This is a genomic window from Leptolyngbya sp. GB1-A1 (genome assembly GCF_039962475.1).
GTDB lineage: Bacteria > Cyanobacteriota > Cyanobacteriia > Elainellales > Elainellaceae > Leptolyngbya_A.
On record NZ_JAMPLI010000039.1, the window covers coordinates 1 to 47569 of the forward strand.

A 47569-nucleotide genomic window follows, 5' to 3' on the forward strand; every position below is an offset into this window, starting at 1 on the left:
AAAGCCAGGGTCAATTGGAGATTTTCCAGTGCAGGTGCGCGCATTCGGTTAGGGCATCTCTATCCTAAATTAAAGCATGCTAACTAGGCAAAGTTTATTTGGTGAACTACTAGTCTTACGGATGGATTTCAGGAATTGCAGCCCGGCATTTTGTCCTGGCTCGGCAATCTGTCCTGGATCGAGGTCGCGATCGCTTTGCCGCAATCCGGTTGATCAATTTCATCGTGTTGCTCAATTTTATAGCGGCTTAATTTATAGAGTCTTAATACAGGCTTGATACAAACTCCTTTTACAAGCCTTAAGGTCTAGGGAAAGCTGAGCGTAGAAGCGGCAAGCAAGGAATTAAAGCAACGGCAATGAAACATATCCACCTCGATCGCACACCGAAAGAACCCGTCTCCCACAATCCGGCGATTCAAAAGCAGGTCATGCTGCGACTGGGCGATTTGCCCCACTTGACTAATTTTTCCCAGGCTCGGTTTGCCCCCGGACAATTCGCGCCCGCCCATGCTCATGCCGATATGTGTGAGGTATTTTTTGTCGAATCGGGCAGCGGGGAGATCGAGGTGAACCAGCAAATTTATTCGCTGACTGCCGGAGCCTGTATTGCCGTGGAGCAGGGCGAGGTTCACGAAGTTCGCAATACGGGCAGCGAGGAACTGGTTCTCACTTATTTCGGGTTACGGGTTGAATCAGCGTAATTTTTGTTGAATGTAGAGAAATCTTGGGTACGATAAGCAGCAGCGATTAGCAGCACGATGCGAAGCAGTTCCCCTTTCAGGGTAATCGCCTTCCACGTTAGGCTTTGGCAAGATGGGCAGACCCGCTTGAGCGAGGGTTCATGCCTGCCAGAGCGTCTACGATCGATCCTTATTGCTATTTTAAAACTCATTCCATCATGATTTTCCGGTTCAAATCTCGGATCATTTGGGCAACTGTTTTTAGTTTGAGCCTGATTCTTGTTGCGTTTTCTCACCGCTCGCCCACCAATCTGGCCGGGTCAAAGCTGGCAGTTGCGCCCTATCCCCACACTGTGTTTGTGCATCTGTTTGAGTGGCGATGGGATGATATTGCTCAGGAGTGCGAGAGTTACCTTGCCCCCCACGGTTACGGAGCCGTTCAGATTTCTCCTGCCGCAGAGCACGTTGTTTTACCTCAGCAAGGGTTCCCCTGGTGGCAACGGTATCAGCCTGTTAGCTATCAGCTCGTTAGCCGCAGCGGGAGTCGATCGCAGCTTGCCCGAATGATCGATCGCTGTCACAAAGTCGGAGTCAAAATCTATGCCGATGCCGTAATTAATCACATGGCAGCCGATGCGAGTGGAATTGGCAGTGCAGGCACAAAGTTCGATCGCTACCAATATCCCGGACTTTATGAGCCAAAAGACTTTCACACCTGCCGCAAAGGGATTCAAAACTACAACGATCGCCAGCAAGTGACCCAATGCGAACTGGTTGGACTGCCCGACCTGGATACCAGCAATCCCTCAGTGCAGCAGCGGATCGCGGAGCATCTGATCGATTTGGTGAGCCTGGGCGTTGATGGCTTTCGGATTGATGCTGCCAAGCACATAGACGCAGCCGATATTGACAGGATTCTCAAGCGAGTCTACCAGGCGGTTGACCCCGACCCCTTTATTTATCAGGAAGTGCTTGATCCGGGCAATGAAGCGACCAAAAAGCAGGACTATTACGCCAACGGACGAGTCATTGAGGCAGAGTACGGGAGAGCGGTTAGTGAGCGGTTTATGGGTATGAGTGGCGCAATCGCCCAGCTCGAAACCCTCGGCGAAACTTGGGGATTGATGCCCAGCGAGAAAGCGATCGTGTTTATTGACAACCACGATAAGCAGCGCGGTCATGCAGGCGGCGGCAACTACCTGACTTACAAGAACGGCAAACTCTACGAGCTAGCAAATGTGTTTATGCTGGCGCATCCCTATGGTATTCCTCAGGTGATGTCGAGCTATGCTTTCTCCCATCCTGATCAGGGTCCGCCTGCGGATGCTCAGGGCAATACTCAGCCTGTTTACCAGAATGGTCAAGCCCACTGTCTGGAGTCTTGGATGTGTGAGCATCGTCGCCCGATCGTTGCTGCAATGGTCAACTTCCGCAATCAGGTCGGTGTCGATAGCCCGATCGCCCATTGGTGGAGCAATGGCAACAATCAGATTGCCTTCGGGCGGGGTTCATCCGGCTTTGTGGTGATTAACCGCGAATCGGAGCCACTCACCCAAACCCTGCAAACCAGTCTACCGCCTGGGGCTTACTGTAATGTGCTGGCGGCTGAAGCTAATTTCGCTCCGCAGTCCAACTCACAGCAATGTCAGGATGGGGCGATCGTTATAGTCGATGCTCAGCAACAGATTACCGTCACCCTGGAAGGCATGGCTGCCCTGGCAATTCATATCGGCGTGAAAGCGGGATAGCTTAATCAGCTTCAAGGCTTCTCAAATCACCTCTGAGCTAGCGGTCTTTATCTATCAATCTTTAATCTATTAGTCTTTGATCTATCGGTCTTGATCAATGAGTATTCTGATGCTCTACAGAAGGGCAGATAATAAGACAAGATTTGGATTAATAGAGAGTCTTAATGCAAACGCTTCAGGAACTCATCACTTTCCTCCGTTGTTACTCTCCTCCCTTGATAGATAGATTTCATTACTCTTCAGGGTATTTCATGATGAAGGCTAGAAATGCTCTGCCGTACTGCGGCTCAGCCTTACTCGATCGATTGAGTTTTGCAGATCGGGTTGCCCTCACTACCCAAAGCTGGCAATCAGCAGGAGTCCTATTGAATGGTTAAGCGAAGCAGATCAGCCACAGTGCACCGCAGCAGGCTCGCCCACTGGCTGCTTGAAGAAGCACATACCAGTAAAGAAGGTCCATACACCAAGGAACAGGCTCATCCCAAGCATCCGTGGTGGCAGGTGATGTGTCTGACCGGAGTAGACTATTTTTCGACGTTGGGCTATCAGCCCGGAATTGCTGCCCTTGCTGCAGGATCGCTCTCCCCGATCGCCACCCTGATCCTGGTTTTGCTGACCCTTTTTGGCGCGCTGCCAATTTATCGCCGCGTGGCGCAGATGAGTCCGCACGGGGAAGGCTCGATTGCCATGCTGGAGCATTTGCTGTCTTGGTGGCAGGGCAAGCTGTTTGTGCTTTGTTTACTGGGCTTTGTCGCCACGGACTTTATTATTACAATCACGCTGTCGGCGGCAGACGCAACCGCTCACATTGTCGAAAACCCGATCGTCTCTCATGTTTTTCACGGGCACGAAGTGCCAATTACGCTGATTTTGGTGGCTTTGCTGGCTGCAGTCTTTTTGCGCGGATTTCGGGAAGCGATCGGGCTAGCGGTGGTTCTGGTAGGAGTTTATTTGCTGCTCAATCTCATTGTGGTGGGCATGGGCGTGTCCCAGGTGATTCAGCAGCCGATCGTAATTGATAACTGGCGCACTGCCCTGTTGACCGAACGCGGTAATCCGCTGATGATGTTGGCGATCAGTGCCCTACTGTTTCCCAAGCTTGCCCTCGGACTGTCTGGCTTTGAAACGGGTGCGGCTGTCATGCCTCTGGTGAAAGGTAAACCTGGCGACACCGAGGAGCATCCGAAAGGGCGAATTCAGAACACCCATAAACTGCTGACCACTGCCGCGCTGATCATGAGCTTTTTTCTGATTACGAGCAGCTTTGTCACCATTTTGCTAATCCCCGCTGCTGAGTTTCAGCCCGGCGGCAGAGCCAGTGGACGTGCCCTCGCTTATCTAGCGCATCAATATCTGGGCAACGGATTTGGCACGCTGTACGACCTCAGCACTATTTCGATTCTCTGGTTTGCCGGAGCCTCGGCAATGGCAGGCTTGCTCAATATTGTGCCGCGCTATCTGCCCCGCTATGGCATGGCTCCCGACTGGGCAAGGGCAACCCGACCGCTCGTGCTGGTGTTTACGCTGATCGCCTTTGTCGTAACGCTGCTCTTTAAGGCAAATGTAGAGGCACAGGGCGGAGCTTATGCCACTGGGGTGCTGGTGCTGATGACTTCAGCTGCTTTTGCAGTAACGCTGGCTGCCCATCGCCACGGCGCAAAACGAGGCAGGATTGTGTTTGGGACGATTACGCTCGTGTTTATCTATACGACGATCACCAACATCATTGAGCGTCCTGAAGGCATTCGGATTGCCGCATCTTTTATTGGCGCAATTATCTTGGTGTCGCTGGTGTCTCGCGTCTGGCGATCGACTGAACTGCGCGTCGAACAAATTGATATGGATGAAACTGCCCGCCGTTTTATTGCCGAGGAGGAAGCCAATCAAGGAATGATTCGCCTGATTGCCAATCGGCTTACTGTAGGCGACGAAGCCGAATATCGTGCTAAAGAAGAGGAAGTGCGGGAGGACAACCACATTCCGCCGACGGATTCGGTGCTGTTTCTAGAAATCCAGGTCGCGGATGCTTCTGAATTTGCCGAGAAGATTCGGCTTAGGGGCGTTGAGGTTGGCAACTATCGAATTTTGCGCGCTCAGGGGGCTGCGGTTCCAAATGCGATTGCCGCCATCCTACTCTACATCCGTGATCAGACGGGTGAACTGCCCCATGTCTATTTTGGCTGGATCGAAGGCAACCCGATTCAATACCTGCTGCGATTCATCCTTTTTGGCGAAGGGGATATTGCGGTGGTAACGCGAGAGGTGCTGCGGAAAGCCGAGCGGAAGCCTCAGCATCGTCCGGTGATTCATGTGGGCGGGTGAGTAAAAGATACCCTTCGATCGTCACTCAATCTGCTGACTCGATCGCCGCACCACAGCCGTGATGATTCCGATTCCAAAGGCTGCCAGCAGTGCAAACCCTAGCAAAAGGCGGCTGCCTTCGAAAATTCCGGCTCCGGCAGCGACCCAGAGCGGTTTGGCGATCGCAATACTCACCAGCAGAGCGACCAGATAGCTTTGCCAGCGAATCTGGGTGAGTCCGATCGCATAGGCAACAAAATCAAACAGTCCGGTCATGAGAAATCCCATCATCAGAAAGAAATTGCGCTCTAGATGCTGCTGACCGAGGCGATCGATCTTTTCCATAAATTGCTGTCCGACAAACCGCTCGACCCAGCCACGTCCGTATCGCCGCGCAATGTAGAAATTAAACGTGCAAGATGCCAGATCTGCCAGTGCGACCACGGCTAACCCCCACGAGAAGCCAAATAACCCGCCTGCCAGCACTGCATAAGCGGTTCCCGGCAACACGGGCAGAATAACGCTGGTAAAGCGCAAGCCAAAGACGATCGCTGGTGCCCAGATGCCAAAGCGATCGACCTGTTCGCGAACCTGCTGAAGACCGATCGTTTGCAGGAGCCAGAGAATGCCAACGAGGAGCAGTCCGATCAGGATGCCGCGAAGGAGAGGAAGGGGTTTCAGGGACATGGGGAAATGGGGAAGGTGGGGGCGAGGGAGTCAGGGGATTAGGGGTTGTTAGAGAGATGGTCGAAATATTGCTGGAGGAGCGGTGGCAGGGTGGCGAAGGCGATCGCAAAAGTTCTTTCGCTGGTGCGCTGTCTGACGACCTTGGCATACAGTTCTTCGGACGTTGTTTGGGCGGGTTGGGTTGGGCTGGGGAGGAATAGATTGATTTTGAGATTGGTCATCTCGCTGGGGAGACTGTTTCGATCTGCTGCAACGATCGCCGCTTTCTTGGACGAGAGCTTGACTAAATGACCTTCAAAATAAACATTGCTCACCCGCTTGTCTTCCACGATCGCATAGCGTAGCCGAAGGGGGCGGGGCAGATTGAAAAGGGCTTCTTCTTCTTTAGGCAAATAGAGATTGTAATAGCCGCTGACGCCGTAAACTTCATAAACCACAATCGGCTGCTGAATGCCTTTGGGCTGCACCTGCTTTTGGCGGGTGATTTTGACGCTTGATCCGGCTTCTTGCAGGGTGTCTTCGGAAATGAGAATTTGTCCGCCCTGGGTGTAGGACTCGATCCGATAAGTCAGGTTAACCGGGCTGCCGACAATGCCGTATTTGGTGCGCTGTTCTGAGCCAATGTTGCCCACTACCACATCTCCGGTGTGAATGCCGATGCCCATTGCCAGGGGAGACAAGCCCCGTGACTGAAGCTGAGCATTTACCGCGCCCATTGCAAGCTGCATCGCACAGGCACAGGCAACGGCTCGCAGGGCATCGTCAGAGCGGGCAGTCGGCGCACCAAACAGCACCAAAATGCCATCGCCCATGAATTCGTCGATCGTTCCCTGGTACTGATTGATCACCTCCGACATTTGCCCCAGGTAGAGATTGAGGATATGAATCACGTCTTCGGGCTGCAATCGCTCTGCTAAAGCGGTAAAGCCACGCAGGTCAGAAGTCAGAATCGTGATTTTGCGGCGATCGCCCCCCAGCTTCAAACCTTCCGGGTTTTCCAGCAGGTTCATCACAATCTCGTTGCTGAGATAACGACCAAACACCTGACGAATCAGCTGGTTGCGGTTTTCTAAATCTTGATTGACGTTTGCCAGATCTGCCGTTCGTGCCTGCACCCGTCCTTCCAGTTCGCGGGCAGTTTCGCGCAGCTTGCCCACCACCAGCCCCAGCCCGGAAAGCCCAATAAACGAAAGGCTACCGAGCATGAAAAAGGTATCTCTCAGCTCGTGGCTCACTTTCTGATTCAGGCTGTCGATCGTTTGACTCACTTCCCAAACACCGCCGACATCGCCCACTTCCCAATCTTTTTTGGGGCTATTGGGGTGGGTATTGTGGCAGGCAACACAGGTCGCTCTCATAATGCTAGCTTCGCCGTAGCGAAAGGTGGTCAGTCCGTTGACTTTTTCGATGCGCGAGAATTTTTGCTGAGGATTTTTCCGTAAATACGCCAAAGCATCGCGCTCAAAGCCATCTCGCATTCCGCCCTCTTTGCGCCAGGGAAACGGAAAGTCGCTATAAAACCGCATTGACATATCGCGATTTTCTTCGGTGATTCGATCGCTCAGTTCGATCGCAAAGGTAGAAGGCAGGGGAATCGCTCCGCTTTGAGTGAGATAGGCATGGGTGACGGAAATGCCATCGACCGTTTTGGCGCGTTCAACAGCCGCCTGGCTATAGAGATCAATTGCTTGATTAAAGGATTGCGTATAAAGTTCAGCATTTTGAGTTGCCTGGGATTCAATCAAACTGGCAGACAGACGTGACATATTAGAGAACACGACCCCTGCCGCAATACAAAACAGGAGGACAAGGATCAGCACAATCCGCCTCATTAAAAGCCGAAAAACCCAGTTCCAAATCTTGCCCATGAATCCTTCGTTAAAAAATAGTTAGAAAAAGGGGCATTGCTGAATCGGGATATGAAGGGTGCAAATTTAGCTTCTGTATCGCCCCCTAAATCCCCCAATGCTGGGGGACTTTGAATTCTGGTTCCTCCCACCTTTGGAGGGCTAGGGGGGCGTATCATACTTCGATTCAGCAACGCCGAAAAAGGATCGTTTGAAAAAATAGATAGATAGATGCCTGCATGATTAAAACCATTAAACCGAAGAAATGACTTGCCTGAAGCCAATGTATCTCAACTTGGTAATTCAACTCGATCAGGAGTGCTGGGATAATGAGTATAAAGCGATCGAAAATTTGTAGAAAATTACACCTCTTCTAATATTGCCGCATGGAGATCGATCAGGCGTTATTGTTTACAGACGCTTTAGTATTTGCCAAAACCGGACTTCACTTAAGCGACTTGCAGCAAGCCATGTTGCGGGCATCTTGGTCATGGACTCGGCAAAGCTATGACCAGATCGCCGATGCCTATGGCTATTCGCCCACTTATCTCAAGCACGATATTGGACCCAAGCTCTGGAAACTGTTATCCGAAGTTTTAGGCGAAAAAGTTACAAAAACCAGTTTTCGATCGGCGATCGAGCGTCAAATGGCGCAGCAAAGTAGCCAGCCCGAAGCAGTCAGCGAAACAGCGATTGTCCCCGTTGCTGCCCCGGTTGCTTCAACACCGCCTGAGCAGGATTGGGGCGAAGCTACCGATGTCAGCTTTTTTTATGGGCGACAGGCTGAACTGGCAAAGTTAGAGCAGTGGATTTTGGGCGATCCCAAAGGAATCAGCGGAACTGCACGCTGCCGTTTAGTCACGCTGCTGGGCATGGGCGGCATGGGTAAAACCACGCTATCAGTGAAGCTGGCGCAGCACATTCAGTCCCACTTTAAGCGGGTGATTTGGCGATCGCTTCGCAATGCCCCTGCTTTTTCAGATCTGCTGGCTGAAATCCTGCAATTTTTGGGAAATGATGCGGCTCAGTTTCCAGAAACCGAGAGTGGACGACGATCGCAGCTTTTGAAGGAACTGCGGAACCATCGCTGCTTGATCATTCTAGATAACGTCGAATCGATTTTGCAAAGCGGCTCCTACCGCGAAGGCTATGAGGAGTATGGCGAACTGTTCCGGCAGGTCGGTGAAACGGTTCATCAGAGCTGTCTGCTGCTGACCAGCCGCGAAAAGCCGCCAGAGGTTGCTCTGCTGGAAGGAGTTAATTTACCTGTGCGGGGATTGCAGCTCGCCGGATTGCCTCCAGAGGAAGGACAGGCACTTTTGCAGCTCAAGGGAACCTTTCAAGGCACAGCGGCAGAATGGCATCAGCTCATTGCGGGCTATGCAGGTAATCCCCTTGCTCTGAAAATTATTGCAGCAACAATCCAGAATTTATTTGACGGCAGTATTTCTGAATTTCTCAAGCAAGAGACATTTGTTTCAGGAAATATTCGCACATTGATCGAACAACAGTTTGAGCGTTTATCAGAAGCCGAAAAAAATATTATTTATTGGCTTGCACTCTATCGTGAACCTGCTTCAATCAATGATTTAAAGACGGATATCTTTCCCAGCATTTCAGCGCAAAACTTGATTGCGATTTTGGAAGCTTTGGAACAACGATCGCTGATCGAAAAAACGCAGTCTGTAGGAATGGGAAAGCGAAGTTCCCTGTTCTCGCTTCAGCCCGCAGTTATGGAATATGTCAGCGATCGTCTGGTGAATGGCGTGTGTCAGGAAATTCGCTCGCAAACCGGAGTTGCTCAAGCCCGATTTCTCAAAGGCTTTGCCCTGCTCAACACCCGGCACAAAGATTACATTCAAGAAGCACAGATTCGATTGATTCTTCAGCCGATCGTGCAGCAGTTACAGACTGATTGGGACGGTTCTATCTCCTTAGCCGATCAGTTGCTACAGTGTCTAAAGCAGCTTCGGGAAAAGCCTTCCTCGGTTACGGGCTATATGGGCGGCAACCTGTGGAATTTGCTGGCTCAACAGCAGACGTATTTCAGGAATACCGACCTTTCCCAATTAACCCTATGGCACGCCAATTTTCAGCAGTCCACGCTGCACCGAGTTAACTTTGCCCAGTCTGATTTATCGAACGCTGTTTTTGCCGAACCGCTCAGCATTGTTTTTGCTGTAGCATTCCACCCAGACGGCGATCGCTTAGCGACCGGAGATGCAGAAGGACGGCTGCGGCTATGGCAAACCAGTAATGCAAAACCCCTGCTTGACTTTGCAGGACATCAGGGCTGGATCTGGGCGATCGCCTTTAGTGCCGATGGTCAAACGGTAGGCAGTTGCAGCAATGATAAGACCATTCGCCTCTGGCAAACTGATACGGGAGAATGCACGCAAATCTTTACTGGACATCGATTGGCAGCCTGGACGATCGCCTTTAATCTAAACGATCGTTGGTTAGCGAGCGGCAGCGACGAATTCACCGTCAGAATTTGGGATCTTGCCACGGGCATTGAGTTCAGCCAATTATCCGGGCATCAGGGCAGCGTTCTTGCGGTTGCCTGGAGTCCGATTGCAGAGTCCTGGCTTGCCAGCGGCAGTTCCGACGGCACAATTCGCCTTTGGGATGTGGCAACCGGAAGTCAGCAGGTGTTTCAGGGGCACAGTGATTGGGTTTGGTCAGTGGCATGGCGAACTGATGGACAAATCATTGCCAGCGGCAGCGCAGACGGCACAATTCGCCTTTGGGATGTGGCAACCGGAAAATGGATTCAGACTTTGCAGGACGGTGGAGCCCCTGCGCGAGTACGATCGATCGCCTGGAGCGAAGATGGCTTGACCCTGATCAGCGGTGGCGACGACAAAACCGTGAGAATCTGGGATTTACAAACGGGCGAATGCCGTACTGTGCTGCGCGGACATACCCATCCGATCTTTTCTGTCGCGCTCAATGCTCAGGATGCAACCCTCGCCAGCGGCAGCGCAGATCAAACGGTTCGGCTCTGGGACATCGCCACAGGTCGCTGTTTGAGAACCTTAAAGGGCTATACGAACTCTGTGTTTTCGGTGGCGTTTCGGGCAGATGGGCAACTGCTCGCTAGCAGCAGCACCGACCAAACCGTGCGGCTCTGGGATCTGCAAACCTGCAATTATCAAACGCTTCAGGGACATGAAGGCTGGGTGACATCGGTTGCGTTTCATCCTCAAGGACATCTCCTCGCCAGCAGCAGTGCTGACCAAACCGTACGCCTGTGGTCTGTATCAAGTGGAAAATGCCTCAAAATTCTGCAAGGACATCGCAACTGGGTGCAGTCGATCGCCTTTAGCCCTAATGGCGAATTCTTAGCCAGCAGTGGGGATGATCGCACGCTGCGAATCTGGTCAGTCAGCACCGGGAAATGCCTTAACCTTTTACACGGACATGAGGGCTGGGTCTGGTCGGTTAGCTTTAGTCCTGATGGTGAGATCCTTGCCAGCAGCAGCGAAGATCAAACGGTTCGCCTCTGGTCGGTAAGTACCGGAGAGTGCCTGACAATTTTGGCAGGACACCAGAGCCGAGTGCAGTCGATCGCCTTTAGTCCCGATGGACAACGGCTAGCAAGTGCTAGCAGCGATGAAACCGTGCGCCTCTGGTCGATACAGACCGGGCAATGCCTTCACGCCCTAACCGGACATACCAACAATGTTTGGTCAGTGGCGTTTAGCTCGGATGGACAATGGCTTGCCAGCAGTAGCCTCGATCAAACGATTCGCCTATGGGACGTTGCGATCGGAACCTGCATCAAAATCCTGCCTGTCGCGACCCAGGCAATGCGAACGGGAATTGCTTTTCGTCCTTGTTCTTCGACCCAACCTTCTTCAGCCCAACCTTCTTCAACCCAACCTTCTCTGACACTGCCCGAATCGCTGACCCTTGCCTGTGGCAGTCAGAACGGGACGATCAATATTTGGGACATGGACACTTGCGAATGCCTCAACACGCTTATGCCTGATCAGCCCTATAGCGGCACGAATATTGCTGAGGTCATCGGTATTACAGAGGCACAACGAACCGCACTACAAGTATTAGGGGCGATCGAGGTAGACTCTCTCATGCCTTAGCGTTAAAAGATGTTTGAGGGGTGTGAAGGGTTCTCCATTGTCCCTTTCTACATTGCCTCTTTACTATATTGCCCCCTGCAAAGTTTCCCCAGATTGGGAGATTCAGGAGGCTACAAAGCCTTGAACCCAAGCAAAATCAACCGGTGTACACCCCAGCCTGGAACTGGAAACGGTTCGGGTGAAGGCTTTTCAACATCCTCTTAACTCATCCCAAAGCGACACCTTAAAAAGCTCCATAACTTTCCCTAACTTTCTGTTATCGCGTCATTCGGGCAGCGCGAATACAGTAAAGGAGTGATGAGAAACGAACGAGAGCGAACAGCTCAAACTCCTCTCAATCCAGGCTTCAAACCCCGTTAAAGCGTTTTTGCTCAGCGCAGTTTTGAATCTGCAACAGGCAACTTCCCGCTAGAACCCACTGCAACTTGCAGGGTATCTCTAGCCAGGGTCATTTGTTCTGCTGACTCATCACAGAATCGGTTCGCATTCCATGTACAACGTCATTCACCAAATCATTCATTAAGGAGAAACATCATGGTTTACATCAATATCGACGGTAACGATCAAAACAACGTAATTCCCGTTTCGCTAAACGATACCAGGAACTATCAGCTCAGCGGTTACGCAGGCAATGACAAACTGCTGGGCGGCGCAGGTCACGACAAACTGCTGGGCGGCAAAGGCAATGACACGATGTTTGGCAGTGGCGGCAATGACATTATGATTGGCTTCGGCGGGACAGGCGATCGTGTGCCAGACGCCGAGTTTGACCAGATGACAGGCGGGCACGGCGGCGACCTGTTTGACCTGAGAGATGCGGTTGGTGCTCCAGGATATGTCGGCGGTGGTGATACGTTGAATCCATCCCAATCGAGCGGATTTGCAGTAATTACTGATTTCAAACCAAGCGAAGGCGATCGGATTCAGCTTGCAGAATTTCCCGCTCACTATGCCCTGCGCTCGGTCGAATGGGGACAGGAATTTGGCAACGCCGATAATGCAACCACTGAGGACGTGGCACTAGTGTATATCGGTCGCGAGCAAGACCAAAACGATGTGGTAGCGGTGTTGCAGGATGTTTCTACCCAGTTTGCCAAAAACCCCGCTGGCTTCCTCAATAATCCTGATGTGTTTGTCTTTGATCCCAAATACGTCCATCCCCAGCCCGGTGTGACCCCTCTACCTCCCCATTCCGGACATCCGGGTCTACAGCCGAATCCGGGACTTCCAAATGTGGGACAGCCCGGTCCACAGCCGAATCCGGGATTTCCCAATCCGGGACTTCCGCCGATCGAGCCGCCCAATCTTATTACCGGAACCCGACGCGCCGATCGTCTGCAAGGCACAGAGCGAAACGACATCATTCTGGGTTTAGCTCAAAATGACAGACTGACGGGAAATGGTGGAAATGATTCTCTGATTGGCGGAGCCAGCAAGGATCTGCTCAGCGGTGGTCTGGGTGCTGACCGATTTGTTTACACCAACGCGAAAGACGGCGGTGATCGCATTCAAGACTTCTCCCGCCAAGACGGCGATCGATTGGCATTCACTTCTGGTAACTTTGGTCGGTTAAACGTGGGTGATTTGAGTGCAGATGCGTTCGTGGTCGGCAAAGCAGCAAAAGATAGCGGCGATCGGTTCATCTACAATCAGCGATCGGGCAAGCTGTTCTACGACGCAGACGGTACAGGCAGCCGAGGACAGGTCGAGATTGCCACGCTGGGTAACAAACCGACTCTGGCAGCCAGTGACATTCTGATTGTGGCTTCGCCCTTCTAGATTGGTTCTTCTCTATCCCATCCGCCAATAACCAGGACAGAGGTTTCAAAAGAGCCTCTGTTTTCGTCCTATATCTGTTATCTGTTCTGTAGCCATCACTATCAGCAACAGCAAAGCCGATCGTCACAGTAAAATTAGCCCCAGGCGCGTTCCTGCGATCACTGCTTCGGTGCGGCTGGAGACCTGAAGTTTAGAAAAGATCGAGCTGATGTGAAATTTGATTGTATGTTCGGATAAATGCAGACGACGCGCGATCGTTTTATTGCTCATGCCTTCTGCGATCATTTGCAGCACTTCCATTTCGCGAGGCGTTAGGGGGGCAGTGGCAGGTTGGGCAGGCAGGGGGGCGGGAAGGTCGGTCAGGGCAGGCTGAAGCTCGTCGCTGAAGTCAGGATGCAGCACGATCAAGCCTACCGCAACCGCTTCGATCGCCGCTGTGATTTCTCCTGAGCCGATCGCCTGCGGTAGAATTCCGCGTACGTCCAGCCGCAGCAGATCTCGCATGGTTTCGGGTTCTGCTTCGTCGAGCAGCACGATGATCTGGGGCGAAAGGGTTGGCTCAAATCCAGGTTCAAGCTTTAACTCGAACAAAGGCAGCAGTATTGCCATATCCTCATCCGACCCTTCGATCTCCAGCACAATCACCTCCGCCTGCCAGCGATCGATCTCCTGAAGCAGGGTATCTGGCTCCGCTGCCCCCACCACCGTAAAGCCTGATTGGGCAGAGAGCAAAGCGGTGAGTCCTGCTCGCACGATCGCTGAACGCGCCACCACCCCAACTCGAATCATGCTGCCTCCCGCCCCTCGGTCTTGCGATCGAGAATCAAGTTGCGCTGAAGCTGCCGATCACCCCGCAGAACCGTGACTTGCCACCGATCGCCCGGTTTCGCCAGTTTGAGCCAGTCCGCCAGATCGCGATGCTGAAGAAAGGGACGATCGTTAATTCCCAGAACGACATCGCCGATCAAAAGCTGCCCAGCCGCCGGACTGTTTGGCGTTAAATCCGTAATCACCCAGCCCCGAATCGGTTTCCTGCCCTGTGCTAGCACCACAGGCTGAAGCATTGCCCCCAGTCGCGGCTGCTCCGATTGGCTCGCCAGAAAGCGATCGATCGCCTCGGTCGAGATGGCAAAGGCGCGTCCGTCTACGATCATGCTGTTGATGCCAAGCACCTGTCCTGCCAGAGTTGCCAGAGGGCCGCCCGAATAGCCCGGAGCCAAGCGCACATCGGCTTGAATCCAGGGAGACGCGGACTGAGGCGGTGCAACAGTGTGAATTATGCCCAGGCTAACTGCATTGTGAAGTCCTGCCGGATTGCCCACGGCGATGACCATTTCACCAACCCGCAGATTAAGCGAGGGAGCGATCGTTGCTTCGGGTAAATTTCGGGCATTCACCACCAGAGCTGCTAAATCGAGCGACTCATCTTTGCGAATCACTCTGGCTTCGAGCTGACGATTTCCGATCAGGGCGATGATTGCCCGACCACGCACCACATGAGCATTGGTGAGAATCAGTCCATCCGCATTCCAGATCACGCCCGACCCCATGCTGCCGCGACCCGACTGAAGTTGAACTGTGCTTTGCTGAAGCCGCTGAATTACATCTGTAAGCTGAGTATCAAATTCTGCAGCCCGTTCCAAATTAAAAAAACTGTTCATCAGCCTGCCCTCCGGGGACGCTCACCCACCAGAATCGTCAAAGAAATCAACTGTCCGCCCCGCACCATTTGCACGGTTAAAGGCTGTCCTACGCGCTCTGGGTCGAGCATTCGCTGAATGTCATCGATCGCCTCGATGCGCCGATGCGAAGCACTTTCCCCTTGGGGGTCATCATTCATTGCAACGATAATGTCGCCAATCAAAACGCCTGCCCGATCTGCCGGGCTGCCCGACTCCACACTGAGAATCAGGACGCCGCCGTTGCCCGCAAGCTGAAGCGACTGACAAAACGCCTCTGGAAGCTGAACAGGCTGCATCCCCACGCCCAAATAGCCGCGCACAATCCGCCCCTGGTTCACAAGCTGATTCACCACGCGATCGATCGTCGTCACCGGAATCGTCAATACCGAATGGCGCGGAGCCATCGTATTCATGCCCAGTATTTGCCCCTGAGTATTAATGAGCCCACTGCCCGAACCGCCCGGATACAGCATCACATCAGGACGAATCAACTGATCCACTTTGCCACCGTGCCACGTGCGCCATGCGCCGCCGATCGCGCTCACAATTCCCATGCTGGCAGTAATGCCTGTTTCCAGCGATCGTCCCACCGCGACGGTAAGATGTCCCACCCGAAGCTGCGCCGGATCGCCCAGGTTTGCCGCAGGTAAAGTCACGCTGTCGGGCAATCGCAGCACTGCCAGATCGATCGCCGAGTCGCGTCCAATCAACGTTGCAGTTACCGTTCCGTCTGCGAGCGTCAGCGTTACCGCATCATCCTGCTTGAGCGCATGATCCGTGGTAACAACAATGCCCGATCGCCAGTGAATACCGCTCGCACTGCCCCGCCGTCCTGCCTTTAAGCCAACGATCGAAGCGCCTGCTCGGGCGATCGAGTCTGCCAGAGTTTGAGAAAGTGCAGTCAGAGGACTAAAATCTTCGGTTGTCATCGCTGCCCTCCAGGAGCCTATTGCTTTACGGTCTTGCTTTACTCTCTACAATGCAGCAAAGACAAGCGACCCCGGATCAGCGAAATGGGGAGGAAGCGACCTGGAAAAATGGCTAGGGACTAATCAGAATGTTGACTCAGAACGTTGACTCGCAACCTGGATTTCCTGAATCAGCGATCGAGCTGCTGTTTCTTTAATCAATCGCTTGATCAAGCAATATTCAGTCAGAATGAGAACAATGTTGTATGACCCCTGCATCCTTGCCGGAAGAGCCAGAAGACAAATCGATCGCCTCAGCAGGGGAATGGCTTCGCATCGCCTCATTGACCTCGCCGCCCTGTAAGGACGAATTCCCCATCGCTCCCGTTCTTCCTGAAGCAATCCCTTCAGTCAATCTAGAATCTAACCCAGCCCTCGAACAAATCCTGCCGATCGAGATGCAGCCCCCCAGCCCGTATCGCGGTCAACCCCTGCAAGCTCCTTCGATCGCGCCACAACCAGAAGAGCAGGCGCATCAGTCATTTCGACCCAGCAGGTCAGCCCCTACAGCAAATTCCGCTTCTGCAACAAAACGCTTTTGGCTGCTGATGTTAGGAGCTGCAGTCGTTGCATTAGTCGTGGCGAGCGGGTTAAGGTCACAAAATTCCCCGTCGCGTCGTCCAATTCCCCCAACTCGAATTCCTCAAACCCTCTAGTGAGTAGGAAGAAAACAATCAATTCAGGGTGTTGCTGAATCAAGATATGAACGGTGCAAGTTTAGCTTCTGCATCGCCCCCTAAACTCCCCAATGCTGGGGGACTTTGAATTCTGGTTCCCCCCCACTTTGAGGGGCTAGGGGGGGCGTATCACACGCTTATTCAGCAACGCTCAATTCAGCTAATGATTCCTTGGGGGTAAGGAGAACAACGTAGTGAAAGGACGTTTGAAAAGTCATCATGATGACCGGAGCCGTTCCCTAGCCTCCCAATTCTGGGGGAATCTAGTTGGCTTTAAGAAATTCAAAGTCCCTCAAAGTTGGGGAATTTAGGGGGCAATGTAGGACATTGCCCACTTTTCAAACCGCCCCTTACGGCAGTTCCCTGAATGCCCAGGCAAGAAATCGCTCGGTGTAATACAAAGCAAGCTGATTACTCACGCCCTGAAAGACGGCATCAAAAGCGTGTTCTGCCCAGGGGATTTCTAGCCAAACCGCACGATTTCCCGATGCTTGCAGTTTTTCGTAGAGCTGCCGTCCAAACCGGGGCTGAACGAGGTGATCGCGCCCGCTATAAACCAGCAGTGACGGCGGCAAATTGGGCTGAATTTGATTTACTGGGGAAGCGGCTTGATACAGCTCCTGCAGTTGGTCTGGACTGCCTCCCAGAAACGATCGCAGCACCGCACGAGTGTCGATCGGGTCAGGAACCGGGGGTTTGTTGTAGCCTTCAAGCAGGTTTGTAGGACCGTAGTAGTCCACCACGGCTCGAATCGGTAACGGACTTTGCCCATAGGCTGCCATCAATGCCAGATGTGCCCCTGCCGATCGCCCTAGCAAGGCTACCCGCTGCCGATCGACTTCTAACGCTTCTGCCTGAGCCTGAATAAAAGACAGGGCAGTTTGAACATCTTCAAGCTGTGCCGGAAAGCGAAACCGGGGCGCATGACGGTAATCGATCGCCACCACGGTATAGCCCTGAGCTGCCATATAGCGGCTAAAGGTTTCGTCATTTGCAGGTGTGCCGTTTTGCCATGCCCCGCCGTAGATAACGACGATCGCGGGATGCAGCCCTGCAGCAGCAGGACGATAAAGATTTAAGGTCAGCGTCACTCCCTCAACCTGAGCAAACGGAATGCCGCGGTCGATTCGTACCGATGGCACGGCAATTCCCCGAAAGGCATCTGTCCAAACAAAAGGATGGGAGCGCAACCGTTGAGCGATCGGGGGCGTTGCAGTGAGAGCCGCTTTCCCTAATTGAGCCTCCATCTCCGCCGCAATCCGCGCATTGGCAGCCGGAAACTGAATCAGGGGCAGTAGACTGAGTGCCAGACCCAGCAGGCTACAGCCCAGCGCAACCCCAAAAATCCAGCTTGACTGAAGCCGCAGCACCACCAGCAGCAGAGCGATCGCATTGATCACAATCAGCCAAGGACTCACCTCTGGTGCACCAATTCCTAGCGGCAGCAGCGAAAAGGTGGGAGCCGGAACAACAATCCACAAACTGAGACAACAGCCCACAATGCTCAAAATCCAGGGAAACCCTAGAGCGACCAGAAATGACCCCAACAGGGCTACCTTGCGCTTGCGTCCAGGGGCAGGCTGCGGTCGATTAGTTGCGTTACGGTGAGCCATCGGCGAAGGTTTAAGAGCGAAGCGGCATAGGTCAAATACGAACAGTTTTCAGTCAGTGATAGTTTTCGATAGGTTTAGGGTGCAGCAGTCGAAAATGGGCAAAGGCGTGTTTGGTTTCCTGATTAGCCGTCTCGCGAAACAGTCTGGTTAAATCCGTCATGCCGAACTTTGGAGTTGGATCAGTCCATGAATTCTCTGGAAAAGATAAATCGGGCTTATTCTATAGGATAATGCCCACTCGCTCCAATCATATTCTCAGTCCGCCCAGTTGACAGAAAAGGGACACAGCAAGCCATGTCCCCGTGATCATTCACCTTTGATTGGTTAAGCCGGTCATTTCCCTCGGGCAAATCCAGCTCGACGCACGATCGCATCTGCCGTTACCGCCAGCACCAGCACTGCGCCCTGCACAATGTTTTTCACGCCCTGTTCCTGGTTCAGCAAGTCCAGACCGTTATCCAGACTGCCAATCACCAGCGCGCCCAAAATCACTGCCCAAACCGAACCTCGTCCACCAAAAAGGCTGACACCACCGATCACGGCTGCGGCGATCGCATTCAGCAGGAGAGTCGAGCTGATTTGCGTGGCAACAGCGGTACTGCGCGAAGTCATCATTACTCCGGCAAAGGCTGCTAGCGTCGAAGCCAGCACAAACACCGTCATTTTCATCCGCACTACGTTAATGCCTGCGCGACGAGCCGCTTCTGCGTTACCGCCGACTGCGTACAAATGGCGACCAAAGGGAGTCTTCTTCAGAATTAGCCAGGCAATGACTACCAGAGCGAGGGCAATCATCACCGCCTGAGGCACACCCTGATAAGCCTGGAACAGGAACACCACAATCAGAACAACTGCGGTTGCCGCCACAAGCTGAAGCACTGTTTGAGTTAAATGCTGCACCGGAAGTCCGGCAGATTTGCGTTGCTTCTGGTTGTACCACAGGCCTGCTGCATAAAGTGCCAAACCGAGCAGTGGCAATCCCCAGCTAAGAGCAGGCGGCAGATAGGTAGGAGCCAGAGAACGAATCACTGGATCACGCACCACCAGCGTTGTTTGTGGTCCCATCACTACCAGTAGCAGTCCGGCGTAGCCGATCGATCCAGCCAGGGTGACGATAAACGACGGAACACGCAATACCGCGACAAAAAATCCGTTAATGAGTCCAATGATCGCGCCTGCTAACAACGCCACCAGAATCGCCGCCCAGGGATTCCAGTTTTGATACACTGAAACCGTTGCCATAATTGCAGCACAGGCTTGGGCAACTGAGGCTAAACTCAAGTCAATTTCGCCCAGCAGCAGCACCAGCACGGCAGCAACGCTGAGAATGCTAATGGCAACAATTTGCTGCGTTAAATTTGACAGGTTTCTTGCCTGAAAGAAAACCCCGCTTGTAGCAACCTGGAAGTAAATAGTGATGAGTGCCAGGGTGATAATGACAGGAATGAAACCCAGATCGCCCTGCATCAACGATCGCAAATTGAACCGGGCACGCTGCGAAGAGGCTGGCGCTGCACCCGGTTGACGAACCAGAGACTGATTCTGACCACCCTTTTGAGGATTGGGATCTAAGCTTGTCATAATTAATTTATGAATGTTTGTGGAGAGTCATAATGCCTGTGAATTCCGTGAGCGAAGCTGAGTCTAGACTCCAGTAACATCGGTTTCGGTGACGGCTGCCGCATCTGCTCCGGTAATTGCCGCAACGACCGCTTCCCGATTCACATTTTGGGTTTCAAACGTTCGCACCCGCTGTCCTAACCGCATCACGACAATGCGATCGGTGACTTCAAACACATCGTGCAGGTTGTGGGAAATCACGACAACCGCCTGACCTTGCTGCTTCAGCCGATGGATCATGTTCAACACCTGTCGAGTTTGCGCTACACCGAGCGCAGCCGTTGGTTCGTCCAGCAACACAACTTTGGGCTGACGCAAAATGGTTTTTGCAACTGCCACACATTGCCGCTGTCCACCCGATAGCCCTGCTACAGTCGATCGCACCGAAGGAATTTTCACATCTAGCGTTCGCAAGACATCGATCGTCCTGCGCTCCATTTCTGCCTCGTCCAGCACTTTCAGCACACCCGGAATCAGCGTTCGATGTGCCTCGCGACCCAGCCACAGGTTTGCCACCACATCCAGGTTGTCGCAGAGTGCTAGGTCTTGATAAACCGTTTCAATGCCCAGTCGCGTTGCATCCTGCGGACCCTGAATCGTTACAGGCTGGTTATCAATCAGAACTTCGCCCTCGTCAGGAATGTATGCCCCTGACATGGTTTTAATCAGCGTTGATTTTCCGGCTCCGTTGTCGCCCACCAGTCCGACGACTTCTCCATCAAAAACTTCAAAATCGACGTGCTTGAGAGCCTGCACCCCGCCGAAGGATTTGCTGATATTTCTAAGCTGGAGCCGAGGAATGCCGTTGGTCGGCTGAACGTTAGGTCGCACCGAAAAAGAAGTGTCTGTCATGAGTTTTTCTTAAAGAGATGAGTGAGAGAGAGAATTGAGCGGTCGGGTGAGGGTGATAAGGCTCTAGAAGATCCCCTAGCCCCCTTCAAAGAGAGAATTCGATCGTTCACCATTCCTCTTCAAAAGGGGGATTCCGGGAAATCTCAGGCACTCTGTCACACACCCAAAACCATCTGGAACTCCTTCTTAGTACAGGCTTAGTTACAGAAGCCCGTGTTGTCCTCAGACAGACCGCTACAAATTTGCTCCTTAGTCAAGTAGCCATCTTTAACCACCGTAGACTCGACGTTGTTCTTGTCTACAGCGATCGGCGTTTCCAGCACCGAAGGAATTTGTCCGCCGCCCTTTATTTCAGTTTGGCCGTTGACCTGCGAACTCACATCTTCGCCATTACTCAAAGCTGCAACCAGTCTTGCGGTCGCTTTTGCCTCTTGAGCAATTGGCTTATAAATTGTCATCGTCTGGTCGCCCGTGAGAATGTTTTGAATTCCCGTTGCGGTGGCATCCTGCCCGGTAACTAGCACTTTGCCGTTTAACTTTTGGGTACGCAGCGCAGCAATTACGGTGTTCGCCATGCCGTCATTAGCAACGTAAGCGATATCCACGTCATTGCCTTCCTTGGTCAGCACACCTTCCATGAGCGATTGCGCTCTGGCGTTGTCCCAGTTAGGCGTGTATTGGTCAAACACCAGGTTCAGGTCGCCGCTATCGATCAGAGGTTGCAATGCCTTGAGTGCGCCTTTGCGGAACAGCAGCGCGTTGTTGTCGGTTTGGGAACCGTTGATCATCACCAGCGTGGCTCCCTTTTGCAGATTCAAATTGCCTGCTTTGTACTGATCGACAATGTACTGTCCTTGAAGTTCGCCAACACGCTCGTTATCAAACGAAACGTAGAAGGCAGTATCCGGGTCTTGAATCAGACGATCGTAGGCAATTACCGGAACACCGCTTGCTTTTGCCTGCTGCACGATCACCGATGCCTGGTCGCTGTCGTTGGGGTCAACTACAAGAATACAGGCTCCTTTCGTCAGAGCTGCTTCTGCCTGGTTTTGCTGCGTGGTTGCGTTGTTGTTCGCGTTGGCATACTGAATCGTTACGTCCGGAATGGCTGCCTTAATTTCTCGCTCTAGCAGGGGACGATCGTATGCTTCGTAACGGGCGGAAGAATCAGATTCTGGCAGCAAAACTCCGACGTTCTTACAGCCCTTTGCAGCAGCAAACTCCGTATTCGCTGTATTGGCTCCACCCGCCGCTTCGGTATTTGATGCTGAGTTGCCTGCGTTGGGATTGTTACCGCTACAGGCTGCTAGCACGAGTATCCCCGCGATCGGCAACCAGCGGCGCATTGCTTTCGTCAACTGAAACATGGTCTAAAATCCCTCAGTGTCGATAGTAATAAATGAAAGATTGACAGGATTAACAGTGCAGATGTCTCAAAAGCGACAAGCTAGCCTAATGATTAAGGCTTAGTCACGGCAAACATCGACTCGATCGCAAATTCACTGCGTTGTATAAGCGCTTTCCGCACTGTTTTTCCACAAATTGCCAGCTCAGGCTTTTGGATTTAAACAAGATGAAGTGATGCTAAAAGCTGAAGGTGCTCAGTCGAAGCAACGCTTCTTAAACGTAGAATTACACTGCGCGTTTTAATCAGTATCTAAGATGGCTTTGTGGATAGCCATCCCTTGTAGGTCAGCCAAAAGCCTTTTGTAATAGCTTAGTTCTAATCTTGTTAAATTCTGCGCTTTCGATCGCTTCATAACCTGTTTAGGCATCAGCGAGACTCAGGCTTTCTCCCAAAGTTCAGCAGCGATTGAATTTAGGAGAACTGATCCTTCAACGGCTCTTAGTTTGTGAAAGAATTATTTCGTTTTTCTCCTTTTACTTCTCCTCCTTTATTAGATAAATCATTAGACTCACCAGTCGTTTTAATCAGATTAACGCTGGGTTATCCTATTTATTTTTACAAGTTCAAAAATGAACTGTTCATAAATGCAATAAAATGTAATGCAAGTTTCAAGAAAAAGTAAAACGGATAGCAGAATGAAAGTTGTTTTTCTGTTTTGTAGTTTAAGCAACAAAATAACATCCACCGGATGGCGGATTTCGAGTAATTTTTTAATAATGTCTTAAAGCTTTGAAGCGCCTGTTTGAGAAGTGATAGTAATTACCCAAACTGCCCTGCCTTGCACTCCAATCCTAAAGAGAACCTCGCTCGCTTCAAGGTTCTCAATCTTGCTATTGTCGCTTTGACCCTGGCGGAAATTGCATTGAAGATCAGGATAAAATCATCCACCTGTAGGGGCCATCGATCGGGTGAATTACAACGCTACAGAATCTGCTGTAACTTTGTCCGGTGCAGTAACACTGGCAAGGTTAAGCGTGTCCTGTTCACTCAATTCGGGCTCAGCCGTTTGCAGATGCAGTTCTAGCAGTGTCAGGTTACGAATGTTGGATTTATAAAAAGCATCAAACAAATCGCCAATCAAAGGAACTGAACCTAAAATTGCTTCTAACCCTACGTTAAAAATCATCCAGCCTAAGACCGATCGTGGTAAACCGAAGCGAGCCGCCATCAAAATAATGTAGGCAGAAATTCCGGTATCGACCGCATCTCCTAATCCCGGAATTAAGCCAATGATCGGGTCCCAGCCGACTCGAAATGGAGTACCCGGAATCCGAAACGCAGTGTCCATTAAGCGGCTAAATTTACGAATGCGATTGAGCGTAGCAAGACGTTCAGCCGTGTTCATTTCTATCTTGTTCATTCTTTTAATTGATCAATTAAATTGTTCAATGAATTATTTAATCATGAAGCTCTGCACCAGAAATGTCGTCTGTCTGAAGATAAAAGCTGTTGATTCAAAGATCGGATTGTTGTAGGAGTAATGCTTGAACCGCCCCTTAGCCCCCAATTCTGGAGAAACTGAGCGAATCACAGTCACATTCCAAGTTCCTCATAATTGGGGACATAGTTGGGGGCATGATTGGGGAAGTTAGGGAGCGATGTAGAATTTCTAAAACTGCTGAAATCTCTTCTCAGTCGGCTTGATTAACCTGCCTATGAAGACTATGAAGAAGTTTTCGATTGATTGCGATCGAGTAACACCTGCACTGCGGTCATTGCTTCAGGAAGCGACAGCACTACCGAAGCCGCAGAGCAAAGTGTTGCTACCTGGCAATAGGCGCAGAATGCTTTGTTTTCGCTCCATTCTTCGCGGGCGAGTTCCAGGGAAGCCACTGTGTCAATCATCGTTTTAGCAGACATAGCGATCGGTAAAAGGGGATTTTGCTGTGCCCGATTCGCGCCGCCTGCACCCGCCAGCCAGCCTGTAATGGCGTAGTTTGCCAGCATCATAAAGCCATCAGCGGTTTGGAGCCGACTGTAGGCATACTCAGACGCATCAACGCGATCGGAATCAAATCCTGGCAGAGGTGGATCGGGCAGTCCTTTCAAAATTCCGGTCTGATACATCGAGACGATTTGCGCCATCGTTGATCCGATCATCGACAAACCGATAATCCAACGTCGTCGCACCATATCAGGATGGTCACTCGTCCGCATTTCTTCGCTCAGTTGAGTCGGGCTAAGTTCAGTAATATTCATGTCGTTCGCTAGGTCTGCAAAGGGTAAAAAGATGAAGTTTTTTGAAATCCATGCTTCCTTCTAAGCTAAAAAGTTGCAGTCCTGATGCCCTCTCTCAATTGAATGAGAATGTTAAGCGAGAGGAATGAACGAAAGGAATGAACGAGAACCGTGAACGAGAATGCTGAATAAGAATGAAACGCAAACGAGAATCACAATTCATTCACAATTTATATAAAAAACCCCCGCTCATAAAACTTTGAACGAGGGTCGTTGATGCACAGCGAAAAAGAAAGCTGAAGAAAGCAAATCCCTTATTCGTTGCGACTGTTGTATCCGATAACAGCAACTTTATGACGATAAATTAGCTCTGCGCCATACCAACCAGTTATTGCTATCGCGCCTGCCACAATCGTCGAAATCAAAAGTCCGATCGGCACAATCACATTTGCATAGTTGCCGCCCAGCCGGATCAGCCAGTTCACCAGTGTTAATGACAGCAAGACAATATTGCCAATCATGTGAATCCAGCCTGCCCGACGTTTACGAACTCGGTTAATTCGCAAAAAGTCAGACATTCCGGTTACAGCAGCCACAATACCGCTAATAAAGCCTGCTCCAATTAACCAGATTGAAGCCCTTGCCCAGAATTCATCTCCGGTAAGCAAAAAGCCCACATCGGTTGCAAATGCGGCAGACAGAAGTCCGATCGGAAAAGTCACCAGAAGCGGGTGAAGCGGATGCCCTGCAATTGCAACAGTGCTGACAATGCCACTATCGCGATATTCGCTTTCATGACTTTCGATTACAGGGGGAATATCAGGAGTTTGGGTCATAGATGTTTCCTTGCAGGTAGCGTCCAGATGCCAGCAAGCGGCAGGATGATGTTTTGCTATTAATCTAGGCGGCTAGAGAAATATAAACGTCTTTCCGAGGATATAGTTTGCCGCAGGACAGCCCGGCGCGAGTTTGCCATCAGGCAGAAGGAAACTCCTCGATTATTGTCGTGGTGTTGAGGGTAAGCCGATCGGAATCCATATCAAGCCGTTGCAGCGTCAGCGACATTCCCTGGAGATTGAAGTTTCGCAGATCGAGAAACTCCATCATGGTATTACAGAGAGCATCCATGATTTCTGGGCTAAGTCCTTCTGCTTCAGTCGATAGAATATCCAGGCCAATGCGCTGTCCCTGCTCCTGCACTTTGGGAGTTGCGTTTGCTTTGAAGTGATGAGTTTCGTTGGTTTCCTTCAGCAAAACATCTGCTTCCAGCTCTAGCTTTTGGGCATCCAGCAAGTCAATTTTCGCGTTTGTGATATCAACTAAAACGGGCTGACCATTAACCTGAACGGTCACATTCTGTAGCTTTTCTCGCAGAAAATCTGAACTAAATGCCCGATTCAGATCATCCTCGTGCAGCACAAATCTTGCATTGGCATCAGCGGGCTGCGTCAGCTCGATCTTGCCAAACAAAGCACTGCCGGGATTGATGGCGATCGATCCAGTTCTGACCTCAAACGATTCCATCCTCAAGTCTTGATTCATCACTGCCCCTTCTCCGGCAACCGTGACAGAATCTACCTTGCCCTGCATCAGCTGAAACGGATTCGTCCGAATCTGCACATCCAGGTTTTCAACTTCATCAAGCTGACTCGTAATTCCCATTTCTGCGACTTTACTAAGAGCCTGTTCGCCCAAATCCGGTTCACCAATCATATTATTTTCCTTTCGTTCGAATGCAATTTTTTGCTTGACTTGCTGTAGCTAATTTATTGGGAATCAAAGCATGAGTAAATCTACATAGCAGTAGAACCCCGCTCGATTTGATCCCTGCCCTGAGAAAGACTTACCGTTCAACTAAAACTGCATTCTTTGTCGGACGAACCCGCATTCCGCGAGCATTACTATAGGCCTTGATAAACTCTGCACCAATTAATAAAATTTGCACAGAATAAAAGATCCAAATGAGAACGATCGCCAACGAAGCAGCTGCTCCATAGGAAGATGTAATGCTGCTGCTGCCTAAATAGGAACCTAGCAGAAACTTACCTAGGTTAAATAAAAGCGCAGTCACAATCGAACCAACCCATAGCGCCCGCGACGGAACTTTGACATCCGGAAGAACTTTGTAAATTAAAGCAAAAAGAACCGTAATGACGCCAAATGAGAGCAGGAAGTTAACCACGCGCCCCAGGAACGATAAAGTTGGGAAAAAGTGACTGATGTAGGCGCTAATTCCTGCCAAAACTGCGCTTAGTACCAGCGACACGAGCAGCAGGAATCCAATCACCAGAATCATCGCAAATGAGAGAAACCGATCGTGAATAAAATCCTTTATTCCAGCTCCTGGACGTGGCTCGACATGCCAGATCGTATTCAAGGCTTCCTGAAGCTGACCGAATACGCCAGATGCTCCTAGCAACAGCGTGACAAGGCTGGCGATCGTCGCAAATACTCCGCCCGATCCGGCTCGATAGGCGTTTTGCAGCATTGCCTGAATCGCTTCTGCACCCTGCTGCCCAACTAAGCCCTGAATCTGTCCAACAATTTCTCCGCGTACTGCTTCCTGCCCAAACACGGCTCCTGCGATCGCAATTACTAGCACCAGCAAAGGCGCAAGCGAAAACGTTGTATAGTACGCCAGTGCCGCCGCTAGAACCGCAACTTTATCTTTCTGCCATCCCAATGCCGTCTCTTTGAGTATTCTCCCAACTGTCTTTAGCTTCATAAGCAGCAGCGTTTATGCTTGTATCGTTAAATGTTAATCCTTATTAAGCAATACCTTTGCTGATTTCGCCTCCTTCATCGGAGAGCTTAAGCATCATTCCGAATAAGTAACTTGTTCAGGAGTCACTGCTAATTCTGAAGCGAAGCCTACTCCCTCGGACGGACGATCGCAACTTTTAATCCTGTTAGGGTACGAATATCCGCCTTGAGTTATATGAAAATGAATTTATGTTTTCTGGTGAAAGCAATTCTTATTTCAACTTTGATCTAGATCAGGCATCCACAGATTCTACCCAGGTTCACTTCGTCGCGCTTCGTTCGGATGAGCCTGCATCAAAGACCAAGATTCAGCAAATTACAGAGCAGAAAGAATCGGTAAGCCATCCTGCGGTCAAGCCAACCGACTCCTTTGGGTCAAATCTAGTCTGGCTATTGCCGCTCTGGGGAGCGATTGTCTGGTTGCTGCTGCTTTGCACGGCTTCTGAAACCTGGAAATTGCTTCGCTCCAACGCCAACACTGCAAAACAGGATCAGCGGGTTCCTTGTAAAAACTGTCGCTTTTTCTCCAGCAATTTCTACCTGAAATGTGCAGTGCGCCCAGGCGATGCCCTCACCGATCGAGCGGTTGATTGCACTGATTTCTGCCAGAAACCCCTTACAGAAGAACCAAAGCCTCAAAGCAAGCACCGTATTGGACAGTAGCAATACCGTAGCAATCCAGTTCCTGCTAATGTGTTTCCCTGTAGGAATTTGAGGTTTGCAATGCAAGAAATTGCTGCAACAAGTTCATTGTTGCCCTATCCACCATTAAGCTTCCTTGAACTGCTGTTTCGCTTGGCGATTGCGCTGATTTTAGGGGCGATCGTCGGGATAGAGCGACAAATTCGTCACAAATCTGCTGGACTTCGCACTTATATGCTGGTGTCTCTGGGCACAGCGTTCCTGGTGCTGGTTCCGATTCAGGCGGGGGTGGCTCAAGAAAGCATCGAAGCTGTTAGCCGCTTGCTTCAGGGCATTATCACCGGGGTTGGCTTTATTGGCGGCGGCACAATTCTGCATCACGGTGGCAGAAACGGTTCAAAAGATGAGGTTCGCGCTCAGGGTCTCACTAGTGCCGCTGCCATCTGGGTCTGTTCGGGGCTAGGACTCGCCGCAGCTTTTGGACTCTGGCAGATGGGGCTAGTCGGGGCAGTTCTGACCTGGTTTATCCTGGATATTGTCAAGCGCATTGAGCCGCATATTGATCCCTGAGGAATGCCTGAGCAAGTTCTCCCACCATGGGGGGCAAGGGGCAATTCAGATGAAGTAGCCTGGCTTCTCCAGCATTCGAACTGCCCCTACGAGATTAATGGATCTAATCCAGGAAACGAAAATTTCCTTTTGTCCTTACTCGTCTCGCCCGTGAACCTGCGCTGGAGGACAGGTTGCTTCTACCGCCGTAAAAGGCTCCAGAATCTTGTAGCAGTGCATTGCTCCCTGAGGCACAACCCAAGAATTGCCCGCTTCCAGAATCACCATTTGCCCTTCGAGGTGCAGTTCTGCCCGACCTGCGATGACATAGCCCACAGTCTCATACTCACGGCTATATTCGCGGGTATCGCCTTCTCCGGGTTGCTCATTCTCCCAGAGACGCATCGATATTTTTTTGCCAGAAGCCAGATACTTCTGTCCCATTTCACCTTTTGGTGAAAATTCTGCATCGACTTTTTTCACTGTAGTATCAACCATTGATTTACTCCTGAATGTTTTTTGTTGGATCTCTGGTGTAACGATTGCCCGTGCCAAAGAATTGGGCTGTAAATGAACTTCTTCAATCGAGACAGTTCGCAAACTGCTCTGACCAAAAAGTTTCCAAAATGAAGATTAAGCTTCTTCTAACGCTTCCTCAGACTTTTCATTCACTCGATTGTTTAGGGGCGAACTCGATCGCAGTGCAGCATCTCCCAGCACGTCTTCAGGCGACCCTTGTTCGGGCTGATAGTCTGCGTCGGCGCTTTGCTGTCCCTGTAAACTCGGTTGCGTTTCTGATTGCGATTTACCTTGCTCCTTTGTCATATTGACCTCCTCAGCCAGATTAAATGGTTAATATCGAAAGATCGCCGCAACTGGGGCAGCATCGGGCACATCGTTAGGAGGCAGCGCGTAAACCATACCGCCATTTAAAATCGTTTGCACGGCTGCGGCATTGAGCAAATCTTCGTCTCCGGGCTGCCGCTCAGGGTGAATTTGCATCTCGTCGTTTTGCGGGTCAAATTTGCCCCAGGTCTGCACACCCACGGCTACAAAAAGCTGATCAACCCGTCCGTAATAGGCGGCTGAAACGGCTTCTTCAAGCTGAGTCGAGGTTTTTCCGGTGCTGGTAAGTTCGTGGTAGTGATCGATCGCCGCCTGTTTCTGCTGCATGTAGAAGGGTTCTACCATTGCCCAGGCTTTCTGGTGCAGGTCTTCAGGATTCACAACTCCGTCTTTGATCGGAATAATCTCAGTCTCTACTAAGTTTGCGTAGGTATTGGCTTCCCGATAGCTGGGCCGCAGGCGCTCGACTCCAGCCAGCACGAGCGGCGCACGCTGTCCGACCAAATACTTGTGCAGCCCAGCATCAACGGCATGGAAGAACTGTCCAAGTTCCATTTGCGGCTCGTCCTGGTCGGGGCTGCCCTGCCCGTGAAAGCTGCCTGCTTGGGGCATTGGGCTTGACGTGCCACCCTTTGAGGTGCTGATGCGGAACTGCCCTGTTTTGGCGGTGGGGTCGTATTGTAGGGCTTCGTCCAGGCTCGTGGGCAGATCTTCAAGCTGAATTTCACGAATGCTGTAGCGCGTTCCTTCAAAGAAATGAATCTCCTTCTCACTCAGCGTCAGCAGGAAAAACTTTCCGTCTCCGGTCAGCAGGGGCATGATCGGCTTCAGGTGAAAGCGCTCGCTCACGACGACTAATTCATTCAGCGCGATCGGCACTTTGTAGTAGCGCAAAAACCCGGGAGCAAGGAAAATGGCTAAGCCTTCGTTCTGGTTTTGCCAGAATTCTTCAATGTCGAGATCCCGCATCGGCTGCAAGAATTCCTCGATCTCGGTAGAGCGCATCTCGTAGTTTTCAAGCTGGGCTTCCGCCTGTCTCACCAGGTTTTTGAAGCGAATTCCGTTCTGCATGGTTTCAGAGCCCGCTCTTACCGTTGGTATGTACAGTGATACGCAAGGCTGCTCTGCTTGTTCAACCAGATTTTTTAATTCATCGATTGAAAGTAAACTCATAGTCTAATTCCTGTTCCTTTTCTGACTCAATTCATCCAGGTCAAATGAAAACTTGCTGAGAAATGATTGAGAACTTGCTGAAAACTCGCTGGGAACTTGCTAAAAATCAATTCCTGCTGCAATTCACGCTGCGGTTAGCGAATGAATGTAAAAGGACGATCGCTGATTTCACCAGGAGATATCACCTGGGTTAAAGCCGGAATCACTACCCTGCCAAAATCCTCGATAAATTCCTCCTGCTGAAGATTCACGTTATGCAGCAAGAGTTCGTCAAATCCTAGCTCGGCATCTTGTTGTAGCCAGTCAATCTGCTGCTGAAGGTCGGCTGAAATTCGCACAAACGGATCAAGCTCATCAGGTTGCACAAGTTCACCCATTGCATCAAATTGATCGGGCGTTTTTAGCTCGGTCAGCACTTTGCTGTCAAAGATATTATTGCGCCACTGGTCATGCGCCTGATTGCGTGCTGTTTGCTCGTCTCTGGCATAAGACAACTGCACTTTCAGCAGCATCGGTTTTCCTTCCCCGCCATTGCTGCGAAACGCTTCAATCACCTGCTGCAATTTTTCCTTTGGCTGGGAAATTGTGATTAATCCGTCTGCCCAGCCTGCAAGCCATGCCGCAGTTTTGGGTGTGATAGCTGCCCCGATGACTTTTGGCGCAATTTCGGGACGAGAATAGAGCTTCGCTTCCTCTACGGTAACAAAGCCGCAATGAGTCACCCTTTCGCCGCGCCAGAGTGCCCGCATAATATCTACGCATTCCTTCAGACGCGTATTGCGATCGTCCTTTGGAATCCACTTATCCCCGGTAATGTACTCATTCATACGCTGACCGCTGCCCACGGTAATCCAGAACCGCTCTGGAAACATTTCCGCCAGCGTCGCGGCAGCCTGAGCAATGATCGCCGGATGATATCGCTGTCCGGGCGCATTTACAACCCGATAAGCAAGCTTGGGCGTTGCCTGCATTGCCGCCCCTAGCCACGACCAGGCAAATCCACTCTGTGCCTGACGTTCGCTCCAGGGTGTGAAATGATCCGACGACAAAGCCAGCTGAAAGCCCGCCTGCTCTGCCATCTGCACAAAGCGCAAGAGATCGCTGGGCTTAAACTGCTCGTGAGACGCGTGATAGCCAATTTTGACCATAGCTGGTGTAGATTGCAGGTGACTTCTTGCAAAGCTTTGGGCACTCATTCGCCCAACTGCCTATCCACACTGTCCCAAGTCGATCGCTTTTCTTCCTCTCTCCAGGTAGGTAAAAGTAAAAAAAGAAGCCTGCACTCCTGATCAGAAATTTCGATTTCCTCTGATTGCCGAGAGAAAGAGGCAGGCTAAAGAGGCTTTACAAGCGTACCCTGGCGGGAACTACACTCGCAATTGGCTGTTGTGTCGCTTACATTTATTGTTTCAGTTTTGCTGTTCCCGATTGGGCGTTGCTGAATCGGGATATGGACGGTGCAAATTTAGCTTCTGCATCGCTCTCTAAATCCCCCAATGCTGGGGGACTTTGAATTCTGGTTCCCCACAAAGTTAAGGGGCTAGGGGGGCGTATCATACGCTTATTCAGCAACGCCCCCGATTGCTCCTTTCACTTCACTTTCACTTTAATTGGAGTGTGAGCCATATTGGAGGGTAAGAGACAATGGCTGTTTCTTTTACCGCGTTAACTCTTTCAGTGCACCCTGTGTCATGGCCGCGATCGCCTGATCAGTCGCTTTGGGCAAATGATAATACTTGCCGCCTGCCTGCTTCGCCAGCTCTTTCGCAAATCCAGTGGAGACAAATTTGTTCTCGGTATCAATCACCAAAAGCTGAATGCCTAGAGCGCGAATCTTACCCGCAATCCCCAACAGTTCGGCTTTAATGTCTGGCTTTTCACCCTCTTCGATTGGTTCACCCAGCGATCGAGCTAAGGGAATATTGCCGCGACCGTCGGTAATTGCCACTAGCACCACCTGACCAATATCGCCAGACTGCCTCGCGTTCATACCGACCCGCACTGCCTGAGTCAGCCCGTGAGCCAGAGGAGATCCACCGCCGCAGGGCATTTTCTCTAATCGCCGCTTTGCAGAGGTGATCGATCGCGTCGGAGGCAGCAGCACTTCTGCCTGTTCGCCCCGGAAGGGAATCAGCGCGACCTGATCGCGGTTTTGGTATGCCTCGGTCAGCAGGCGCATCACGGCTCCTTTTGCAGAGTTCATCCGGTTCAGTGCCATCGAGCCGGAGGCATCCACCACGAACACAATGAGCGCACCCGCTTTCCGCGCCAGTCGTTTGGCCCGCACGTCGCCCTGTTCCACGAAAACTCGCTTGCGGCTGGAATGAGCTGCTCCACTGCCAGAATTACGGCTTTGCTCAAATCGCTGTCGTCTTGCCTTTTGGTAAGGAGCCGCCGATCGCAGCGTGGCATCCACCGCAATCCGGCGTACCTGTCCTCTGGGCAGAATTGGCTTAATATAGCGTCCGCGATCGTCCGAGAAAATAATGCTGCGCGATCCAGATTTACCGCGTCGCTGCGCCATTTGGGCGAAGTACAGCACCGAGTCATCCAGAATCACGCCTTCCGGGTCAAACACAAACTCCTCCGGGACGCTGGGCGGCTCTTGCTCCGGCTCGTTGTCTTCTTCGGTTTCCTCTTCTTCGTCTTCATCCTGCTCCTGGTCTGACTGGTCTTCAGGCGGTGCAGGCGGTGGCGGGGGTGGCGGAGCTTGCTGCTGTTCTTCGGGGGGTGTTTGAACGATCGTGGCGCGGGGCACAATGACCAGTTCGACCGCTTTTCGCAGATCTTCGGCGTTTACATCGGTGCGTCCGTCAAGGGCAGCATGAGCTTTCGCAACGCGCAGGGCAAATAGTTCTGCCCGATGCCCCTGTACCCCACCGCGCACCGCCTCCGCTACCAAATAGGCAATTTGCTCTCTGGTAATTCGCACATCTTTCAGCCATTCTCGCGCCAGGATAATCTGCGTTTTTAAGTTATCGACTTCCTCGGCATACTGCTCCAGAAAAGCCTGCGGCGAATCGGCAAATTCCGTTGCCTGATCTACTGCCATCACCCGCTCGTCTAAGCCCAAGACAGCATCCGCAGACAGGGAAATCGCAATGCGATCGAGCAAATGTTCCCGCAGTTCACCTTCTTCCGGGTTGTAAGTGGCAATTAACAGCGGCTGACAGGGATGCTGAAAGCTAATGCCTTCCCGCTCAATCTGGTTGCGTCCTTCACTCAGATTCGTCAGCAGCAGATTGACAATCTGGTCGTCCAGCAAATTAATCTCGTCTACATACATCACACCCCGATGCCCTTCTGCCAGCAGTCCGGGTTGAAACACGGTTTCACCGCGCTTGATCGACTGAGCCACATCCACCGACCCAATCAGCCGATCCTCCGTCACACCGAGCGGAATCTGCACAAACGGAGCGGGAATAATTTTTGTGGTTAGCTTCGCCGCGCTGCCGTTGCTGCCTTCCCCGGTAAATCTCGATCGTGTATCGTCATCCCACTCTTCCGGGCGTTCTGGGTCACAGTTGCAGCAGGAACCTTCAATTACTTCGATCGGCGGCAGTAAAGCATGAACCGCTCGCGCCATGACCGATTTTGCGGTTCCCCGGCGTCCGGCAATCACAACACCGCCTAAATGAGGGTCGATCGCCGCCAGCAGCAAAGCAAGCTTAATGGCTTCCTGACCAACAACCGCCGTCAGGGGAAAAGTGGTGAGGCTAAGCGAATTGGCAACTGCAGGCATGTCTTCCTTGTTCACGAGTCCAGTTTCTCAGCATAGCAAGGAAGTCTGCCATTCTGGAGTGAATCTGAGAGGATGTTTGCAAAGCGATTATCTCTTCGGGAACTGTGAGGCGATCGCCATAATCTAAACCATCCCCAAACAACAACCCTTAGGAAATCCAGTTCTCCTCCCAGTTTCAAAGTCCCTCGTTTCAAAGTCCCTCAAAGTTGGGGGGATTTAGAGGGCAATGTAGACTCTAGAACCTCTGCCACTTTTTAAACCTTCTTTAAATCAGCGCAAGCTCTCCCACCACTTCCAGCCGCTTAAAATTGCCTAACGCCATGAAACTCTCGGTTAGCGTTTCGGCGATCGATGGGCTCAGCCAGCCCATTTGCCGCAGCAAATGAATTGCCACTGCATATTTCGCCCGCTTCGCGCCATCCATTACTTTGATTGCCAGCCCTAAACCTTCGCCGACTCGCGCCACACATTGAATGCCCTCTGCCCCTGCTTTGCTGACAAGCTCTCCCTCGGTCAGGCGCATGAGTTCGGTGTCAAACTGCCCCTCGCCTGCCACCATCAGCGGATGATGGGTCATCGCCCGAATAATTCGCTCCATGTCCAGGTTATCGCCAGAAGCAAGCTGAGCATAAAGCGTCGCCATTTGGCTGAGCTGCATAAAGTAGGTTGGTGCACCACAGTCGTCATGGGCTCCAATAAACTCATCCGGCGGCATTTTCAGTAAATCTGCAATTTTGCTTAGCATTAGCTGCTGTACTGGATGATTGCGCTGAGTATAGCCACCAAGCGGATAGCCCATCTGACGGCAAACTGCCAGCATTCCGGCGTGTTTCCCGGAGCAGTTGTGTTGAAGGGCACTGCGTTTCCCCGAAGGAATCGGGCACTGAAGCGCAGATGGCTCAATATCGGCTCGCCACAGAATGTTAAATGCCTGCCTTGCCTGCTCCACCGTGCCCTGATGAGAGCTGCAAATAATTGCCAGATCGCGATCGTCCAGCCCAAATCGATCGAGCGTTCCCGTTGTTGTCACTGCCAATGCCTGAAATGGCTTCAGAGCCGATCGCACAAAGGATGCCGTTTCTGCGTTTCCCGCTGCTGACAGCACCCGTCCGCGATGGTCTGCCACGACTGCCTGAACACGATGCACCGATTCCACAATGCCTTCGCGCAGTAGCCGCACTTCAATCTGAGCCGTCTGGGTGCGTTTTCCTCTTGTCATGCTATTCAGTCCGCTCGTAAAAACCCTATGGAATGTTCCAAAGAACAATTCCCCCTAAAAACAGTAGCGCAATTACGCTAAAGGTGCGCTTCAGTCGGGTCAGGATGGACTGGATCTGATACGTCACAATCAGTTGATCGCGCTGCTGAACCTCCTCCGGCTTCATCCAGACCTGCCCATCGTACCAGCCAGACTCCTCATAGAAAACCGTTGCCTGCGACAAGCGACTGCAGACGTAAATCCAGCCCAAATAAAGCCGCACCAGTGCCAAACTTGGCAGCACCATTGCCCCCAGTGCCCCACTCAAGCCAAAGTGGAACCAGTCTTTGCTGATCGGAAAGCTAGCCGCCGCCACCGGAGCCGATACTAGCCAGCTCAGCATCCAGAGGATAATCAGGGGCTTTATATAAGCCCATAAATCAAGCGTTGCCCAACCAAAAAACCAGGACTCTTTCAAATCCTGGTATTCATTAATGGGCTGCTGCTCCGCAGGCACAGGACAAACCGGAGAAGATCGCATGGCAGAGGATGACACAAGATAAGAAGCGGCTGTGTCTTTACTTTAACGAATCTCTAGTCAAGTAGATAAGGAAACGCGATCGGCGTGTCCCCAAAATGCTTCCAGGCTGTAAAACTCGCGCTCTTTCGGCAGGAAGATATGGGCAATCACATCGCCATAGTCCATCAGCACCCAGCTTCCCTCGCCAAAGCCTTCAACGCGCAGCGGCAGCTGCTGCCATTGAGTTTCAACTTTGTCCTCGATTGCACGAGCTATCGCACGCACCTGCACGTTAGAAAAGCCCGTCGCGATCACAAAATAATCTGCCACGTATGAAACGTCAGACACCTGGAGAACGGTAATATCGCCACCTTTACGATCGTCCATTGCTTCTGCAATCGTCATGGCAAGCTGACGGCTTTCGTTATCGCTGCGAGATTGGGGCGTACCGAGGCGAAAGTCTTCAGCCGGATCAGTGTGATTCGAGTCAGAGGATTGGTTTGCGTTGGTCTGAATTGGTGAAAAATTTGTCATTCAGAATTGAATACTCCTGATAAATTGGCAACGAAGTTAAGAGGGCTAACTCGATTGGACTGAGAATGATTGGGAAAGGTTGACCTGCGGTTTCTAGATGCCGAGAGTAACCTACCCCGAAGTGAGCAAAACGGAAGTGAACAGTGCGTAACAAAGGCTTTGTCAGCAGATTAGCGAAATTTACCGAAGCTGAAAATAGACCTACAGCAGAAGTTCATCCCGGAGCCGCAGCACAAACAAATCAAGAACCGACAGGCAGCGGCTTTGAGGCCTCCGTAAATTTTTGCTGCGATTTTGTTTGCTGGAGAAACCAGTTCCGCGTCAACAGGGCACGGGGATGAATTAAGCGCTGCGTTTGGATCAGGAATTGCACTGAGGCATCACAATTAAGCCAAACCGCCTGAGCCAGATTTTGCTGAGCAACCTGACGCAGATGATTGAGCTCTAGTGTATCCCCCCGCCCCGGCTCCAGACTGTCTGCCAAATAGACAATGCAGCTCAGACTGTTCATGCCCGGGCTGCCCAGCGTATGGTTTGCAATTGCACCGAGAATTTCCGCATCCTGAACGCCAAATTCCTCTCTTGCCACGATCGCACCAATCTCTGCGTGCAGCAGGTGAGGGTTGGCTTCATCGACCGGATCAAGCGGTAAACTTGCCCGTCGAGCTATTTCCAGCAGCCGAGCAGGTTTGAAATACTTTGCCAGGTCGTGCATCAATCCTGATAGAGCTGCTTTTTCGACATCAACCCGATGAACCCTTGCCAGGTGGATCGCCATCTGCTCCACGCGCAGAATATGCTCAATTCGGGATTTAGGCACGTTTTCTTTCAGCCAAGCCAGCACTTGCTGACGCAGAGATAGGGATTGTTTCATGCAGGGGCAGCGTTTCGTGAAACTGCTTTCGTCGCTTGATTTGAGTTATCCTTTGACACTCTTTAATGTTAACGCAGCGATCGAAAGTCCGCCCGCATTATTCTAGGGTCATAGGCTGTACAGATTGAGGTGTAACAGGGGAAATTGCTTGCGTTCTGGGAGTTGGGAACAGCAGGGCAGGAAAACGGACCTTCCATCCTGGCTTAGAAGAAGTCGTTACATCGTGGAACAGCGATTCATAGCGGCTGAGTGCTTTCTCGAAGGAGTAGTGCTGCATAGCGTAGTGTCTACCCTGTTGCCCTAATGCAGTCGCTCTCTCACGATCGTCGTACAGCGTGAGAAGGGCATCTGCCATCAAGTTAGGTTCTTCAGGGGCAACGACAAGCCCGCCACCACTTTGCAAAATTGCTTTTGCTGCTGTTCCGGTCAGGGGTACAGAAGCGATGATCGGACGACCGCTTGCTAGCAGTACTTGAATCTTAGACGGCATATTGAACGAAACGACCTGCTGTTTTTGCACGACAAGTCCTACATCTGCTGCTGCCAGCATTTCTGGCAATTGCTCCCTTGGCTGAAACGGCAGCAGCAGCACATTTTTTGCACCATACTCATCGCAAACCTGACGCAGGTTCTGCAAAGCGCCAGGTTCTCCCACAATCACAAAAGTAATATCGGGTAAGTAAGACAACTGAGCGGCTGCCCGAATGACTGTTTCTAGTCCTTGGGTCAAGGCAATATTGCCGGAGTACATCACCACAAATTTGTCTTCTAATCCGTGAGTACGGCGAAACTCGTTTTGTTCCTTTGACAAAGGACGAATAAAGTTAACATCCACCCAGTTTGGAATGCAGCGAATTTTACTGGGATGAATGCCTTTATCCGTTAAGTTCTCGGTAAATCCTTCCGTAATCACGCTGATCGTATGAGCAGTTCGGTAGGCAAATTTTTCAAGCTGCTCAAATACGCGAATTGCCAGTTTGTTTTTGATCAGTCCTACATGAACGGCAGCTTCAGGCAAAATGTCCTGCAAGTTGAGGACGATTGGACAGCCGTAAATAGCCCCTAACAACGCCGCCGACACCGACACTGGAAGCGGTGGAACCGTCAGCAGAATTACATCAGGTCGCCAACCGCGCAATGCCTGAAATAGACTGGTCACCACAAAGCTTCCATCCAGCAGCATTCGGGTCAATAAACCGGGCTTAGGACGAATCCAGACGGTGCTGCGCTGAATTTTAACTCCGTTGCGCTCCTCCGTAGTAAACCATTTGCCGCGATATTCTGGGTAGATTTGACGCTGCGGATAGTTCGGCATTCCAGTGACAACCCGTACTTCATGCCCCCGCTTGACCAGCCCTTCTGCCAACTCGGTCATCAGTGGTGCAATACCAATCGGCTCAGGATGATAGTTGTAGGAGTAAATCAAAATTCGCATTATTTGCCAAACTCCAGAATGAAGCACAAAAACCAAGCAAGCTGGATGAACTCTTTTTCAAACTGCCAGCAATGACGCAACAAATTTGCCTAAGCAAAAACTGCCTAGATCTGCAAAATCTTTGAGTGCAATAAATTGGGGCTGATAAGTTCGACGAAATGAGAATCAGAAGGGGCTATGCTGACATCTCATCGTTGAAACTGAGTTGAATCGATTGATTTCTTTTCTAGATGTATTCGGTTGAGAAGTAATTTGGCTACCGTGTTCTCACGGCATTGGTTTTACTGCATAAAAGCAGGCTGGCAATTTGATAAATGTGTAAGCTCAACCAGACAGCCTCAGTTAATTTACGGAGGGTTAGCTAAAGCTTTAACTTCTAGAACAACCGCTTTTATGGAATTCTCCAATGAATTCTCACAGGTTTCGCATTGCTGATTCCTGCTTACAGGGAAAGACTTTAAAGCAACCCGAAAAATCCTAACTATCATTCCACCCTTCAAGCAAGAAATACAGCAACGAATAGCCGATTGTTACTGGAAAAAGGAAAAAACTATCGGTTAGCTGAGGGCTTTTTACTCGATCGAAATAGATTTTGAATGATTGTCATTGCCCACAGACGTTGATTGTTTAGCGATACGTTGTGCTTTTGTAAGTTATTGCTTTAGCAGAGCTATGGTAATGTACTGCTCTGAATAGGAACGGTTTCTGCATTCGTACTGTCGATTAGTTTGAATATGAGAACTTAAAATAGAGCAGCTTTTTAAATTTCAGTACTTTTTCTCGAACGGCTTCAACAGTACAGCCTTTTTCGATCTAGTTTAAAAACAACAGTAACAGCAGTGTGCGTACCGGTAAGTGGGCACCCGCTAAACTACAGGGAGAAGTGAACACCTCCAATTACCTAGTGGCATTTCAAGGCGACAAGGTGACGATCGATATTGAAAAGACCCTGAACTATTCCGGGAGCAATTGGGATGCAATTAGCAGTGGAAACATCTTCTCGTTTTACATGAATGACAGGCTGATTCAGTCTTTTTCAACCGCAGATGTTAATCCTGTTGCCCTCGTTTCAGCAGCGCAACACGAGGGAGAGGGCAAGGGCTTCGTTCACTTTTATTCCACGAGCAATGCCGATAACTTTAACAGGATTGTGATTGAGCAAAACGATGGTAGCGGCTTTGAGAGCGATAACCATAGCTTCCATGCAGGAACCGGTAAATTCGCTCCTACGCTTGTTCCTGAACCAAGCATTGTGCTTGGACTGGCAACAATAGGCAGCACACTACGCTAAAGCGCAGAAATTCAAAGCACAATCCAGCATAAACCTGGAAAAACTTCAGCTATCTTAGCGATGTCTTTAAGACATTCAAACGCCGCCTCACGAGATGAAGCGGCGTCTTTAGGTAGTTATAGAGGCTAGCCATTTGCCTAGCTTTTTCCGCCGGGAACCTTGCCTGCGTCATTGGCAACCGGCATCCAAAGACTATTCAGAACTAGCATCTTCCAAAATGCGGATGGCGAGACTCGAACTCGCAAGGCAAAGCCACACGCCCCTCAAACGTGCGCGTATACCAATTCCGCCACATCCGCATGAGCTAATAGGGTGGATCGAGGTTGAGCTGTTTCCACTCCAAGAAATAAGCATACTCGATTTTGTGACTAATCTGCACTTTTTTTGAACGAAATTTGCTTTGCAGATTTTCAGATGCCTCCTGATTCTGTTAAAAGCTAAATTTGTCAAGATTTCCTCAATTCGGGAGAAATATCCTGCGTATGGGCATATTGAAGCTGGTTGTAAATTGGGTTAACCAGGGGCAATCGGATGCAGGACAAACAGCAGGGCAAGGCATGGACTTTCCGTTTTGCCAATAGAGCCAGACGGCACTACGGTGATGGCAATCGTTTTGCAGGTAGTCTGGCTAAACCAGATAAACGAGGCTTTACCCTGGTCGAGATGCTCATTGCGATTAGCATTGCTGGGATACTGGTTGCGATCGCTGCTCCAAGCTGGATTCAATGGCGCGATACACAGCGAATTACAGCAGCTCAAGATCAGGCACTGCAGGTGATGAGACAGGCTCAGCGAAAGGCAATGTCCTCGAAACTGGCGTGGCGGGTTAGCTTTCGAGAAGTGGATCGGGCGGCAGAGTGGGCAATTCATCCTGCAACGGCTACACCAACCGCCTCTCATTGGCAACCCTTCCCGGCTGGTGTTCAGATTGACACGATGGAAACCACATTAGCGCGACGGGGTGGAGTCTATCGGGTCGAGTTCACCTATCGGGGGCATATTAATCCCCCTTTGGGTCGTATTACGTTTATGGCAGCAGGGGGCAGCCGGGCGAAGCGGTGTGTGGTGGTCTCGACCATTTTAGGGACGATGCGAAAGGCGAGGGACAATCGGACCGCGGATCAGGGGGGACGGTATTGTTACTAGGAGAAGCAAAACTCAGCACGTCAGGTTAAGCAGTTGACGGAATGTTCAGTGGAAACTACTGAGGCTTGATCCCTGCATGACTTCTACTTTCAATCGCATCTTTAGATCATGATTTTTGTTTTGACTCTGATTTTGATGAATTAGGCGATCGCCCTTTTGTTTAGAGGAGCGATCGTTTTGCTAGAAGGGCCAGATTTATGCACAACGAATAGGCTGAGAGGATATTTGAGAAGTCATCATGATGGCTCGAACTGCCTCCTGTCAGTCGATACCGAGGGAAACCTCGCTCACTTTAAGAGATTCAAAGTCTCCGAATGTTGACCGATTTAGGGGGCGATGTATGAAATTGAGCACTTTTTAAGCATTCTCTTAGATTTGTTTGATATTTATTTGATATTTAACTGATAATCTTCAAAGGTTAAGTAGCATTCTAAAAAGCAGTGAAGCATTTTGAGCTTACTGCCGTTTGTCAAGATAATTACATTTCGTTGTGGCCTACTATTGTTTCCTGATTAACCATTTTAGATTCAGCTTACTGTTCGGCTATCCCTACTTCATTGATCAGTTTTGGGCAAGCAAGGGGTCTTGGTTGTGTATCTGGCTTTGTTTATCCGATTCTTCTCTATCTTTAGAATGAGAGCCGAATCACTTCTGCGTACTTCTTAAGAATTTGCAGTAGTTCGTTTACATTTGCTCATGGTTTTCTGTTCAGGTTTTTGATCTGCATTTCTGTATTTCACCTAAAGTTAAGCCACGTTCTGGAAATGCCTTCTTAAGATAGAAGATAAAGGGCTGCCCGATCTGTTCATAGTGAAGGAGAAGTATTTCTCCCAATTTCGTTTTCCTTAATCTTCGTTAAAAGGAAAGAATATGGTTGATTTTGAGCAACCCTTAAATCTGGAACATGAATACTTGCTCGATCGGGACTGCACGACCCTTTCGCGTCATGTTCTTCAGCAGCTTCACAGTTTTTCAGCCGACGCGCAGGATTTGAGTGCGCTCATGAGCCGGATTGCCCTGGCAGGTAAGCTGATTGCTCGTCGCCTGACGCGGGCGGGACTGGTGGAGGATGCACTAGGGTTTACGGGACGCACGAATGTGCAGGGCGAATCCGTTAAAAAAATGGATGTATTCGCCAATCAGGTATTTATCTCGGTGTTTGAGCAAAGCGGACTGGTATGCCGTCTGGCTTCTGAAGAAATGGAGAAGCCGTATTACATTCCCGAAAACTGTCCATTGGGACGCTACACGCTGCTCTATGACCCGATCGACGGTTCCTCAAATGTAGATATCAACTTGAACGTGGGATCGATCTTTTCGATTCGACGACAGCAAGGCGAAGACCAGGACGGCATGGCGGCAGATTTGCTTCGGCATGGACACGACCAAATTGCCGCAGGCTATATCCTTTATGGTCCCAGTACAATGCTGGTTTACTCGATCGGTAAAGGAGTTCATGCCTTTACGCTTGATCCCAGCCTGGGCGAGTTCATTTTGTCGAGTGAGAATATCCAGATTCCTACCCATGGTCCGGTCTACAGCGTGAACGAAGGCAACTTCTGGCAGTGGAGCGAGCCAATTCGGGATTATATTCGCTATGTGCATCGGCATGAGGGTTACACTGCACGCTATAGCGGCGCGCTGGTGGGTGATATTCACCGAATTCTGTTTCAGGGCGGCGTGTTCCTATATCCGGGAACGGTGAAAAAGCCGGAAGGAAAACTGCGATTGCTTTATGAATCGGCTCCCTTGGCTTATCTGGTTGAACAGGCAGGAGGGAAAGCCAGTACCGGAACGCAGGACATTATGGACGTGATCCCCGATCACCTTCATACCCGAACGCCTTTGATTCTGGGTAGCCGAGAAGACGTGGAGCTGGTTGAGTCGTTTATCGCCGATCGTCGGAGGCAAACCGAGGAACAGACGGTCTTGACCTCGAAGGGTTGACTACAAAAGGCTGAGTCTAAAGGCTGATTCTGTTCATTTAAATTCACTTTTATCGTGTAAAGAGCAAGTAAGGAGCAAGACGAATGACAGGTGAGAATCATTTATTAGAGATCAAGCAGTACGGTCAGAGCATCTGGATGGATAACCTGACCCGGGACTTGGTTCGGTCTGGCGAACTGAAGCGGATGGTCGAGGAGCAGGGCATCTGTGGTATTACGTCTAACCCGGCAATTTTTGAGAAAGCGATCGTCGGGAATGCTATCTACGATGCAGACATCGAAGCGGGAGTGCGGGCAGGCAAGGCGCTGCAAGAGATCTATGAGTCTCTGATTTTTGACGATATTCGCAACGCCTGCGATATTCTCTATCCGGTTTACGAGCAGTCGGGTGGGCTAGATGGATATGTCAGTATTGAAGTACCGCCGATTATTGCTCACGATACCGAAGCGACGATTCAAGAAGCAAAGCGTTACTACGCTCAGATCGATCGTCCCAACGTGATGATCAAGATCCCCGGTACGGATGCGGGTCTGCCTGCGGTGAAAGCGGTCATTGCAGAAGGGATCAATGTCAATGTTACGCTGCTGTTCTCGGTGCAGAGCTATATTGCGACGGCGGAAGCATACGTTGCAGGCCTGGAAGCACGGGTTGCAAAGAATCAGCCGATCGACAAACTCTCGTCGGTGGCAAGCTTCTTCCTGAGCCGGATTGACAGCAACATTGATGCCCAGATCGACAAAAAACTTCAGGGCATGGATCAGCTTCAAGTCCAGGCACGCCTGCTGGAAATCAAGGGCAAAGTGGCGATCGCCAATGCCAAAATTGCCTATCAGGAGTACAAGAAGATCGTGAACAGCGATCGCTGGAAGGCATTGGCTGAAAAGGGCGCCAACGTGCAGCGGCTTCTCTGGGCAAGCACAGGCACGAAGAACCCGCAATACAGTGACGTGATGTATGTCGATGAGCTGGTTGGACATGAAACGGTGAACACGCTGCCACCTGCGACGATCGAAGCCTGCGCGGATCACTGCAACGTTGCCGATCGGATTGAAACAGGGGTCGAAGAAGCACACAACATTATCAACAGCCTCAAAGATCCTGACATCGACATCGATCTGGATGAAGCGATGGCAGATTTGCTGACCGACGGCATCGATAAGTTTGTGCAGCCGTTCCATTCGTTGATGGACTCCTTGCAGGAGAAAATCGATCGTTTGGCTCCGGTTGGCTAACGGTTTCAAGTCGCCGATCTGATCGCGTAATCCCTCTCCGAGCGTTTCTCCCCGGAGAGGGAAGAAAATTCGAAATTTTTATTAATCATTAACAAAAAGCGATCGATTAAAAATTTGTTGGAAATTGTTTGAAAAGGGATTCTTTGACTCGAATTGCCCACCCGATCCCCGATTCTGGGGAAACCTGGTTTTCTTATACCGTTCTCAAAGCTACGGTTCTCAAAGTCTCTCACCCTCAAAGTTTCTCACGATTAAGAATTAAGGAGGCAATACAGTACCTCTAAAACTCCTCAATCCTCTTTATTATTTATTAACCCACCCGTTGACCCCCATCCACTCACCCCTTCCCGAATTGTTCTATGGTCAATCTTCTTGAAAACCCCCTCCGCGTTGGGCTACAGCAAGACCGTATTCCTGAGCCACAAATTCTCGTAATCTTTGGGGCGTCGGGCGATTTAACTCAGCGCAAACTAATCCCGGCGCTTTATCAAATGAAGCTAGAGCGACGGCTTCCCCCAGAACTGACGATCGTAGGGGTGGCGCGTCGTGAGTGGAGCGACGACTATTTCCGCGAACAGATGCGCGAAGGTGTCGCGGAGTTTGGTGGCGGACTAGGACGCGAAGAAATCTGGAATGACTTTGCCAGAGGGTTATTTTACTGCTCTGGCGATATTGACAACCCCGACAGTTACCAAAAACTCAAGACGCTGCTGGCGGAACTAGACGAGAAGCGCGGCACCCGCGGTAATCGCGTTTTTTATCTGGCAGTAGCTCCCCGCTTTTTTGCTGAAGCGATCGAGCAGTTAGGTAAGGCAGGGATGATGCCCGATCCGCGCAAGCAGCGTCTGGTGATTGAGAAACCCTTTGGCAAAGATTTGACCTCAGCACAAACGCTGAATCAGGTGGTGCGTCGGACCTGCAACGAATCTCAGGTTTACCGGATTGACCACTACCTGGGAAAAGAAACGGTGCAAAACCTGATGGTGTTTCGCTTTGCCAACGCGATCTGGGAGCCGCTGTGGAATCGGCAGTTTGTTGATAACGTGCAGATCACCGTGGCAGAAACTGTGGGGCTGGAAGGACGGGCAGGCTACTACGAGACGGCAGGGGCACTGCGCGACATGGTGCAAAACCACCTGATGCAGTTGTTCTGTCTGACGGCAATGGAACCGCCGAGCTCGCTTGATGCAGACAGCATTCGTAACGAGAAGGTGAAAGTGCTGCAAGCCACTCACCTGGCAGATTTAGAAGACCTGAGCCGGTCTGCAATTCGCGGACAATATGCAAACGGCTGGATGGACAATCACGAAGTTCCCCCCTATCGCCAGGAAGAAGGTGCTGATCCCAACTCCACGACGCCTACTTATGCAGCAATCAAGTTCTATATCGATAACTGGCGCTGGAAAGGCGTTCCCTTCTACATGCGGACGGGCAAGCGGCTGGCGAAAAAAGTAACGGAAATCGCGATCGAATTCAAAGAAGTGCCGTTCTTGATGTTCCAGTCTGCTGCAAAGCAAGCGAGTCCAAACGTTCTGGTGATGCGGATCCAGCCGAACGAAGGCATTTCGCTGCGGTTTGAAGTCAAGACTCCCGGTACGTCACTGCGGACGCGATCGGTCGATATGGATTTTAGCTATGACACCGCCTTTGGTCGTGCCAATACCGATGCCTATAGCCGTCTGCTCGTGGACTGTATGCTGGGCGATCAAACCCTGTTTACGCGCGGCGATGAGGTAGAGGCTTCCTGGAGAATTTTGACGCCGCTGCTCTCGGTTTGGGATGCTCCGGCTCCGCCCGAAACAATTCCTCTTTATGAAGCAGGAACCTGGGGTCCGATTGAAGCCGAGCTGCTGCTGAATAAAGATGGACGACGCTGGCGCAGAATCTAAGCTCCGTCAGTCCATTCGTAGCACCTTCGCCCTGCCGCTCTTATCAATCCTTTACCCATCACAACCCATGACCAAAACACCCCTGGTTGCTCTTCAAAAACCCAGAGACATCTCGCTTAACGAAATCGAGGTGGAACTCGGTCAAATTTGGCATAGCCAAAACGGTAGTTCCGGTTCGCCAAGGGCAATGAGAGCCTCGACCTTTAGCATGGTGGTTTACGAGCCGGACGAGTTTCAGCAGCTACTCGCTATCCTGGGCTTTTATCCGGGGGCGATCGATGGCGTTCACGAAGCGCAAACCAAACAGGCTGTCCGGGATGCCCAGGCAGCATACGGGCTGCGAATTACCGGACGAGTCGATACCGAAACGCTCAATCGTCTGCGCGAAGAAGTCGCTAAGCTGCCGCCCGAAAAGCTGAACTTCAGCAACGAGGATGGGCGCGGTTACCATATGAGTGAGGCGATCGCCATTCAAAATCCCTGCCGTATTATTACTCTGTCTCCTTCGCTGGGCGCAGACGAAGGCGTCACGGCTCAGGTGTCTGCCTACTGCCCGATTCAGAAAAGCAGCGGCGGTAGCTTGATCTGCTGCGAATACATCACGATTCGCGGCGCGAAAAATGCCCTTGGTCGGGTCGCAAACACAGTGTCGTCGCTGATGATTCCCGGATTGCCCCGCTTTGTCTGGTGGAAGGCAACGCCCAACCCGGAACAGGAGCTATTCAAGAAGCTGGTCGAAAACTGCAGCTGTCTAATTCTCGACTCGTCGTATTTCAGCGATCCCGAATCGGAACTGCTGAAAATTAAAGAACTGCTCGATGCCGAAACGCCTGTGGCTGATTTGAACTGGCACAGACTCTCCACCTGGCAGGAACTTACCGCCGCCGCCTTTGATCCTCCAGAACGGCGCGCTGCGCTAAAAGAAGTCGATCGCATTAGTATTGACTACGAAAGAGGCAATCCGGCACAAGCGTTGATGTTTCTTGGCTGGATCGCGAGTCGTCTGGGGTGGGAGCCGATCGAATATCACCAGGTGGGCGGCGACTATGACCTGAAACAAATCCACTTCCAGAGCGGCGACGGACGCAAAATCGAAGCCGAACTCGCTGCCATTCCGACCGCAGATTCCGGCGAGGTGATTGGTGACTTAACTGGGGTACGGCTGGCTTCGACCAACCTGAATGCCAACTGCTGCACCATCCTCTGCTCGGAAACCACAGGCTGTATGCGAATGGAAGCAGGCGGTGCGGCTCAGTCCTGCCGAATAGAGCAGGTAAGGGCAACGAGCGATCAAAAAGCCGAATTTCTGCTCACCCAACAGCTCCAGCGATGGGGACGCGACAACCTCTATGAGGAAAGCCTTGCTGTGGTCGCTAACATTATGCAACTGGAGAAGCGATTGTCGATGGCAGCCGCCTAGTCGCTTCGGGCTGTAAAATTTCAGTTTTCCAAACAAATCCTCTTCGGCGATCGGGGGGGATTTTTTGTGGGTGATCGAATTGCGAGCTGATCAAGCAGTGGAACTACTTCTTATACGGAATCCGGATAGTAAAGTAACACTATTTTATGCCTGCCTCCACCAGTGAAATAGCGTGTGCTGACGAATGACTTCCGGCATGGCTGCAAGGATGTTACAACGAGAGGC

At 51.1% G+C, this 47569-nt stretch carries 38 protein-coding genes, 1 tRNA gene and 1 pseudogene; 14 read left to right on the forward strand and 26 right to left on the reverse strand.

Annotated elements, in window-relative coordinates; genetic code table 11:
* Positions 1 to 356: 356 nt before the first annotated feature.
* From NDI45_RS23790 to NDI45_RS23800, 3 genes are all read left to right on the forward strand, one after another.
* Positions 357 to 701 (forward strand): cupin domain-containing protein, encoded by a 345-nt coding sequence (locus NDI45_RS23790; RefSeq protein ID WP_348249142.1) that lies wholly within the window; start codon positions 357 to 359, stop codon positions 699 to 701.
* 197 nt (positions 702 to 898) lie between these two features.
* Entirely contained in the window at positions 899 to 2428 is a 1530-nt protein-coding gene (locus NDI45_RS23795) for an alpha-amylase family protein (protein WP_348249143.1), read from the forward strand.
* Positions 2429 to 2797: 369 nt separating this feature from the next.
* Positions 2798 to 4750 carry an amino acid transporter gene (locus NDI45_RS23800; protein WP_348249144.1) on the forward strand — a complete coding sequence of 651 codons (1953 nt, stop codon included), beginning with the start codon at positions 2798 to 2800 and terminating at the stop codon, positions 4748 to 4750.
* A 21-nt stretch (positions 4751 to 4771) separates the two neighbouring features.
* Here the strand turns inward: NDI45_RS23800 and NDI45_RS23805 are convergent, their stop codons facing one another.
* Together NDI45_RS23805 and NDI45_RS23810 are read right to left on the reverse strand one after the other, a co-directional pair.
* Complete coding sequence (locus tag NDI45_RS23805) at positions 4772 to 5416, reverse strand: VTT domain-containing protein (RefSeq protein WP_190794296.1); 645 nt, start codon at positions 5414 to 5416, stop codon at positions 4772 to 4774.
* 38 nt (positions 5417 to 5454) lie between these two features.
* On the reverse strand, positions 5455 to 7284 hold the full coding sequence (locus tag NDI45_RS23810) for an adenylate/guanylate cyclase domain-containing protein (protein ID WP_190794295.1): 1830 nt from the start codon (positions 7282 to 7284) through the stop codon (positions 5455 to 5457).
* Positions 7285 to 7649: 365 nt separating this feature from the next.
* Here NDI45_RS23810 and NDI45_RS23815 point away from each other — a divergent pair, with 365 nt between their 5' ends.
* Positions 7650 to 11366, forward strand: a complete 3717-nt coding sequence (locus NDI45_RS23815) for an NB-ARC domain-containing protein (RefSeq protein ID WP_348249145.1) — start codon at positions 7650 to 7652, stop codon at positions 11364 to 11366.
* 534 nt (positions 11367 to 11900) lie between these two features.
* Positions 11901 to 13145 (forward strand): hypothetical protein, encoded by a 1245-nt coding sequence (locus NDI45_RS23820; protein WP_348249146.1) that lies wholly within the window; start codon positions 11901 to 11903, stop codon positions 13143 to 13145.
* Between the two features lie 123 nt (positions 13146 to 13268).
* Here the strand turns inward: NDI45_RS23820 and NDI45_RS23825 are convergent, their stop codons facing one another.
* From NDI45_RS23825 to NDI45_RS23835, 3 genes are read right to left on the reverse strand one after another with little or no spacing between them, the layout of a single operon-like run.
* On the reverse strand, positions 13269 to 13934 hold the full coding sequence (locus NDI45_RS23825; protein WP_348249147.1) for a response regulator transcription factor: 666 nt from the start codon (positions 13932 to 13934) through the stop codon (positions 13269 to 13271).
* The gene (locus NDI45_RS23830; protein WP_348249148.1) at positions 13931 to 14806 is read right to left on the reverse strand and encodes a trypsin-like peptidase domain-containing protein; all 876 of its coding nucleotides are present in this window, start codon (positions 14804 to 14806) and stop codon (positions 13931 to 13933) included. The genes NDI45_RS23825 and NDI45_RS23830 overlap by 4 nt, the downstream gene beginning before the upstream one ends.
* Positions 14806 to 15756, reverse strand: coding sequence for a trypsin-like peptidase domain-containing protein (locus NDI45_RS23835; RefSeq protein WP_190794100.1), 951 nt, complete (start codon positions 15754 to 15756; stop codon positions 14806 to 14808). The genes NDI45_RS23830 and NDI45_RS23835 overlap by 1 nt, the downstream gene beginning before the upstream one ends.
* 245 nt (positions 15757 to 16001) lie before the next feature.
* Between NDI45_RS23835 and NDI45_RS23840 the strand changes: the two genes are divergently transcribed.
* Positions 16002 to 16451 carry a hypothetical protein gene (locus NDI45_RS23840; RefSeq protein WP_348249149.1) on the forward strand — a complete coding sequence of 150 codons (450 nt, stop codon included), beginning with the start codon at positions 16002 to 16004 and terminating at the stop codon, positions 16449 to 16451.
* A 371-nt stretch (positions 16452 to 16822) separates the two neighbouring features.
* Here the strand turns inward: NDI45_RS23840 and NDI45_RS23845 are convergent, their stop codons facing one another.
* The 10 genes and pseudogenes from NDI45_RS23845 to NDI45_RS23890 all read right to left on the reverse strand — a co-directional run bounded on the left by NDI45_RS23845 (position 16823) and on the right by NDI45_RS23890 (position 26868).
* On the reverse strand, positions 16823 to 18085 hold the full coding sequence (locus NDI45_RS23845; protein ID WP_348249150.1) for an alpha/beta hydrolase: 1263 nt from the start codon (positions 18083 to 18085) through the stop codon (positions 16823 to 16825).
* A gap of 73 nt (positions 18086 to 18158) precedes the next feature.
* A pseudogene (locus NDI45_RS23850) lies at positions 18159 to 18254 on the reverse strand (rubrerythrin); the annotation flags it as partial.
* Between the two features lie 164 nt (positions 18255 to 18418).
* Positions 18419 to 19666 (reverse strand): inner-membrane translocator, encoded by a 1248-nt coding sequence (locus tag NDI45_RS23855; protein WP_190794097.1) that lies wholly within the window; start codon positions 19664 to 19666, stop codon positions 18419 to 18421.
* Between the two features lie 63 nt (positions 19667 to 19729).
* Positions 19730 to 20557, reverse strand: coding sequence for an ATP-binding cassette domain-containing protein (locus NDI45_RS23860; RefSeq protein ID WP_190794096.1), 828 nt, complete (start codon positions 20555 to 20557; stop codon positions 19730 to 19732).
* Positions 20558 to 20754: 197 nt separating this feature from the next.
* The gene (locus NDI45_RS23865) at positions 20755 to 21924 is read right to left on the reverse strand and encodes a sugar ABC transporter substrate-binding protein (protein WP_190794095.1); all 1170 of its coding nucleotides are present in this window, start codon (positions 21922 to 21924) and stop codon (positions 20755 to 20757) included.
* 954 nt (positions 21925 to 22878) lie between these two features.
* Positions 22879 to 23310 (reverse strand): DUF4112 domain-containing protein, encoded by a 432-nt coding sequence (locus NDI45_RS23870; protein ID WP_348249160.1) that lies wholly within the window; start codon positions 23308 to 23310, stop codon positions 22879 to 22881.
* Between the two features lie 317 nt (positions 23311 to 23627).
* Entirely contained in the window at positions 23628 to 24164 is a 537-nt protein-coding gene (locus NDI45_RS23875; RefSeq protein ID WP_190794094.1) for a vitamin K epoxide reductase family protein, read from the reverse strand.
* Positions 24165 to 24457: 293 nt separating this feature from the next.
* Positions 24458 to 24979: a DUF2231 domain-containing protein gene (locus NDI45_RS23880; RefSeq protein ID WP_190794093.1), complete on the reverse strand. Its 522-nt coding sequence runs from the start codon at positions 24977 to 24979 to the stop codon at positions 24458 to 24460.
* A 139-nt stretch (positions 24980 to 25118) separates the two neighbouring features.
* Positions 25119 to 25856, reverse strand: a complete 738-nt coding sequence (locus NDI45_RS23885; RefSeq protein ID WP_348249151.1) for a DUF2993 domain-containing protein — start codon at positions 25854 to 25856, stop codon at positions 25119 to 25121.
* 130 nt (positions 25857 to 25986) lie between these two features.
* Entirely contained in the window at positions 25987 to 26868 is an 882-nt protein-coding gene (locus tag NDI45_RS23890; RefSeq protein ID WP_190794091.1) for a YihY/virulence factor BrkB family protein, read from the reverse strand.
* Positions 26869 to 27095: 227 nt separating this feature from the next.
* On the opposite strand from NDI45_RS23890, the gene NDI45_RS23895 reads away from it, so the two are divergent.
* Both NDI45_RS23895 and NDI45_RS23900 read left to right on the forward strand, forming a co-directional pair.
* Positions 27096 to 27569, forward strand: a complete 474-nt coding sequence (locus NDI45_RS23895; protein ID WP_348249152.1) for a hypothetical protein — start codon at positions 27096 to 27098, stop codon at positions 27567 to 27569.
* Positions 27570 to 27629: 60 nt separating this feature from the next.
* A complete protein-coding gene (locus tag NDI45_RS23900; protein ID WP_190794089.1) occupies positions 27630 to 28118 on the forward strand; it encodes an MgtC/SapB family protein in 489 nt (162 codons plus the stop codon).
* 135 nt (positions 28119 to 28253) lie between these two features.
* On the opposite strand, the gene NDI45_RS23905 is transcribed toward NDI45_RS23900, so the two are convergent.
* The 10 genes from NDI45_RS23905 to NDI45_RS23950 all read right to left on the reverse strand — a co-directional run bounded on the left by NDI45_RS23905 (position 28254) and on the right by NDI45_RS23950 (position 38419).
* Complete coding sequence (locus NDI45_RS23905; protein WP_190794088.1) at positions 28254 to 28595, reverse strand: cupin domain-containing protein; 342 nt, start codon at positions 28593 to 28595, stop codon at positions 28254 to 28256.
* A gap of 135 nt (positions 28596 to 28730) precedes the next feature.
* The gene (locus NDI45_RS23910) at positions 28731 to 28922 is read right to left on the reverse strand and encodes a hypothetical protein (RefSeq protein WP_190794087.1); all 192 of its coding nucleotides are present in this window, start codon (positions 28920 to 28922) and stop codon (positions 28731 to 28733) included.
* Between the two features lie 27 nt (positions 28923 to 28949).
* Positions 28950 to 30116, reverse strand: a complete 1167-nt coding sequence (locus tag NDI45_RS23915; RefSeq protein WP_190794086.1) for a hypothetical protein — start codon at positions 30114 to 30116, stop codon at positions 28950 to 28952.
* Between the two features lie 134 nt (positions 30117 to 30250).
* Complete coding sequence (locus NDI45_RS23920) at positions 30251 to 31264, reverse strand: TIGR03885 family FMN-dependent LLM class oxidoreductase (RefSeq protein ID WP_348249161.1); 1014 nt, start codon at positions 31262 to 31264, stop codon at positions 30251 to 30253.
* A gap of 509 nt (positions 31265 to 31773) precedes the next feature.
* Positions 31774 to 33858, reverse strand: coding sequence for a magnesium chelatase ATPase subunit D (gene bchD / locus NDI45_RS23925; protein ID WP_348249162.1), 2085 nt, complete (start codon positions 33856 to 33858; stop codon positions 31774 to 31776).
* Between the two features lie 265 nt (positions 33859 to 34123).
* The gene (locus NDI45_RS23930) at positions 34124 to 35077 is read right to left on the reverse strand and encodes an asparaginase (RefSeq protein WP_190794083.1); all 954 of its coding nucleotides are present in this window, start codon (positions 35075 to 35077) and stop codon (positions 34124 to 34126) included.
* Between the two features lie 25 nt (positions 35078 to 35102).
* Complete coding sequence (locus NDI45_RS23935; protein ID WP_190794082.1) at positions 35103 to 35597, reverse strand: CGLD27 family protein; 495 nt, start codon at positions 35595 to 35597, stop codon at positions 35103 to 35105.
* A gap of 57 nt (positions 35598 to 35654) precedes the next feature.
* Positions 35655 to 36110 (reverse strand): ribosome silencing factor, encoded by a 456-nt coding sequence (gene rsfS / locus NDI45_RS23940; RefSeq protein ID WP_190794081.1) that lies wholly within the window; start codon positions 36108 to 36110, stop codon positions 35655 to 35657.
* Between the two features lie 241 nt (positions 36111 to 36351).
* A complete protein-coding gene (gene yqeK, locus NDI45_RS23945; protein ID WP_348249153.1) occupies positions 36352 to 36984 on the reverse strand; it encodes a bis(5'-nucleosyl)-tetraphosphatase (symmetrical) YqeK in 633 nt (210 codons plus the stop codon).
* Positions 36985 to 37081: 97 nt separating this feature from the next.
* On the reverse strand, positions 37082 to 38419 hold the full coding sequence (locus NDI45_RS23950) for a glycosyltransferase family 4 protein (protein ID WP_348249154.1): 1338 nt from the start codon (positions 38417 to 38419) through the stop codon (positions 37082 to 37084).
* A gap of 883 nt (positions 38420 to 39302) precedes the next feature.
* Between NDI45_RS23950 and NDI45_RS23955 the strand changes: the two genes are divergently transcribed.
* Entirely contained in the window at positions 39303 to 39710 is a 408-nt protein-coding gene (locus NDI45_RS23955; RefSeq protein ID WP_348249155.1) for a hypothetical protein, read from the forward strand.
* Between the two features lie 218 nt (positions 39711 to 39928).
* Here NDI45_RS23955 and NDI45_RS23960 read toward each other — a convergent pair.
* A tRNA-Leu gene (locus NDI45_RS23960) sits at positions 39929 to 40009 on the reverse strand.
* Positions 40010 to 40241: 232 nt separating this feature from the next.
* Here NDI45_RS23960 and NDI45_RS23965 point away from each other — a divergent pair.
* The 5 genes from NDI45_RS23965 (at position 40242) to opcA (ending at position 47344) form a co-directional block, all read left to right on the forward strand.
* Positions 40242 to 40856: a type II secretion system protein gene (locus NDI45_RS23965; protein ID WP_348249156.1), complete on the forward strand. Its 615-nt coding sequence runs from the start codon at positions 40242 to 40244 to the stop codon at positions 40854 to 40856.
* An 870-nt stretch (positions 40857 to 41726) separates the two neighbouring features.
* The gene (gene fbp / locus NDI45_RS23970) at positions 41727 to 42803 is read left to right on the forward strand and encodes a class 1 fructose-bisphosphatase (RefSeq protein ID WP_348249157.1); all 1077 of its coding nucleotides are present in this window, start codon (positions 41727 to 41729) and stop codon (positions 42801 to 42803) included.
* An 83-nt stretch (positions 42804 to 42886) separates the two neighbouring features.
* Entirely contained in the window at positions 42887 to 44035 is a 1149-nt protein-coding gene (gene tal, locus NDI45_RS23975; protein WP_348249158.1) for a transaldolase, read from the forward strand.
* Between the two features lie 359 nt (positions 44036 to 44394).
* A complete protein-coding gene (zwf, locus tag NDI45_RS23980; protein ID WP_348249159.1) occupies positions 44395 to 45924 on the forward strand; it encodes a glucose-6-phosphate dehydrogenase in 1530 nt (509 codons plus the stop codon).
* Positions 45925 to 45991: 67 nt separating this feature from the next.
* Positions 45992 to 47344, forward strand: coding sequence for a glucose-6-phosphate dehydrogenase assembly protein OpcA (opcA, locus tag NDI45_RS23985; RefSeq protein ID WP_190791505.1), 1353 nt, complete (start codon positions 45992 to 45994; stop codon positions 47342 to 47344).
* Positions 47345 to 47569: the final 225 nt, after the last annotated feature.

Coding starts and splice junctions, on each gene's coding strand:
- NDI45_RS23875 (WP_190794094.1), bottom strand. CDS start 24,164: ATGAATATTACTGAACTTAGCCCGACTCAACTGAGCGAAGAAATGCGG.
- rsfS (WP_190794081.1), bottom strand. CDS start 36,110: ATGACAAATTTTTCACCAATTCAGACCAACGCAAACCAATCCTCTGAC.
- NDI45_RS23860 (WP_190794096.1), bottom strand. CDS start 20,557: ATGACAGACACTTCTTTTTCGGTGCGACCTAACGTTCAGCCGACCAAC.
- NDI45_RS23810 (WP_190794295.1), bottom strand. CDS start 7,284: ATGGGCAAGATTTGGAACTGGGTTTTTCGGCTTTTAATGAGGCGGATT.
- yqeK (WP_348249153.1), bottom strand. CDS start 36,984: ATGAAACAATCCCTATCTCTGCGTCAGCAAGTGCTGGCTTGGCTGAAA.
- NDI45_RS23795 (WP_348249143.1), top strand. CDS start 899: ATGATTTTCCGGTTCAAATCTCGGATCATTTGGGCAACTGTTTTTAGT.
- NDI45_RS23870 (WP_348249160.1), bottom strand. CDS start 23,310: ATGAACACGGCTGAACGTCTTGCTACGCTCAATCGCATTCGTAAATTT.
- NDI45_RS23880 (WP_190794093.1), bottom strand. CDS start 24,979: ATGACCCAAACTCCTGATATTCCCCCTGTAATCGAAAGTCATGAAAGC.
- NDI45_RS23890 (WP_190794091.1), bottom strand. CDS start 26,868: ATGAAGCTAAAGACAGTTGGGAGAATACTCAAAGAGACGGCATTGGGA.
- NDI45_RS23840 (WP_348249149.1), top strand. CDS start 16,002: ATGACCCCTGCATCCTTGCCGGAAGAGCCAGAAGACAAATCGATCGCC.
- fbp (WP_348249157.1), top strand. CDS start 41,727: ATGGTTGATTTTGAGCAACCCTTAAATCTGGAACATGAATACTTGCTC.
- NDI45_RS23935 (WP_190794082.1), bottom strand. CDS start 35,597: ATGCGATCTTCTCCGGTTTGTCCTGTGCCTGCGGAGCAGCAGCCCATT.
- NDI45_RS23855 (WP_190794097.1), bottom strand. CDS start 19,666: ATGACAAGCTTAGATCCCAATCCTCAAAAGGGTGGTCAGAATCAGTCT.
- tal (WP_348249158.1), top strand. CDS start 42,887: ATGACAGGTGAGAATCATTTATTAGAGATCAAGCAGTACGGTCAGAGC.
- NDI45_RS23950 (WP_348249154.1), bottom strand. CDS start 38,419: ATGCGAATTTTGATTTACTCCTACAACTATCATCCTGAGCCGATTGGT.
- NDI45_RS23965 (WP_348249156.1), top strand. CDS start 40,242: ATGCAGGACAAACAGCAGGGCAAGGCATGGACTTTCCGTTTTGCCAAT.
- NDI45_RS23905 (WP_190794088.1), bottom strand. CDS start 28,595: ATGGTTGATACTACAGTGAAAAAAGTCGATGCAGAATTTTCACCAAAA.
- NDI45_RS23865 (WP_190794095.1), bottom strand. CDS start 21,924: ATGTTTCAGTTGACGAAAGCAATGCGCCGCTGGTTGCCGATCGCGGGG.
- NDI45_RS23920 (WP_348249161.1), bottom strand. CDS start 31,264: ATGGTCAAAATTGGCTATCACGCGTCTCACGAGCAGTTTAAGCCCAGC.
- bchD (WP_348249162.1), bottom strand. CDS start 33,858: ATGCCTGCAGTTGCCAATTCGCTTAGCCTCACCACTTTTCCCCTGACG.
- NDI45_RS23885 (WP_348249151.1), bottom strand. CDS start 25,856: ATGATTGGTGAACCGGATTTGGGCGAACAGGCTCTTAGTAAAGTCGCA.
- NDI45_RS23815 (WP_348249145.1), top strand. CDS start 7,650: ATGGAGATCGATCAGGCGTTATTGTTTACAGACGCTTTAGTATTTGCC.
- NDI45_RS23830 (WP_348249148.1), bottom strand. CDS start 14,806: ATGAACAGTTTTTTTAATTTGGAACGGGCTGCAGAATTTGATACTCAG.
- NDI45_RS23910 (WP_190794087.1), bottom strand. CDS start 28,922: ATGACAAAGGAGCAAGGTAAATCGCAATCAGAAACGCAACCGAGTTTA.
- NDI45_RS23790 (WP_348249142.1), top strand. CDS start 357: ATGAAACATATCCACCTCGATCGCACACCGAAAGAACCCGTCTCCCAC.
- NDI45_RS23845 (WP_348249150.1), bottom strand. CDS start 18,085: ATGGCTCACCGTAACGCAACTAATCGACCGCAGCCTGCCCCTGGACGC.
- NDI45_RS23915 (WP_190794086.1), bottom strand. CDS start 30,116: ATGAGTTTACTTTCAATCGATGAATTAAAAAATCTGGTTGAACAAGCA.
- NDI45_RS23900 (WP_190794089.1), top strand. CDS start 27,630: ATGCAAGAAATTGCTGCAACAAGTTCATTGTTGCCCTATCCACCATTA.
- NDI45_RS23825 (WP_348249147.1), bottom strand. CDS start 13,934: ATGATTCGAGTTGGGGTGGTGGCGCGTTCAGCGATCGTGCGAGCAGGA.
- NDI45_RS23930 (WP_190794083.1), bottom strand. CDS start 35,077: ATGACAAGAGGAAAACGCACCCAGACGGCTCAGATTGAAGTGCGGCTA.
- NDI45_RS23835 (WP_190794100.1), bottom strand. CDS start 15,756: ATGACAACCGAAGATTTTAGTCCTCTGACTGCACTTTCTCAAACTCTG.
- NDI45_RS23895 (WP_348249152.1), top strand. CDS start 27,096: ATGTTTTCTGGTGAAAGCAATTCTTATTTCAACTTTGATCTAGATCAG.
- NDI45_RS23820 (WP_348249146.1), top strand. CDS start 11,901: ATGGTTTACATCAATATCGACGGTAACGATCAAAACAACGTAATTCCC.
- NDI45_RS23805 (WP_190794296.1), bottom strand. CDS start 5,416: ATGTCCCTGAAACCCCTTCCTCTCCTTCGCGGCATCCTGATCGGACTG.
- opcA (WP_190791505.1), top strand. CDS start 45,992: ATGACCAAAACACCCCTGGTTGCTCTTCAAAAACCCAGAGACATCTCG.
- zwf (WP_348249159.1), top strand. CDS start 44,395: ATGGTCAATCTTCTTGAAAACCCCCTCCGCGTTGGGCTACAGCAAGAC.
- NDI45_RS23800 (WP_348249144.1), top strand. CDS start 2,798: ATGGTTAAGCGAAGCAGATCAGCCACAGTGCACCGCAGCAGGCTCGCC.